Raw genomic sequence first — 57532 nt, 5'->3', positions numbered from 1 at the left:
GCGTCGCGAGCACGCGGACCGCGGCCTGCGGGCTCGTCACGACGTCCGGCGCCGTGACGTGCAGGCCCAGCTCGCGGAGGTGCTCGGCGACCGACTCGTCGGTGCGCGAGGCGTTGTTCGTGATGTAGCCGACCCGCAGCTGCTCGGCCGCACGATTGATCGACTCGACTGCGTGCGGGATGGCGCCGGGGCCGGTGTAGACGACGCCATCGAGGTCGAAGAGCAGGGCATCCCGGTCGGTCAGCGGCGTCGGGGCCGCCTTGCGGAACCTACCGAGCATCCTCGCCCTCCTCGACCTCGCCCGCCTCAGTGCGGTCGTCGTCCTCCTCGTGCGTCGCGTCGACGGCCTCGGCTGCTCGCTCCGCGACCCGCTCAACGGTGGGCTCGGGTGCCGGTTCACCCTCAAGCTCCTCGAGCTCCTCCTCGACGATCTCCATGATCTCGTCGACGTCGCCCTCGGCGTCGCCGATCGCCTGCGCGGCGACGTCGGCACGGGCGGCCCACGTCGCTGCCTCCTCATCGCGCCCGAGCTCGGCGAGCACCACCGCGTACGCGTCGAAGAGCGCCGGGCTGTAGCTGTAGGCGGTCATCGGGTCGAGCTGCGGGATCTCGAGCTCGGTGAGCGCGAGCTCGTTCTGACCGAGATCGAGGCGCGCGCCCGACATCGCGATCGCGAGCTCGACTCTGGTGGGGATGCTGAGCGTCGATCGGTCGACGGACCGCCCGAGCTCGAGACCCTTCTCGGGGCGGCCGAGGCCCCGCTCGCAGTCGACCATGAGCGGAAGCTGCTCGTTCGACCCGGAAAGCCGGCGATAGGTGCGCAGCTCGCGCAGCGCGAGCGCGAAATCGCCCGTTGCGTACGCCGTTATCGCGAGGGTTTCGCGCACGACCGCGACGCGGCCCGCCCGACGGCCCGCGGCGAGAGCGTGCTCGTGCGCGAGCGCCGCGTCCTCCTCGATGAGGGTCGCCGCCATCACGAGGTGCTGCGCGACGCGGTCGGCATTCTCCTTGCTGAGCGTCTTGAGCTCGAAGCGGGCGCTCTTGTCGAGCTCGCGCCCCGTGACGACCTCGGGGATGCTCGGGTCGATGTGACGAGGAGCCTCCTCCTCGTCCGTGCGGCGCGTCCGCACGCCCTCCTGGCGCGCCCCCGCGCTCCGAGCCGGACGGTCGCTGCGCTCGGGCCGCGCGCCCCGCGGCGCGTCATCGCGCCGCGGCCGGTCGTATCGCGGCGCATCGCCGTCGCGCTTCCAGGGGCGGTCCCCGCTCGGGGCGCCGTCCTTCTTCCAGGGACGATCCCCACTCGACGGGCCGTCCTTCTTCCACGGCCGGTCGCCTCGGGGTGCCTCTCCATCGCGGCGCGGACGATCGGAGCGATCCGGACGAGCCCCGCGCGGGGCCTCGTCATCGCGCTTCCACGGCTGGTCCCGACGCGGCGCCTCACCATCACGCTTCCACGGGCGATCTCCGCTCGAGGCGCCGTCCTTCTTCCACGGACGATCACTCCGAGGCGCGTCGCCGTCACGGCGGGGCCGATCGGTGCGATTCGGACGAGCACCACGCGGCGCCTCGCCATCGCGCTTCCACGGCTGGTCCCGACGCGGCGCCTCACCATCACGCTTCCACGGGCGATCTCCGCTCGAGGCGCCGTCCTTCTTCCACGGACGGTCACTGCGAGGCGCGTCGCCCTCCCGACGGGAACGCTCGGTGCGATCCGGACGAGCACCACGCGGCGCCTCGCCATCGCGCTTCCACGGGTGGTCGCGACGCGGGGCCTCGCCATCACGCTTCCACGGGCGATCTCCGCGGGGCGCGTCGCCCTCCCGAGGGGGGCGTGACGCGCCGGCACCCGAGCGAGCGCCGCCGCCCGAGCTGCCGGTGCCGGCCGCACCGCCGCGAGGTCCGCCCGTCGCACCGCTCCGGGGCGCGCCGCCGGCGCCGCCACGGCCGCTCCCGGTCGACGGCCGATCGTCTCGGCGGGGTCGATCGCGGTCGCGCTCGGGTCGATCGGGGCGCTCGGCCATGGTGACTCCTGTGGTGTTGTCTCGATGCGCGTCGGCACGACGCTGCGTTAACGCGAAATGGCCACCCAGTGATGGGTGGCCATTTCACAAAGAAGTCCGGCGGTGTCCTACTCTCCCACGAGGTCACCCTCGCAGTACCATCGGCGCAGAAGGTCTTAGCTTCCGGGTTCGGAATGTAACCGGGCGTTTCCCCTTCGCTATGGCCGCCGAAACACTATTGATTTATCAATCGTTTACGGACAGAACTCACTAGAAGTGTTTCTGTGCGCGATTCCCGACCGTCAATCAGGAACCACAAAGTGGACGCAAGCGCATACTCCCCCCACCACAAGGGTGGGGTGTTGTCAAGTCATCGGCTTATTAGTACAGGTCAGCTGCAAGGGTCTTTAGTCCCCTCTTCCACATCCTGCCTATCAACCCAGTAATCTGGCTGGGAGCCTCTCACCCCGAAGGGTATGGAAGTCTCATCTTGAGGCCGGCTTCCCGCTTAGATGCTTTCAGCGGTTATCCATCCCGAACGTAGCTAATCAGCGGTGCTCCTGGCGGAACAACTGACACACCAGAGGTTCGTCCAACCCGGTCCTCTCGTACTAGGGTCAGATCCTCTCAAACTTCCTACGCGCGCAGCGGATAGGGACCGAACTGTCTCACGACGTTCTAAACCCAGCTCGCGTACCGCTTTAATGGGCGAACAGCCCAACCCTTGGGACCTACTCCAGCCCCAGGATGCGACGAGCCGACATCGAGGTGCCAAACCATGCCGTCGATATGGACTCTTGGGCAAGATCAGCCTGTTATCCCCGAGGTACCTTTTATCCGTTGAGCGACAGCGCTTCCACAAGCCACTGCCGGATCACTAGTCCCGACTTTCGTCCCTGCTCGACCTGTCAGTCTCACAGTCAAGCTCCCTTGTGCACTTACACTCGACACCTGATTGCCAACCAGGTTGAGGGAACCTTTGGGCGCCTCCGTTACTTTTTGGGAGGCAACCGCCCCAGTTAAACTACCCACCAGGCACTGTCCCTGAACCGGATTACGGTTCTAAGTTAGACATCCAGAGTGACCAGAGTGGTATTTCAACAACGACTCCACCGACACTAGCGTGCCAGCTTCACAGTCTCCCACCTATCCTACACAAGCCACACCGAACACCAATACCAAGCTGTAGTAAAGGTCACGGGGTCTTTCCGTCCTGCTGCGCGTAACGAGCATCTTTACTCGTAGTGCAATTTCGCCGAGTTCGCGGTTGAGACAGCTGGGAAGTCGTTACGCCATTCGTGCAGGTCGGAACTTACCCGACAAGGAATTTCGCTACCTTAGGATGGTTATAGTTACCACCGCCGTTTACTGGGGCTTAAATTCGTAGCTTCGCTTGCGCTAACCACTCCTCTTAACCTTCCAGCACCGGGCAGGCGTCAGTCCGTATACATCGTCTTGCGACTTGGCACGGACCTGTGTTTTTAGTAAACAGTCGCTTCCCACTGGTCTCTGCGGCCTTCAACGCTCCAGGAGCCATGTTCCCTCGAAAGAGAACGTCCCTTCACGAATCCGGCCCCCCTTCTCCCGAAGTTACGGGGGCATTTTGCCGAGTTCCTTAACCACGATTCTCTCGATCTCCTTGGTATTCTCTACCTGACCACCTGAGTCGGTTTGGGGTACGGGTGACTAGAACCTCGCGTCGATGCTTTTCTCGGCAGCATAGGATCACTGATTTCCCCCGTGAGGGGTACGCATCGGATCTCAGGCTATGTGAGGAACGGATTTGCCTATCCCTCGCCCTACGTCCTTACACCGGGACTACCATCGCCCGGCTCAGCTACCTTCCTGCGTCACACCTGTTAATACGCTAGCCGCACCAGCATAGGGTCGTGTGCTAGCCCCAACGCCTCACCCCGAAGGGCTCAGTCAGAGGGATTCGGACACTTAGCATTACTGGATTGACTTGGGCGGTTCTTCGTCAGTACGGGAATATCAACCCGTTGTCCATCGACTACGCCTGTCGGCCTCGCCTTAGGTCCCGACTTACCCAGGGCGGATTAACCTGGCCCTGGAACCCTTGGTCTTTCGGAGGACGGGTTTCTCACCCGTCTTTCGCTACTCATGCCTGCATTCTCACTCGTGTGGCCTCCACGGCTGGTTCACACCGCCGCTTCACTGCCCACACGACGCTCTCCTACCGATCCGCACGGCTGGACCACGAAGGCCTACCTAATATGCGAATCCTACGACTTCGGTGGTGTGCTTGAGCCCCGTTACATTGTCGGCGCGGAATCACTTGACCAGTGAGCTATTACGCACTCTTTCAAGGGTGGCTGCTTCTAAGCCAACCTCCTGGTTGTCTGTGCAACTCCACATCCTTTCCCACTTAGCACACGCTTAGGGACCTTAGTCGGTAGTCTGGGTTGTTTCCCTCTCGACAATGAAGCTTATCCCCCACTGTCTCACTGCTGCGCTCTCACTTACCGGCATTCGGAGTTTGGCTGACGTCAGTAACCTTTTGGGGCCCATCGGCCATCCAGTAGCTCTACCTCCGGCAAGAAACACGCAACGCTGCACCTAAATGCATTTCGGAGAGAACCAGCTATCACGAAGTTTGATTGGCCTTTCACCCCTATCCACAGCTCATCCCCTCAGTTTTCAACCTAAGTGGGTTCGGTCCTCCACGACGTCTTACCGTCGCTTCAACCTGGCCATGGATAGATCACTTCGCTTCGGGTCTAGGACATGCGACTGAATCGCCCTATTCAGACTCGCTTTCGCTACGGCTACCCCACACGGGTTAACCTCGCCACATATCACTAACTCGCAGGCTCATTCTTCAAAAGGCACGCCGTCACCGCTGCTAGGGCGGCTCCGACGGATTGTAAGCAAACGGTTTCAGGTACTATTTCACTCCCCTCCCGGGGTACTTTTCACCTTTCCCTCACGGTACTTGTCCGCTATCGGTCATCTGGGAGTATTTAGGCTTATCAGGTGGTCCTGACAGATTCACACGGGATTTCTCGGGCCCCGTGCTACTTGGGATACTCTCCGGGCCATTACGACATTTCGACTACGGGGTTGGCACCCTCTATGACTGGCCTTTCAAGAACCATTCGTCTATATCGCGCTGTAACCCTTGGAGATCGGCAGATCCCCTGGAAAGTCCCACAACCCCGACCATGCAACACCTGCCGGCTATCACACATGATCGGTTTAGCCTCTTCCGCGTTCGCTCGCCACTACTGACGGAATCACTGTTGTTTTCTCTTCCTGTGGGTACTGAGATGTTTCACTTCCCCACGTTCCCTCTACCCGCCCTATATATTCAGGCGGGAGTCACTAGGTCGGCACGCCGCCCAGCGGGGTTTCCCCATTCGGACATCCTCGGATCACGGCTCGCTTATCAGCTCCCCGAGGCTTATCGCAGATTGCTACGTCCTTCTTCGGCTCCAGATGCCAAGGCATCCACCGTTTGCTCTTAGAAACTTGACTACATGAGTATGTTGAATCGATCGTGCGCCGAACAGCACCCTCGAGAGGATGCCTCGCTGCGCAGACCAATGATCTATCCAGATCTCTCGATCTGGTGATCTTCAGAAATCACCAACCCTGCGTGGTTTAACCCAGCACGAATCGATGTTTCTAAGATGCTCGCGTCCACTGTGTAGTTCTCAACGTACGGTCGGCACTCCCTGCCCTGACGCATCAGCGTCGCAGCTCGGAAGTCCGAGAAACCAGCTCCCCGCCCCCGCCACCTGGCAGCTTCGGCCCGTAAGCCCCACTGCCCGCGAGCGTTCGCGGTGCCCGGTCCCTCAGGACCCAACAGCGTGCATGTGCCAGGAGAACCGCCGACCGCCGTTCCAGACCCCTCAAGAGAGGTCGTACTGAGCAGACGATGAACGCCCGACACCCAAGTCAATGTTCCACCCATGAGCTCCCGCCGCAGAACGTACGCCTGCGATGCGGGTTCTGGCCGCAGCGAACCGAGGCTCGCGCAGCAGATGCTCCTTAGAAAGGAGGTGATCCAGCCGCACCTTCCGGTACGGCTACCTTGTTACGACTTAGTCCTAATCACCGATCCCACCTTCGACAGCTCCCTCCTTGCGGTTGGGCCACTGGCTTCGGGTGTTACCGACTTTCATGACTTGACGGGCGGTGTGTACAAGGCCCGGGAACGTATTCACCGTGGCGTTGCTGATCCACGATTACTAGCGACTCCAACTTCATGAGGTCGAGTTGCAGACCTCAATCCGAACTGAGACCGGCTTTTTGGGATTCGCTCCACCTTACGGTATCGCAGCCCTTTGTACCGGCCATTGTAGCATGCGTGAAGCCCAAGACATAAGGGGCATGATGATTTGACGTCATCCCCACCTTCCTCCGAGTTGACCCCGGCAGTCTCCCATGAGTTCCCACCATAACGTGCTGGCAACATAGGACGAGGGTTGCGCTCGTTGCGGGACTTAACCCAACATCTCACGACACGAGCTGACGACAACCATGCACCACCTGTATAGAGACCTTGCGGGGCGTACATTTCTGCACGTTTCCTCTATATGTCAAGCCTTGGTAAGGTTCTTCGCGTTGCATCGAATTAATCCGCATGCTCCGCCGCTTGTGCGGGCCCCCGTCAATTCCTTTGAGTTTTAGTCTTGCGACCGTACTCCCCAGGCGGGGAACTTAATGCGTTAGCTGCGACACAGAAACCGTGGAATGGTCCCTACATCTAGTTCCCAACGTTTACGGCGTGGACTACCAGGGTATCTAATCCTGTTCGCTCCCCACGCTTTCGCTCCTCAGCGTCAGTTACGGCCCAGAGATCTGCCTTCGCCATCGGTGTTCCTCCTGATATCTGCGCATTCCACCGCTACACCAGGAATTCCAATCTCCCCTACCGCACTCTAGTCTGCCCGTACCCACTGCAGGCGCGAGGTTGAGCCTCGCGTTTTCACAGCAGACGCGACAAACCGCCTACGAGCTCTTTACGCCCAATAATTCCGGACAACGCTTGCACCCTACGTATTACCGCGGCTGCTGGCACGTAGTTAGCCGGTGCTTTTTCTGCAGGTACCGTCACTTGCGCTTCTTCCCTGCTAAAAGAGGTTTACAACCCGAAGGCCGTCGTCCCTCACGCGGCGTTGCTGCATCAGGCTTGCGCCCATTGTGCAATATTCCCCACTGCTGCCTCCCGTAGGAGTCTGGGCCGTGTCTCAGTCCCAGTGTGGCCGGTCACCCTCTCAGGCCGGCTACCCGTCGTCGCCTTGGTGAGCCATTACCTCACCAACAAGCTGATAGGCCGCGAGTCCATCCTTGACCAAAATTCTTTCCAACTCCTAGCCATGCGGCTGAAGCTCGTATCCGGTATTAGACGTCGTTTCCAACGCTTATCCCAGAGTCAAGGGCAGGTTACTCACGTGTTACTCACCCGTTCGCCACTAATCCACCAGAGCAAGCTCCAGCTTCATCGTTCGACTTGCATGTGTTAAGCACGCCGCCAGCGTTCGTCCTGAGCCAGGATCAAACTCTCCGTAAATGTTTGATAGCCGAACGACCCGAAGGCCGAGCGACACATCTAGTTGCGACAACCGCCACCGAAGTGATGAGCTGCCGCGAGTTTGTCTGACTGAAGTTCGAATATCTACTGACATTCGTTTCAATCCAAAGGAATCTCAACCGGCCGACGATGTCGACCGACGAGGATAATTTGGCATTGACTTAGTGCACGCTGTTGAGTTCTCAAGGATCGGGCGCACCTGACCGCACGCCTCTCGGCGCTTGTTTCAGGGCAACTGTCCTAACTTATCCGGCCCGGTGTCGCGACGCAAGTCGGCGTCCGCGGTGAACCGCGGGCGACGGCGTCGGATCCTGCCTGGGCTGGACTCGCCATCCTACGCCCCGAACCGGCTCGCGACAAGTCGCGACGATCGGGAGGATGTGGTCTCCGCGTGAGGCGGGAGGCTCTTCGGCTCTCCTGCGCCTTTGGGGCGACGAGTTAGAAATGTACGCGGCGCGAGGCGCCCGAGCGAATCAGAGAGGCATCCCGGGCGTGTCGCGCCGGACGCGCGCGGGAGCTCGCCGGCGAGAGACCTCAGGCGCCGAGGATGCGCACTCCGGCAAGCGTCTTCTTGCCGCGTCGCAGCACCGCCACTCCCCCGGCGAGAGCGCGCCCCTCGAGCGTCTCCTCGTCGGAGGCGACCTTCTCGTTGTTGATCGTCACTCCGCCCTGCCCGATGGCGCGGCGAGCCTCGCTCAGGCTCGCGCACAGTCCCGTGGCGACGAGCGCCTGCGCGACGGTCTGGGTCGGCTCCGCGTCCGCGGTCGGGAGCTCGTCGAGCACCGCGGCGAGGGTCGGGGCGTCGAGGGCGTGCAGGTCGCCGCCGCCGAACAGCGCGGCCGTGGCATCCATCGCCGCCGCGACGGCCTCGGCGCCATGGACGAGACCGGTGACCTCGAGGGCGAGGCGGCGCTGCGCCTCGCGTCGGAATGGCTCGTCATCGACCTTCCGCGTGTACTCCTCGATCTCGGAGCGCGTCAGGAAGGTGAAGACCTTGAGCCGGTCGATCACATCGGCGTCGTCGGTGTTGAGCCAGAACTGGTACATCGCGTAGGGGCTCGTGAGCTCGGGATCGATCCAGATCGCGTTGCCCTCGCTCTTGCCGAACTTGCGGCCGTCGGCGTTCGTGACGAGCGGGGTGCCGATCGCGTGCACGGTCGCGCCCTCGGCCCGACGCACGAGATCGACGCCGCTCGTGAGGTTGCCCCACTGGTCGCTGCCGCCCGTCTGCAGCACGCAGCCGTAGTCAAGATGCAGGCGCCGGAAATCGAGGCCCTGCAGGATCTGGTAGCTGAACTCGGTGTAGCTGATGCCCTCGTCGCTGTTGAGGCGGGCGCTCACGGCATCCTTCTTCAGCATCGTGCCGACACGGTAGTGCTTGCCGATGTCGCGGAGGAACTCGATGGCGCTCATCGGTGCCGTCCAGTCCAGGTTGTTCACCAGGCGCGCGGCGCTGTCGCCCTCGAACGAGAGGAAGCGCGAGACCTGGGCCTGGAGGTACCCGACCCACTCGGCGACGACGGACTCGTCGTTGAGGGTGCGCTCCGCGGTGGGCTTCGGGTCGCCGATGAGCCCGGTGGACCCGCCGACGAGCCCGAGGGGCCGGTGGCCGGCCAGTTGAAGGCGTCGCATCAGCAGCAGCTGCACGAGGTTGCCGAGGTGCAGGCTCGGGGCCGTCGGATCGAAGCCGCAGTAGTACGTGATGGGCGGTCCGTCGAGCAGCGCGGTCAGCGCGTCCTCGTCGGTCGAGACGTGGACGAGTCCGCGCCAGACGATCTCGTCCCACAGCGTCTCGAACGTGTCGTCGTTGCGCGGCTCGGTCAGGGTCACGGTTGCGGCGGGCACGGCGCCAGCGTATCAACGCGAGCGGCGCCCCCCGGTCGACCGCTACCGGGAGCGAGGTGCTTGGTATCCACCCTGTGCGGTTGTGCTTTGCTTTATCAAGCCTGCAGGGTTGCTCGGTAGCGATAACCCCCCTAGACTTGATGCGAGCAGCATTCGCGAGAGGAGCAGCCATGTTCGTCATCATCGCCGACCAGATCGACAGCCGCCACGACGACGACCGCGTCGCCGGAGCGCTCGCCGACATCGAGCGCGAGCACGGCGAGGCTCTCGCCCTCCCGCCCGAGCGGACGGCGGGCGACGAGCTGCAGCTCATCACGGCGAGCGCCGAGACCGCCCTCGAGATCGCCCTGCACCTGCTGCGCGACGAGCACTGGCGCGTCGGCATCGGCCTCGGCGCGGTGCGGACTCCCCTGCCCGACAGCGTGCGCGAGGCCCGCGGGCCCGCCTTCCTCGCGGCGCGCGCCGCCGTCGAGGCCGCCGACAGGCGCCCGACGCACTGCGCCGTGCGCGGCTCGTCCGGCGACGAGGACCGCGTCGCCGACCTGGGAGCGCTCGTCGACCTGCTCCTCACGCAGCGGGCACGATGGAGCGAGCAGGGCTGGGAGATGCACGACCTGCTCGAGGGCGGCGACACGCAGGCCGACGCCGCCGAGCGGATCGGCATCACCCCGCAGGCCGCGAGCAAGCGTGCTCGCGCCGCGGGGCTGAAGCTCGACGCGGAGGCGCGCGCCTCCCTCAGCCGACTGCTCGCCGACGCCGACCGCTCGCAGAGCGCGGTCGGCCCGACCTCGGAGGACACCGCCGCATGATCCTGGACCCCGTCGGGCTCTCGCTCGCGCTCGCCTGGTCGGGGCTCGTCGGGATCGTCTGGCTCGCCGTCGTACTCGCCGTGCTCGCGACGACCGAGTCGCAGCCGCGGCTCGTCGTCGTCGGCGTCGGCGTCGTGGTCGTGGGCGGGCTCGCCGTCGCGTCGGGGGCGAGCGACACCCTGCCGTCGAGCTCGACGCTGCTCGCGCAGCTCGGCATGGCGGCGCTCGGCATCGCCGGCGGCGGCCCGGTGGCGACGCTTGTGCTCGCCGCCGCCACGCGCGGCATCGGGGCGCCGGAGGGGTCGCACGGCGGCATTCTCGTCGGCGATGAGCCAGGCCGCGAGGTTCTGCGCGGCGGCACGACGATCGGGTTCCTCGAGAGGACGATCGTGGTCGCCGCGGTGCTCATCGGCCGATGGGAGCTCCTCGCCGCGCTCATCGCCATCAAGGGCCTGGGTCGATTCCGCGACCTCGACGCGGGCGCCGCGACCGAGCGCTTCATCATCGGCACTCTCGTGAGCCTGCTCTGGGCGGGCGCCTGCGCGGGGCTCATCGCACTCGCGTGATCTAGGCCGGAGGGCGGCGCCGGCGGGCGACCGCGGGCCGGTACACGGATACCGTGGGGTCGCCGTCGATCCAGAATCGCCAGGGATGTGCGTGGGCATCCCCGCCCGGACCGGCGACGCCCACGCGCGGACCGGTCGCGATGCGCTCGGCGGGCAGCGCCGGGCGCACCTCGAGCCGGAGACCGTCGAGATCGGCCCGGTCGAGCGGCAGAAGCGGCGAGCCCGAGTCAGCGAGGGAGACCCCGAGGGCGGACGCGAGCCGCGCCGGGCCGCGGGCGAGATCGCGATTCGGGATGGCGCGGCCCTCGCGGCCCGCGCTTCGGCGGGCGAGCGCGAGATCTGCGCCGTCGACGACCTCCCCCGCCCGGATGAGCAAGCCCGAGGCGACGCCGGGCCTGCCCGCGACGAGGTTGACGCACGTGTGCATGCCGTAAGTGACGTACGCGTAGACGTGCCCGGCTCCGAGGAACATCGGGCGCGTGCGCGGTGTCTCGCCGCGGAAGGCGTGCGACCCGGGGTCGTCACCGCCGCGGTAGGCCTCGACCTCGGTCAGGCGCACCGTCACGCCACGACCGTGAAGGAGCGAGCCGAGCAGGCGCGGCGCGACCTCGAGCGGGTCGCCCGCGAGGAGCGCGGCCGCCACGGGGTCGGGGGCGCGCCCGTCGGCGCTGCCGGAGTCGCTCATCGCCCTCAGAGCGCGGCGAGCCGCTCGTCGAGATGCGCGCGCTGGGCCGCGACGGCGACCGCCGCCGTGCCGCCCGCGCCCGAGCGCGACGCGATCGAGCCCTCGACGGTGAGCACCGCGCGCACCTCGCCGGTCAGCCGCGGGTCGATCGCGGCGTAGTCGGCGTCGCTCGGCTCGTGCAGCTCGAGGCCCACCCGCTCGCAGTGCGCGACGAGGGCACCGGAGATCTCGTGCGCCTCGCGGAAGGGCACGCCCTGACGCACGAGCCAGTCGGCGACGTCGGTCGCGAGCGAGAAGCCCTGAGGGGCGAGCTCGGCCATGCGCGCGGTGTCGAAGCGAAGCGTCGCGACCATGCCCGTGAACGCCGGCAGAAGCACTTCGAGAGTCTCGACGGCGTCGAAGACGGGCTCCTTGTCCTCCTGCAGGTCGCGGTTGTAGGCCAGCGGGAGCCCCTTGAGCGTCGTCAGCAGACCGGTCAGGTCGCCGATCAGGCGGCCCGCCTTGCCGCGCGCGAGCTCGGCGATGTCGGGGTTCTTCTTCTGCGGCATGATCGACGACCCCGTCGAGTACCCGTCGTGCAGGGTCACGAACGCGACCTCGCGGGTGTTCCAGAAGATGATCTCCTCGGCCAGCCGCGAGAGGTCGATGCCGATCTGCGCGGCGATGTACGCGAACTCGGCGACGAGGTCGCGGCTCGCCGTGGCGTCGATCGAATTCTCGGTCGGGCCCGAGAAGCCGAGCTCGGCGGCGACGATCGCGGGGTCGAGTCCGAGCGAGCTGCCGGCGAGCGCACCGGAGCCGTAAGGCGAGCGGTCGGCGCGCGCCCACCAGTCGCGCAGGCGCTCGATGTCGCGCACGAGCGGCCACGCGTGGGCGAGCAGGTGGTGGGCCAGCAGCACCGGCTGCGCGTGCTGCAGGTGCGTGCGGCCCGGCATGACGGCGTCGGAATGCCCGTCGGCCTGCTGCGCGAGCGCCTCGACGAGACGGCGCACCTCGGCCGCGATCGCCCGGCCGTGGTCGCGCAGGTACATCCGGATGAGCGTGGCGATCTGGTCGTTGCGGCTGCGGCCCGCGCGGAGCTTGCCTCCGAGCTCGGGGCCGACCTCCGCGAGGAGAGCGGTCTCGAGCGCGCCGTGCACGTCCTCATCCTCGGGGCGGGGCTGCAGGTCGCCCGCCCGCCAGCGGGACTCGAGCGCATCGAGCGCGTCGCGCATCCGTCGCAGCTCGTCGGCGTCGAGGTAGCCCGCCGCCGCGAGAGCGCTCGCGTGGGCGCGGCTGCCGGCGAGGTCGTAGGGGGCGAGCTGCCAGTCGAAGTGCGTCGAGCGGCTCAGGCGCACGAGCTCAGGTGACGGGCCGTCGGCGAAGCGGCCGCCCCAGAGCGAGCCCTCGTTCGTCGCGCCGCTCATCGGGCGCCCTCTGGCGAGGCGGCGGGCAGGGCCGCGCCGAGCGATTGCCGGAGCAGCCACACCAGGAGCGCCTTCTGCGCGTGCAGACGGTTCTCCGCCTCGTCCCAGACGACCGACTGCGCACCGTCGAGGACGTCGGCCGTGACCTCGTACCCGCGGTAGGCCGGGAGGCAGTGGAGGAAGAGGGCGTCGTCGGCAGCGAGAGCCATGAGCCGGGCATCCACCCGATAGGCGTCGAAGAGGGCGACGCGCGCCTCCTTCTCCTCCTCCTTGCCCATCGAGACCCACGTGTCGGTCACGACGACGTCGGCCCCCTCGACCGCAGCGGTCGCGTCGGTCGTGACGACCACCGAGCCGCCCGTCTCGGCCGCGCGGGCCTCGGCATCGGCGACGACGCGCGCCTCGGGCGCGGCCGCAGCGGGGGCGGCGATGCGCACGTGCATGCCCGCGGTCGCGCAGGCGAGCAGGTACGAGTGAGCCATGTTGCTCGCACCGTCGCCGAGGAAGGCGACCGTGAGGCCGGCGAGTGCTCCGCGGTGCTCGCGGATCGTCTGCAGGTCGGCGAGCAGCTGACAGGGGTGGAAGTCGTCGCTGAGCGCATTGATGACGGGCACGCTCGCGTTCGCAGCCATCTCCTCGAGCCCCGAGTGGGCGAAGGTGCGCCAGACGATCGCGGCGACCATGCGCTCGAGAACGCGCGCGGTGTCGGCGATCGACTCCTTCGCGCCGAGCTGGCTCTCGCCCGACTGGATGACGAGCGGCTGCCCGCCGAGGTCGGCGATGCCAACCGTGAAGCTCACCCGCGTGCGCGTGGAGGTCTTGTCGAAGTAGACCGCGACCGTCTCGGGGCCCGCCAGCGGCCGCTCGGCGAAGCGGTCGGCCTTGAGCCGGTCGGCGAGGTCGAGGATCTCGGCCTGCTCGGCGGGGCTCAGGTCATCGTCGCGCAGGAAGTGGCGCACGGTCACGGCCGTCGCGGATGTGGTGGTGGTCACGTTGCAGCCTCCAGGCTCGCGGAGAAGATGGTCAAGAAGTGCTCGATCTCGCCGTCGCCGATGATGAGCGGCGGGGCGAGACGGATGCTCGACTCGTTCGCGGCGTTCACGATGAGACCGCGGTCCATCGCCGCGGCGACGACCGCGCTCGCGACCGGCCGATCGAGCCCGACGCCGAGCAGCAGCCCGCGACCGCGCACCTCGGTCACGAGGGGCGAGGCGAGAGCGAGGATGCCCTCTCGCAGCTGCTCGCCGCGTCGGGCCGCGTTGCGCACCAGGTCGGAGCGCTCGATCTCATCAAGAACGGCACTGGCCACGCCCGTCGCGAGCGGGTTCCCTCCGAAGGTCGATCCGTGCTGGCCGAGCGAGAACAGCTCGCTCGCGGCGCCGATCGTGACGAGCGCCCCGATGGGGATGCCGCCGCCGATGCCCTTCGCGAGGGCGATCGCGTCAGGCACGACGCCCTCGTGCTGGAACGCGAACCAGTCGCCGGTGCGGCCGGCGCCGGTCTGAATCTCGTCGACGATGAGCAGCGCCCCGTGCCGTGCGGTGAGCTCGCGCGCAGCGGTGAGAAACCCACCGGGCAGCGGCACCACCCCCGCCTCGCCCTTGATCGGCTCGAGCACGAGCGCCGAGACGTCGTCGCCCATCGCCGCCTCGAGGGCGTCGAGGTCGGTCGGCAGGTGCTCGACCCCCGGCAGCATGGGCTCGAACGGCGCGCGCAGGCTGGGCTTGCCGGTGAGCGCGAGCGACCCCATCGTGCGACCGTGGAAGGCCTGCTCGAAGGCGAGGATGCGTGGCCGACCGGTGCGGCGGGCGAGCTTGACGGCGGCCTCGATCGCCTCCGCGCCGGAGTTCGCGGGGTAGACGCGCCCCGACTCCCCCGCGCCGGTGAGTCGGACGAGGCGCTCGGCGAAGCCGACGGCCTGCTCCGTCGTGAAGTAGTTGCTGACGTGCACGAGGCGCGCGGCCTGCTCGCTCACCGCCGCGACGAGGGCGGGGTGCGCGTGGCCGAGCGCGTTGACCGCGATGCCGGCGAGGAAGTCGAGGTACTCGCGCCCGTCGACATCCCACACGGTCGCGCCGACGCCGTGGCTCAGGGCGGCCATGGGAGCGGGGGCGGAGCGCATCGCGACGTGCGCGAACCGCGCGCGCACGGCATCCGTCTGCGGGCCCGCGGCGAAGCCGGCGGGCAGGGCGGCAGGAGCGGAGGCAGCGGTCACGGGGCGACCACCTCCGTGCCGATGCCCGATCGCGTGAAGATCTCGAGCAGGATCGAGTGCGGCACGCGGCCGTCGATGATCGCGGCCTTGGGGACTCCCGCGTCGACGGCGTCGAGGCACGCCGACATCTTCGGGATCATGCCGGACTCGAGTCTCGGCAGCAGCGCGCGCAGCTCATCGGTGTCGATCGTCGAGACGAGCGAGTCGCGGTCGGGCCAGTCGCGGTACAGGCCCGCCACGTCGGTCAGGATCACGAGCTTCTGCGCCCCGAGCGCCGCGGCGAGCGCCGCCGCCGCCGAGTCGGCGTTGACGTTGAGCGACTGGCCGGGCGCGTCGATGTCGGGCGCGATCGAGGACACGACGGGGATGCGCCCCGCGTCGATCAGCTGCAGCACCGCCGCGGGGTCGACGCCCACGACATCGCCCACGAGGCCGAGGTCGACCTCGACCCCGTCGACCACGGTGCCGCGGCGCTGGCCGCGGAAGAGCCCGGCATCCTCGCCGGAGACGGCGGCCGCGAGCGGTCCGTGCTGGTTGATGAGGCTCACGAGCGATCGGCTGATCTGGCCGGTCAGGACCATGCGAACGACGTCCATCGCCTCGGGGCTCGTCACGCGGTACCCGCCGCGGAACTCGCTCTCGATGCCGAAGCGCTCGAGCATCGCCGAGATCTGCGGGCCCCCGCCGTGCACGACGACGGGGCGCAGGCCCACGGTGCGGAGGTACACCATGTCCTCTGCGAAGGCGCGCTGCAGCTCGTCGCTCACCATCGCGTTGCCGCCGAACTTCACGACGACGATCGCGTCGCGGAAGGCCTGCAGCCACGGCAGCGACTCGATGAGGGTCTCGGCCTTCGCGGCGGCGCGCTCGTGCTCGCTCGCCACCTCGTCGGGGGTTCTCAGTTCGCTCATGCCGGCCCCTGTCAGCTCGAGTACGCGCTGTTCTCGTGCACGTAGTCGTGCGTGAGGTCGTTCGTGTACACGGTCGCGAACTCGTCGCCCGCGTGCAGCTCGATGTGCACGGCGATGACGCGGCCGGAGAGGTCGACCTCGTCGCGTGGGCGGTCGGGCGCGCCGGCGTGGCACAGCCGCACCTCGTTGAACGAGACGTCGACCGCGTACGGGTCGAACTCGGCCGCCGTCGTGCCGATCGCGGCGAGCACGCGGCCCCAGTTGGGGTCGTTGCCGAACATCGCGGCCTTGAACAGGTTGTTGCGGGCGACCGAGCGCGCGACCTCGACCGCGTCGTCCTCGGTGACGGCGCCGCTGACCATGATGACGATCTCGTGGCTCGCGCCCTCCGCGTCGGCCTGCAGCTGCGACATCAGCGACAGGCAGGCGTCGGTGAGGAGCCGGCCGAACTCCGCGGTGTCTGGCGTGACGCCGGATGCTCCGCTCGCCATGAGCGTCACCTGGTCGTTGGTCGACATGCAGCCGTCGGAGTCGAGCCGGTCGAAGCTCACGCGCGTCGCGGCTCGCAGCGCCCGATCGAGCTCCGCGGCCGGGAGATCGGCGTCCGTGGTCAGGACGACGAGCATCGTCGCAAGACCGGGCGCGAGCATCCCCGCGCCCTTCGCCATGCCGCCGATCGAGTAGTCGGGGCCCTCGACGACGACCGTCTTGGGTACCGAGTCGGTCGTCATGATGGCGCGCGCGGCATCCGCCCCGCCGTCGGCGGAGAGCGCGCCTGCGGCGGCCGCGACGCCCGCGACGAGCTTCGGGCGGTCCAGCTGCTGGCCGATGAGCCCCGTCGAGCACACGAGCACATCGCCCGCGCTCACCTGCAGCGCATCGGCGACGGCCTCGGCGGTCGCGTGCGTGGTCTGGAAGCCCTCGGCGCCCGTGAAGCAGTTGGCGCCGCCGGAGTTGAGCACGATCGCGCTCACCTCGCCGTCGGCGATGGCCTGCTGCGACCACAGGATGGGGTTGGCCCTCGCGCGGTTGCTCGTGAACACCGCGGCGGCGGCGCGGCGCGGGCCGCGATTGACGACGAGCGCGAGGTCGGCGGCGCCGCTCGACTTGAGGCCGCACGCGACGCCCGCGGCATCGAAGCCGACCGGGGCGGTGACGGTCACGGGGCGAGCCCGTCGAACGGAAGGCCGAGCGTCTCGTCGAGTCCGAGCGCGATGTTGAGCGACTGAATGGCCGCTCCCGCGGTGCCCTTGACGAGATTGTCGATCGCGACGATGACGACCGCACGGCCGGCGTCGGCGTCGACGGCGACGCCCATCATCGCCGTGTTGGCGCCGAGGACGTCCGCCGTCCTGGGGAAGCGCCCCTCGGGAAGCACGTGCACGAAGTGCTCGGTCGCGTAGGCGTCGACCCACGCATCGCGCACGGCCGCGGCGCTCGTGCCGGGCACGAGGCGGGCGGTGACGGTCGCGAGGATTCCGCGGCTCATCGGCACGAGCACGGGCGTGAACGAGATCGTCGGCGACTCGGCCCCGGCGACCGCGAGGTTCTGCAGGATCTCGGGGATGTGCCGGTGCACGCCGCCGACGGCGTACGGCGCGGCCGAGCCCAGCAGCTCGCTCGCGAGCAGCTCGGTCGTGAGCGACCGGCCCGCACCGCTCGGTCCGACGGCGAGCGCGGCGGTGAGGTCGCCCGGCTCGATGACGCCGGCGCGGATGCCCGGGGCGAGCCCGAGCGTGACCGCGGTCACGTTGCAGCCGGGCACGGCGATGCGGCGCGCGCCCGCGAGGGCGTCGCGCTGACGGCCGCTGCCTGAATGCAGGAGCTCGGGGAGGCCGTAGGCCCAGGAGCCGTGCCACTCGCTTCCGTAGAAGCGATTCCAGTCCGCTTCGTTCGTCAGGCGGTGGTCGGCGCCGAGGTCGAGGACGAGGACGTCGTCGGGCAGCTCGGCGGCGAGCGCCCCGGAGGCGCCGTGCGGCAGAGCGAGCACGACGACGTCGTGACCGGCGAGGGTCGCGGCGCTCGTCTCGACGAGGTCGAGCGCGGCGAGCGATCGCAAGTGCGGGTGCACGTCGATGAGGCGCTGACCGGCGTTGGAGTGCGCGGTCGCCGTGCGCACCTCGAGCTCGGGGTGCGCGGAGAGGAGTCGCAGGGCCTCGCCGCCGGCGTACCCGCTCGCGCCGGCGACCGCAACGGAATACGGCATTGCTCTAGCTTAGGAGCCCGCCGGGCGCGCCGCTGACCGGCGGGCGTCGCCCTGCCGGGCGGCCCGATCGTCGCTCGAGGCGCATCCTCACCCGCGGAGCGTCGCCCCGAACCGCTCGGCCGCCCGCGCGACGCCCGCGTTCTTCGCCTCGGTCGCCTCAGCCGCCGTGAGCGTGCGGTCGGGAGCCCGGAAGCGCAGCGCGAGCGTGAGCGACTTCGTGCCGGGCGCAAGCCCCGCGCCTCGGTAGTCGTCGACGAGCTCGGCGTTCTCGAGCAGGTCTCCGGCGCCCTCGGCGACGGCGTCGCGCACGGCGCCCGCCGAGACGTCATCGGCGACGACGAGCGAGAGGTCCTGCGTCGCGGCGGGGAAGGTCGCGAGCGACGTCGCGGCGATCTCACCCGAGCCGAGCGCGATGAGCCGATCGAGGTCGAGCTCGAGCGCGCCGACGCGGCGGGGCAGATCGCGATCGAGCGCCACCTGCGGCAGGAGCTCGCCCGCGTAGCCGATGGTCTCGTCGCCGACGAGGAGCGCGGCGGTGCGACCCGGGTGCAGCGCGGGGTGCGACCCGGCTTCGATGCGCAGGCTCGCGCCCGCGACGCTCGCGATGAGGCGGGCGGCGTCGAGGGCGTCGGCGATGCCCGACTCCTCGGACGCCTGCCCGATTCCGCGCGCGCGTCGGTCGCCGACGAAGAGCGCGGCGATGCTCCAGGGCTGGTGCGGGATGCTCTCCTCGAGCTCGGCGACGGCCTGGTCGCTCGGCCGCGCCGTGCCGAAGGGCACCGCGTCGACGCCGTACGTGCGTCCCGCCTCGGGGCGGAAGACGTGCCCGAGCTCGAAGACGGCGACGTCGGTGAGGCCGCGCGACAGGTTGCGGTGCGCGATCGCGGCGAGGCCGGGGATGAGGCTCACGCGGAGCATTCCCTGCTCGGCGTCGAGCGCGTTCGCGACCCGGACCTGCGCGACGTCGTCGCCGCCCATGAGCCGGTTGTCGGCGCTGCGGACGAACGGGTAGGCGAGCACCTCGGTGAGGCCCGCGGCGGCGAGCGCGCGGCCGACGCCGCGGCGCACGTGCTGCGAGCGCGTGAGGCCGCGCCCGGGAGGGGCCACCGGCAGCTCGGAGGGGATGCGGTCGTAGCCGACGATGCGGGCGACCTCCTCGGCGAGCGACGGGGCGTCGACGAGGTCGGGGCGCCAGCTCGGCGGCTCGACGAGCCAGCCGTCGCCCTCGGGCTTGAGCTTGCAGCCGACCGCGCCGAGCGAGTCGGTGACCTCGTCGAGCGAGTAGTCGACGCCGATGAGGCGGTCGACGAAGCCCTCGGCGAGCGCGATCGACTCGGGGCGCTTGGCCTCGATCCACGCCGAGCCGAGATCGTCGATCGTGCCGCCCGCGTGCTCGACGAGGAGGTCGGCGACGCGCTGGGCGGCGGGCTCGGCGACGAGCGGGTCGACGCCGCGGGCGAAGCGCTTCGACGCCTCACTCGGGAGCTTGTGCCGGCGAGCCGAGCGCGCGATCGACACGGGGTCGAAGTTCGCGGCCTCGATGAGCACGTCGGTGGTTGCGTCGCTCACCTCGGTGCTCGCGCCGCCCATGACGCCGGCGATGCCGATGGGGCCCGACTCGTCGGTGATCAGCAGATCCTCCGCGTCGAGGGAGCGGGTCTGATCGTCGAGCGTGACGAGGGACTCGCCCGGATGGGCGCGCCGGACGGTGATGCCGCCCGTGAGCCGCGCCAGGTCGTAGACGTGGATCGGCTGGCCGAGCTCGAGCATCACGTAGTTGGTGATGTCGACGGCGATCGAGATCGAGCGGATGCCCGCGAGCTGCAGGCGCGAAACCATCCACCGCGGCGTCGGACGGGTCGCGTCGATCCCGCGCACGACGCGCGTGACGAACACGTCGCACCCGCGACGGCCGCGGATGGGCGCCTGGTCATCGACGATGACGGAGTGGCCGAGCCCCTCCCCCACCTCGAGCGCCTTGGCCGGGTCGCGGAAGGACGCGCCGGTCGAGTGGGAGTACTCGCGGGCGATGCCGCGGATGGAGAGCGTGTACCCGCGGTCGGGAGTGACGTTGACCTCGACGGCCACGTCATCCAGCCCCAGCAGGGCGATCGCATCAGTGCCGGGCTCGGCGGAGACGTCGAGCTCGGCGAGGCGGAGGATGCCGTCGTGATCGTCACCGAGGCCCAGTTCGCGCGCCGAGGCGATCATGCCGTCGGAGACGTGGCCGTAGGTCTTGCGGGCCGAGATCGGGAACGGGCCGGGCAGCACCGCGCCGGGCAGAGACACGACGACGAGGTCGCCGATCATGAAGTTGCGTGCGCCGCACACGATGCCGCGCACCTCCGGCTCGCCCTCGACCGTCGTTCCGGTGCGCACCTGGCACCAGCGGATGGTCTTGCCGTTCGACTGCGGCTCCTCGACGAAGTCGAGCACCTCGCCGACGACGATCGGCCCCGTGAGAGCGCCGCCGTGGACGCCCTCCTCCTCGAGGCCGACCTTGACGAGCGCGGCGTGCACGTGATCGGCATCCGTCGCCGAGTCGCCCGAGGCGGGAACGTCGACCCATTCGCGGAGCCAGCTCAGCGGGATGCGCATCAGACCACCAATCCGAACTGCTGCGAGAAGCGCACGTCGCCCTCGACCATGTCGCGCATGTCGCTCACGTCGTTGCGGAACATGAGCGTGCGCTCGATTCCCATGCCGAACGCGAAGCCCTGGTGGACCTCGGGGTCGATGCCCGCCGCACGCAGCACATTGGGGTTGACCATTCCGCAGCCGCCCCACTCGATCCAGCGCGCGCCGCCCGTGAAGGTCGGGTGCCACACGTCGAGCTCGGCGCTCGGCTCGGTGAAGGGGAAGTAGCTGGGGCGCAGCCGGATGCGCGCGCCCTCGCCGAACATGGAGCGCGCGATGTGCTCGAGCGTGCCGCGCAGGTGCGCCATCGTGAGGCCCTTGTCGATCGCGATGCCCTCCATCTGGTGGAAGACGGGCGTGTGCGTCGCGTCGAGCTCGTCGGTGCGGAAGACCCGCCCGGGCGCAACGACGTACACGGGCAGCTCGCGCTCGAGAAGCGAGCGGATCTGCACGGGGCTCGTGTGCGTGCGGAGGACGAGGTGGCGCTCGACGGGGTCGATGAAGAAGGTGTCCTGCATCGCCCGCGCCGGGTGGTCGGGGTCGAAGTTGAGGGCGTCGAAGTTGAACCACTCGTTCTCGAGCTCGGGGCCCTCCGCGACCTCCCACCCCATGGCGAGGAAGATGTCGCTCATCTGCTCCATCATCGTCGTGAGCGGGTGTCGCGCACCGACGGCCTGCTTGACGGGGATGCCCGTCACGTCGATCGTCTCGGCGGCGAGTCGCGCCTGCTCCTCCGCGACGGCCAGCTCGGCTTCGCGCGCGGCGATGGCCTGCTGCACGCGGCCCCTGGCCTGGCCGACGAGCTTGCCGAGCGCGGCCTTCTGGTCGTTCGGCACGTCGCGCAGGCTCGCGTTGAGCTGCGCGAGCATCGAGGCCTCGCCCGCGTGGGCGGAGCGCGCAGCCTTGAGGGCGGCGGTGTCGGGGGCGGCGGCGATGGCGGCGAGAGCCGCCTGGACCGCCGCCTCGACCGCCAACTCGGAGATCTGGGGGGTGTCAGGCACGAGACGAGAGTCTAGCCGCGGGGCGCGACTGCACGGTGATCCCCGGCGCCTATGCGCCCCCGGCGCCCGCCGTGCGGATGACCGTCGTGTCGGCGCTCTCGCCGATCGCCGCGCGCGCGGCGCGGCGCGGCGCTCGGCCGCCCGGCGTGCGCGAGGCGAGCCGACGGGCGAACCACGACAGCGTGAGGTTCACGATGAGGAAGGCGATGAGGGTGATCACGAAGAACGAGAAGCCGTACTGCGAGAAGCCGTAGAACTCCGCGAGGGTGCGCTGGCGCCGCACGAGCTCCTCGAGTCCGACGATGTAGCCGAGCGAGCTGTCCTTGAGCAGCACCACGAGCTGGGCGACGATGATCGGCGTCATCGCTCGGAAGGCCTGGGGGAACTCGATGAGCAGTCGCGCCTTGAGGGGCGAGAGCCCGAGTGCGAGCCCCGCCTCGCGCTGCCCCTTCGGCAAGGCGACGATCCCCGAGCGGAGGGCCTCGCCGATGATCGCGCCGTTGTAAAGAGCGAGACCCATCACGACAGCCCAGTACTGGCTCGTCGCGAAGAGGATGAGGATGAAGAACATCATCAGCAGCACGGGCATACCGCGGAAGAACTCCAGGACGACCGTGACGGGCACGCGGACGACCGCGCTCGCGGAGAGCCGCAGCACCGCGAACACGCTGCCGATGATCACGGCGAGCACGCTCGCGATGACGGCGACCTGCAGTGTCACGAGGAGCGCGTTGCCGAGGGCTGTCCAGACGAGCGGGTCCTGGAAGATGTCCCAGCGCTCGGCATCGAAGAGTCCCTCGCCCGCGAGGGTCGCGACGACCCAGGCGAGGGCGCCGGCGAGCAGCAGGCCCGTGGCGATCGAGGCGATGAGCGAGCGCCGGCGGGCCTTGGGGCCGGGGACGTCGTAGAGGACGGAGGTCATCGCATCACCGCGACCTTCTTCTCGAGGCGGTCCGCGATGCGGCCGAGAGGGATCGTCACGAGCAGGTAGCAGGCGGCGACCGCGAGGAAGATCGCAATCGTCTCGTCGGCGTAGGAGTTCGCCAGACGGCGGCTCGACGCGAAGAGCTCGAAGACGAGGAAGCCGCCGGCGACGGAGGTGTTCTTGGTTAGGGCGATCGTGACGTTGATGAGCGGGGGCACGACCGAGCGCAGCGCCTGCGGGATGATCACGAAGCGGGCTGTCTGGCTGAACGTGAGCCCGACGGAGCGGGCCGCTTCGGCCTGACCGACCGGCACCGAGTTGACGCCCGAGCGGATCGCCTCGGCGTAGAAGGGGGCCGTGTAGAGCGTGAGCGCGATGACGGCGCTGATCTGGAAGTCGACCACAACACCGAGGCGCGGCACGACGAAGACGAGCAGGAAGAACACGAGCGTGAGCGGCGTGTTGCGCAACAGCTCGGTGAAGCCCGTGGCGACCCAGCGAAGGCTCGGCACGGGCGAGATGCGCATCGCCGCGAGCACGACGCCCAGCGGCAGCGCGAGCAGCACCGTGAGCGCGAGCATGCGCAGAGTGGCGAGGAAGCCCTCGAGCAGCACGTCGCCGCTCTCGATGAGGAACTGCACGCGGTTCTCCAGTCGTCAGATGAGAAGGATGGTGCGGGGCGGCCCTGCGGCCGCCCCGCACTCCGGGTGTCGCGGCGAGCGCCTAGTAGCGGTCGACCGACGGCGGCTCGGGCACCTCGAGGACGGTGCCCGCGGTCTCCTCGTAGAGGCGCGCCCACGTGCCGTCCTCGAAGGCCTCCTCGAGCACGTCGTTGATGAACGTGCGGAAGGCGTCATCGCCGATGGGGAGGCCGATGCCGTAGGGCTCCTCGGTGAAGGTCTCGCCGAGCAGCTCGAACTCGCCGGGGTTCTGGTCGACGAAGCCCGAGAGGATCACGTTGTCGGTCGTGACCGCGACGACCTGGCCGTTGCGGAGCGGGTCGAGGCAGTCGCTGTACGCGCCGGCGGCGAGCAGATCGGCGCCGTACTCCTCGGAGATCGTCGCGGCGGGCGTCGAGCCCTCCGCCGAGCAGACCGGGAGACCCTCGAGGTCCTCGGGGCCGGTGATGCCCTCCGGGTTGCCCGCGGCGACGATGATGTCCTGACCGGCGACGAAGTACGGGCCGGCGAAGTCGATGCGCTCCTTGCGGGCGTCGTTGATCGTGTACGTCGCGACGACGATGTCGACCTGGTCGGACTCGAGGAACGACTCGCGGACGGCCGACTGGGCCTCGGTCCATTCGATGTCCTCGAACGCGATGCCGAGCTCGGCGGCGACGAGTGCGGCGATCGCGACATCGAAGCCGACGGGGACGCCGTCGGGGCCCTGGAGGCCGAACAGCGGCTGGTCGAACTTGGTGCCGACGCGGATGGTGCCCGCCTCGGCGAGCTCCGCCATCGTCGTGCCCTCCTCGAACTCCGGGTTCTCGGCGATCTCGAGGCTGTACGGGCCGTTGCCGGTGGCGGTCTCGCCGCCCTCGTCGGGCTCGTCCACGCCGCCGGGTCCGGCGCTGCCGGCCGGGCCGCAGGCCGTGAGGCCCAGGAGCAGCGCGGCGCCCGCCGCGCTGAGGATGGTGCTCTTCCGTGTGATGCGCATGTGCTGTACCCCTTGGTGTCGGATCGAGTGGTGCATTTCGGAATGGGCCTGTGGAACGTGAGCTCAGTGGCTGAGGATTTTGGAGAGGAAGTCCTTGGCGCGGTCGGTCTTCGGGTCGTCGAAGAACGACGCGGGCGGGGCATCCTCGAGGATGCGGCCGTCGGCCATGAACAGGACGCGATCGGCGGCCTTGCGGGCGAAGCCCATCTCGTGGGTGACGACGATCATCGTCATGCCGTCCTTCGCGAGCTGCACCATGACGTCGAGGACCTCGTTGATCATCTCCGGGTCGAGCGCACTCGTCGGCTCGTCGAGGAGCATGAGCTTCGGGTCCATCGCGAGCGCGCGAGCGATCGCGACGCGCTGCTGCTGGCCGCCGGAGAGCTGCGCGGGCATCTTCTGCGCCTGGTTGGCGACGCCCACCCGGTCGAGGAGCTCCATCGCGCGCTTCTCGGCCTCGGCCTTGGACGTGCCGCGCACGCGCATCGGCGCGAGCGTCACGTTCTCGAGGACGGTCTTGTGCGCGAAGAGGTTGAAAGACTGGAAGACCATGCCGACGTCGGCGCGGAGAGCGGCGAGCTGGGTGCCCTCCTCCGGCAGCGGCGTGCCGTCGATGCGGATCTGGCCGCTGTCGATCGTCTCCAGGCGATTGATCGCGCGGCAGAAGGTCGACTTGCCCGAGCCGGAGGGCCCGATGACGACGACCACCTCGCCCTTCTCCACGGTCGTGGAGATGTCCTTGAGGACGTGCACCTCGCCGAACGACTTGTTGATCTGTTCGATCGCGACCAACGGTTCAGCCATCAGTGCCATCCCTTCGTCCTCGGTTAGTGACCAACAGCGGATCGCGGGAGCTTAGCCCGTTGCTGATGTCGTCGGGTTTACACATCCCGAGGACAACGATGAGCGAGCGCATCGACATTGGTGACACGGCTTCACGCTAAGACCCCGAGGTCCGACCGCCGCAGGCCTTGAGCGATTCTTGAGCGAACGGTCGGGCGCGCGAGAGCGCTCAGCGCCTCGACTCGCTGTAGTAGGCGACGGCGCCCGGATGCAGATCGACCGGATCGGTGAAGATGGCCTGCCGCCGGTCGAGGAGAGCCGCCGCCGGGACCTCCGCTGCGATCGCGGACCGCGACTCGAACAGCACGGCGATGACGGCGCGCACGAGGTCGTCCGGGGCGCTCTCCGCGACCATGAGGTAGTTGGGCACCGTCATCGTCGCCGTGGCCTGCGTGCGTCCGTACGCGCCGATCGGGAACTCCGCGAGCCGGTACGCGCCGCCGTGCGCCCCGTTCACGCGGTCGACCGTCTCCGACCCGATCGGCAGCAGCCGGGCGGGCGCGTCGGTGAACAGCTCGGCCAACCCCGGAGTGGGAACGCCGCCCACCCAGAAGAACCCCTCGATCTCGCCGTCGCGGAACGCGGCGATCGACTCCGTCAGCCCCAGGGCCTCGTCATCGACGTCGGTCGGAGCGAGGCCCTCGGCGTCGAGCACCCGCGTCGCCACGATGTTCACACCGGAGCTGGGCGCCCCGAGCGACACAGCTCGCCCGGCGAGGTCGGCGATCTGGCGAATGTCGGAGTCGGAGCGCACCACGACGTGCACGTACTCGTCGTAGAGCCGCGCGACGGCCTGCACGTCGAGCGGCTCGGAGAACGCCCCGACGCCGGCGACCGCATCGGCGGCGGCATCGCTCTGAGCGAAGCCGAACAGGGCGCGCCCCTCGGCGACGCGCAGGAGGTTGTCGACCGAGCCGTTCGTCTCGTCGACCGTCACCTCCGAGCCGAGCCTGCTGGAGAGCACCTCGGCGAGCTGATCGCCGAAGGAGTAGTAGACCCCCGTCACGCCGCCTCCCGCGATGGAGAATCGTTCCGGCGCCGACGTGCCGCCGCATCCGCTCAGCGTCGCGATCGCGATGACCCCGGTCAGTGCGGCCGCGAGCGCCCGGCGAGCCGTTCCCCTCATGACGGCTCCCCGCTGCTCAGCCGAAGGTGCACGGCGAGCCCGCCGCCCTCCGGGGACGCCACGCGGAGCCTGCCGCCGATGGAGTGCAACAGATCGGTCGCGATCGCGAGGCCGAGGCCCGAGCCCGGCGTGCTGCGATTGCGCGGGCTGCGCCAGAATCTCTCAGCCAGGTGCGCGAGCTCGTCGTCCTCGACGCCGGGTCCGTGGTCGCGCACGACGATCTCGCAGCCCTCGGAGGAGTCGGTGACCGAGACCTCCACGCGTGTCGAGGCCGGCGAGAACTTGACCGCGTTGTCGATCACGGCATCCAGCGCGCTCTCAAGGATCGTGCGGTCGGTGACGGCCAGAACGGGCTCGGCCGCATCGGCGACGAGGCTGACGCGGGCCTGCGCGGCAGCCTGCGTCCAGGCCTCCACCCGCCCCCGGACCACGTCGACGACGTCCACCTCCCCGGGCTCGGCTCCGCGCTCGCTGCTCCGAGCCAGATTCAGGAGCGTGTCGAGGATGCGCGTCATCCGCCGCCCCTCCTCACGGGTCTCCTCGACGTCGCGCTCCCACTCCTCGTCGAGACCGGTCGCGAGGTACTCGACCCTCACCAGCAGCGCGTTGAGGGGGTTGCGGAGCTCGTGCGAGGCGTTGAGAGCGAACTCCTGCTGGCGCGACATGACCTTCTCGATCTCCTCCGCCATGCGGTTGAAGATCAGGATCATGCTGCGCAGCTCGGGCGGCCCGGTCTCGTCGGCGATGCGCGCCTCCACCTCGCCCCGCTCGATCGCCTCCATCGCGCGGTCGACGCGTCGGATGGGTCTGAGCACCCAGTTGGCGAGCCGGAACACGACGAGGATGCCGACCGAGGTGGCGAGGATCGCGCCGGCCAGCAGGAGCCCCCACTGCCTCAGGATCGTCTCGCGAGCGATGTCTCCGCTCGCGGTGACCACGACGGCTCCGATCGCCTCCCCGTTGTCGATCACGGGCTCCACCATCACCGAGTCGCTCAGCGCCCACGGGGGCGCCGGTTCCGGAACCTCACCGCGACGGCCGGCGAGCGCGAGCTGGACCTGCGCCGTCGTGGCCTCATCGAGCACACGCTGCTCGTCGGCGCCATCGACCCACGGGGCGCCGGCGCGGTCGATGACGAGCACGCGCGTGCCGTACAGCTCGAAGTAGCGCTCCGCCTCGCTCGCGACGACCTCGGGGCTCCCCGACCGCAGGGCCTGCCGAGCGCTCGTGACGAAGTAGGCGACGTCCCCCAGCAGCTGCGAGATCTGCTCCTGCTGGATGCTGCGCGCCGCGCTCCACGCGTAGGCCCCGCCCAGGACCAGGAGCACGCCCACGAGAGGCACGAGGAACACGACGATGAGCCGTCGACGCACGGCTATCGCCCCGCGAATCGGTAGCCGACGCCCCGGACCGTCTCGATCAGGTCGCCCCGGCCGATCTTGCGCCGGATTGATCCGACGTGCACCTCGAGGGAGCGGCTGAACGCGTGCCAGTCGGTCTGCCAGACCTCGCGGATGATGCGCTCACGCGGGACCACGACCCCCGGATACCGCGCGAGGACCGCGACGATGTCGAACTCCGTGCGCGTCAGCTCGATCGGGGCGCCGCCGACGAGCAGCTGGCGACCCGAGAGGTCGATCCGCACGTCGGCGACGTCGATCACCTGCTCCGGCGTCGGCTCTGCGACGAGCGCCCGGGAGCGACGGGTGACGGCCTCGATGCGCGCGACGAGCTCGAGCACGTTGTACGGCTTGACGAGGAAGTCGTCCGCGCCGGCGCGCAGCCCTCGGATGCGCTCCTGGACGTGACTGCGCGCGGTCGCGATGATGATCGGCACGCCCGAGCGCTCGCGGATCCGCCGGCAGAGCTCGATGCCGTCCATGTCGGGCAGTCCGAGATCCAGCAGGACGACCTCCGTGTCTGAGCTCAGCGCGTCGAGGGCCTGCGCGGCGTCGGAAGCGCTCGTCGTGCCGTAGCCGGCCTTGCGCAGGAACGTGCGCAGGGCATCCATCAGTCGGTCGTCGTCCTCGACGATCAGCACCGTCATCAGCTGATCACTCGTGCGCCGAGCCCCCACGTTCAGCGCCGGTGCGCTGCGCGAAGGCGCTCTCGTAGAGGCACACCGCGGCCGCCGTCGCGAGATTGAGCGACTCGGCCGAGCCGTAGATCGGCACGATGACGGCGCGATCGGCCTGCTCGAGCTGCTCAGGGGTGAGGCCGCGCGCTTCGTTGCCGAACAGCCAGGCCGTCGGTCCGTCCAGCTCGCCCGCGGCGCGCACGCCCAGCAGGTCGTCGCCCGAGATATCGGCGGCGAGGACTCGGATGCCGGCGCTGCGCAGCCGGTCGAGCGCCGACTCGAGCGAGACGCCCATGACGACGGGGATGTGGAAGATGGATCCGGTGGAGGCCCGCACCGCCTTGGGGTTGAAGGGGTCGACGCTCGAGCCGGTCAGGATGACGGCATCGGCGCCCGCGGCATCGGCCACGCGGATGATCGTCCCGGCGTTGCCCGGGTCACGGACCTCCTCCAGCACGGCGACAAGGCGCGGCCCACGGGCGACGACCTCATCGAGCGCGGTCGGGAGGAGCGCGCACACGGCGACCATCCCCTGCGGCGTCACCGTATCGGCGATCACGGCGAGCACGGCGTCGCTCACCTGCTCCACGCGGATGCCCTCACCGCGGGCGGCGTCGAGCAGGGATCGGTGGCGATCGTCGGCCGCCGGAGTCACGAAGATCTCGCGCACGAGCTCGGGACGCGTGCGCACCGCCTCGTCCACGGCCTGCGGCCCCTCGACGAGGAACAGACCGGTCTCGGCGCGCTGGGAGCGCTTGGCGAGCTTCGCTGCGGCCCGCACGCGCGGCGAGCGCGGGTTGTCGATCATGGCGTAATGATACGGACGGCGAGGAGACGTTCCGAGGCCCCGCGCCGAGCGGCCCGCAGGCGGTCGCCGACGCGGAGACGACGAAGGCGCGCCCCCGATCGGGAGCGCGCCTTCGAGAGGGAGCTGCGTTACGCGGCGGTCCTCGGCGCCGAGGTGTCGGCCGGGAGGGCCTCCTTGGCGACCTTGACGAGCGCGGTGAACGCCGCGGGCTCGTTCACCGCGAGCTCGGCGAGCATGCGACGGTCGACCTCGACACCCGCGAGGCCGAGGCCCTGGATGAGACGGTTGTAGGTCATGCCGTTCGCACGGGCCGCGGCGTTGATGCGCTGGATCCAGAGGCGGCGGAACTCGCCCTTCTTGGCCCGGCGGTCGCGGTACGCGTAGACGAGGGAGTGAGTGACCTGCTCCTTGGCCTTGCGGTAGAGGCGCGACCGCTGACCGCGGTAGCCCTCGGCGCGCTCGAGGATGACGCGACGCTTCTTGTGGGCGTTGACGGCCCGCTTGACTCTTGCCATTTTCGGTGTCCTTCAGTCTTTCCGTGCCGGCTACTTCTTGCCGATGAGCTTCTTGATGACCTTGGCGTCGGCCGGAGCCAGCACCTGCTCCTGGTTGAGACGGCGAGTGACCTCGCTCGACTTCTTCTCCAGGTTGTGACGCATACCCGCGCCCTGCTTCATGACCTTGCCGGAGCCGGTCAGCTTGAAGCGCTTCTTCGCTCCCGAGTGGGTCTTCTGCTTAGGCATTCGTTTCTCTCTTTCGTGGGCTGGAACTACTCCGCCGCAGGGGCGGGCGTCGTGGGGGCCGCGGGCTTGCCCGACGGCCGGGGCGCGTTGGCGGGAGTCGGCTTGACCGCGGCGGGCTTCGCCGTGGTCGTCTTCGCCGTTCCCGTGCGCGTCGTGGGCTTCGCTGCCGGCTTGGTCGCGGGCTTCGCCGCCTTCGGGGGCTCCGCCGTCGCGGACTCGTCCTTCGCGGGCTCGGCCGCAGCGGACTCCTCCGCGGCCGGCTCGGCCTTCGCCGGCGCCGCCTTCACGGGGGCCGCCTTCGCGGGCGCGACCTTCGCGAGCTCCGCCTCGGCCTCATCCCGCTCGGGGGTCGGCTTCTCGGCGACGGGCGTCGTATCGGCCAGCTTCTCCGCGGCGGGAGCCGCCGCGGCATCCGGGCTCTTCGCCGAGGCCTCGGCGCTCTTGCGCTCGGCCTTCGACTGCGCGCGCGCGGCGTTCTGCTCGGCCTTCGCGTCTGCCTTGTTCTTGAGCGGGCCGATGATCATGACCATGTTGCGGCCATCGATCGTCGGCGTCGACTCGACGGTGCCCAAGTCGGCGACGTCCTCCGCGAAGCGCTGCAGCAGACGCACGCCCTGCTCGGGGCGCGACTGCTCGCGGCCGCGGAACAGGATCATGGCCTTCACCTTGTCGCCGGCCTGCAGGAAGCTCTCGGCGCGCTTGCGCTTGGTCTCGTAGTCGTGCTTGTCGATCTTCAGGCGGAAGCGCACCTCCTTGAGGATGGTGTTCGCCTGATTGCGTCGGGCCTCCTTGGCCTTCTGCGCCGCCTCGTACTTGAACTTGCCGTAGTCCATGATCTTCACCACGGGCGGCTTCGAGTTCGGGGCGACCTCGACGAGGTCGAGGTCGGCCTCCTGCGCCAGGCGCAGTGCCACCTCGATCTTGACGACGCCGACCTGCTCGCCTCCTGGCCCGACGAGTCGGACCTCGGGGACGCGGATGCGGTCGTTCGTTCTCGGTTCGCTGATGCGAGTCTCCTCTGTCGTGATGATGTCGAGAGAGAGCGACTCCGCACGGCGCAACGCCGTGCCCACCCGCGGCCCTCGCACGGCACTGCTGCCGACGAGCGGGGTGATCTGACCCGGTAACCTAGTGATGCGGTCAAGCGCGGGTGGGAGGAGTCCTCCACTTTCGTACCGGGGATCTGGCCCCGGAGCCCGCATAACGATAGCAGTAGTGCGCCGCTGCGAGAAGTCGCGGCCCCTCCACCACCCGGAAGGCCTCATGACCGAGTCCCTGAACGACGTGCCGGACACCGGCCTGGACGCCTCCCGCGACATCGCGGACGTGCCCGCCGTCGAGATCATCAACACCGTCGCCGTGCACCTGCTGAGCGCCGCCGCCGTCAAGTGCGGGCTCTCCGAGCAGGACGAGATCGACCTCGCCGAGGCGCGCAAACTCATCACGGCCCTCGCAGGCCTCATCACCGCCTCGGCCCCCGAGCTCGGCGACCACCACGCGCGCGTGCTGCGCGACGGGCTCCGGTCGGTGCAGCTCGCCTTCCGCGAGGCCTCGGCCTTCCCCGACGCGCCGGGCCAGGGCCCGGGCGAGAAGTGGACAGGCCCGGTCTCGTAAGGCCCTAGTCGCCGTCGGCGGGCAGGATGACGGGCTGAACGGAGAGCGCGTCGACGCGCTCCGCGACGATCGGGTCGGATGCCCAGCGCGCGCTCATCGCGCCGGTGACCTCCCGCAGGCGGTCGGCCCCGACCCACGGCGCGACGGCGAGGCGCACGACGATCTCCGGCCCGCTCCCGCGCAGCTCCGGGTCGCCGCCCACGGGCGCGACCGCCACGATCTCCTGATGCTCCTCCGCGGGGCGGGCGATGGCATCGACCACTTCCGGGTCGTCGATCGCGGGCACCCATTCGGCGCCCCGCGCGATCGCCCACACGGCGGGCCTGGGCAGCACGAGCTCGTCGCCTCGCGCATCGATCACCACGCGGTCGGTCTGCTCGCTCGCGGCGGCGAGGGCGACCCGCTGCGCGGTCGCGGGCACCGGACGGGCATCCGGCCGCCAGTTCGTCATGGCCGCGACCGAGGAGAAGACGGGGAGGATCGGCCGGCCATCGGGCCCGGCGACCGTGATGATGGACAGCTCCTGCGTCTTGTCGACGCGCACGCCGCGCTCATTCACGCCCTCCTCCCCCGCGACGGCCACGAGCGGGATGAGGAAGCGGCAGCCCGCGATCACGGCGACGAGGCCACTCGCGCTCAGCTCACCGGTGCGGAATGCGCGCATCCCCTCGACGTAGGCCTCGGGGGCCGACCCGTCGTCACCGGCGGCCGGGTTTGGCGTGAAGCTGCGGCCCGCCCAGGGCTGGCCTGCGGAGTCGGTCGACGGCATGCGGCCGGGAGCCTGCGTCAGTTGCCGGCGACGTCGAGGGCTTCGGGAAGCGTGAACGCGCCCGCGTAGAGCGCCTTGCCGACGATCGCGCCCTCGAGTCCGAGCGGGACGAGCTCGCGCAGGGCGGCGATGTCGTCGAGGCTCGAGACGCCGCCCGAGGCGATGACGGGGCGGTGGGTGCGCTCCATGACGTCGCGCAGCAGCTCGAGATTGGGGCCGTTGAGCGTTCCGTCCTTGGTGACGTCGGTGACGACGTACCGGGCGCAGCCCGCCTCCTCCAGTCGCTCGAGGACGTGCCAGAGGTCGCCGCCCTCCTCCGTCCAGCCGCGCGCCGCGAGCGTCGTGCCCCGCACGTCCAGGCCGACGGCGATCGCCTCGCCGTACTCCGCGATGACGTGGGCGGCCCACTCGGGGTTCTCGAGCGCGGCGGTGCCGAGGTTGATGCGCTTGGCGCCCGTGGCGAGGGCGGCCTCGAGGCTCTTGTCGTCGCGGATGCCGCCGGACAGCTCGATGTTGACGTGGCGGGGGACGGCCTTGACGACCTTCTGGATCATCTTCCGGTTGTTGCCGCGCCCGAAGGCGGCATCCAGGTCGACGAGGTGGATCCACTCGGCGCCGTCGTTCGCCCATTCGAGGGCGGCGTCGACGGGGTCGCCGTAGCTCGTCTCGGTTCCGGCCTCGCCCTGCGTGAGACGCACGGCCTTGCCGCCCGCGACGTCCACCGCGGGGAGCAGGGTGAGGGCGGGGATTCGAGAGAACTCGCTCATGACAGTCTTCCTGTGGGTACGTGTGCGGTCGTGGAGGGCATCAGGGTCGGCCCGGGCACAAGCACAGAATCGTACTCTCCTTCGCACGGACTCCCGTGCTCAGAGAGTGCTCAGCCAGTTCCCGAGGAGCCGAAGACCGGCTTCCCCCGACTTCTCGGGGTGGAACTGGGTCGCGCTCAGCGGACCGTTCTCGACGGCCGCCACGAAGCGCCCGCCATGATCGGCCCAGGTCACTGCGGGTGCCGGGATCTTCGGGTTCGTGATCTCAAGGGTCCAGTCACGAGCCGCGTAGGAGTGCACGAAGTAGAAGCGCTCGTCATGCAGGCTCGCGAACAGGCGCGAGCCAGCGGGAGCGTCCACGGTGTTCCAGCCCATGTGGGGTAGGACAGACGCCTCGAGCTCGGAGACCGTGCCCGGCCACTGGCCGAGCCCGTCGCTCACGACGCCGCGCTCGTCTCCGCGCTCGAAGAGCACCTGCATGCCGACGCAGATGCCGAGCACGGGCCGTCCGCCGGCCAGACGCCGATCGATCATCTCGTCGCAGCCCACCGCGCGCAGCGCCGTCATGACGGCGCCGAACGCCCCGACCCCGGGGACGAGGAGCCCATCGGCCTCCCGGATGCGCGCGCGGTCGGAGGAGATCTGCACTCGCGCGCCCGCAGCCTCGAGCGCCTTGGCGGCCGAGTGGATGTTTCCGGAGCCGTAGTCGAGGACGACGACGCTGGGGCGCTCGCTCACGATCAGAGCGCACCCTTGGTCGACGGCACGCCCTGCACGCGGGCATCCGGCGCGACGGCCTGACGGAACGCGCGCGCGAACGCCTTGAACTCGGCCTCGGCGATGTGGTGGGGGTCACGGCCCGCGAGCACAGTGAGGTGGACGGTGAGCCCGGCGTGCATCGTGATGGCCTCGAACACGTGACGCACCATCGAACCGGTGAAGTGGCCGCCGATGAGGTGCAGCTCGAATCCGGCGGGCTCGCCCGAGTGCACGAGGTAGGGGCGGCCGGAGACGTCGACGACGGCCTGCGCGAGCGCCTCGTCGAGGGGCACGAGGGCGTCGCCGAAGCGCGCGATGCCGGTCTTGTCGCCGAGCGCCGCGCGGATCGCCTGCCCGAGCACGATGCCCGTGTCCTCCACGGTGTGGTGCACATCGATCGCGGTGTCTCCGTGCGCCTCGACGGTCAGGTCGACGAGCGCGTGCTTGGCGAACGCCGTGAGCATGTGGTCGAAGAACGGCACCGTCGTCGAGATCGAGGACTGGCCGGTGCCGTCGAGATCGATCGAGAGGCGGATGCTCGATTCGCTCGTCTCACGGCGGAGCTCGGCAGTGCGGGGAGAGGTCACCGGTTGATCCTACCGAGCACCTCGAGGAACTCCGTCGTCTCGGCCTCGGTGCCCGCCGTGACGCGGAGGTGGTTCGCGATGCCGAGGTCGCGAATCAGGATGTCGTGTTCGAGGAGCCGCTCGAACGTCGCGTGGGGATCGGTCACGCCGCCGAAGAGCACGAAGTTGGCCCAGCTCTCGTGCGGCGCGTACCCGAGCCGGGCGAGTTCGACCACGAGACGATCGCGCTGGTCGCGGATCGCGCCGACCGTCGCGAGCATCGCCGCGGCGTGCTCGAGAGCGGCGACCGCAGCCGCCTGCGTGAGGGCCGAGAGGTGGTACGGCAGGCGCACGAGCCTCAGCGCGTCGGTGAGGGCGGGTTCGGCCGCAAGATAGCCGAGTCGGCCGCCCGCGAAGGCGAAGGCCTTGCTCATCGTGCGCGAGACCACGAGCCGCGGGCGACCCTCGAGCAGGCTGAGGGCGGACGCCTTCCCCTCCGGCATGAACTCGGCGTAGGCCTCGTCGACCATGACGATGCCGCGGCTCGCCTCGTAGACGGCCGCGATCGTGTCGAGGCCGAGCGGCGTACCCGTGGGGTTGTTCGGGGCGCACAGGAACACGAGATCGGGATCGGTGCGCTCGACGGCGGCCGCGGCCGTCTCCGGGCTCAGGCGGTAGTCGTCGTCGCGCGCGCCCTCGACCCACTGGGTGCCCGTGCCCGTCGCGATGATCGCGTGCATCGAGTAGGTCGGCGGAAAGCCCAGGACGCGGCGTCCTGGCCCGCCGAAGGCCTGGAGGATGTGCTGGATGACCTCGTTCGAGCCATTGGCCGCCCAGATCTGCTCGGGGGCGAGTCCGCCGCCGAGGTACCCGGCGAGGTGCTCGCGCAGGAGCGTGAACTCCCGGTCGGGGTAGCGGTTGATGCTGCGCATCTCACGCTCGATCGCGGCCGTCACGTGAGCGATCACCTCCGGCGGAACCGGGTGGGTGTTCTCGTTGACGTTGAGAGCGATGCGGACGGGCTTCTGCGGGGCGCCGTACGGCGTCAGACCTCGCAGGTCGTCGCGGATGGGGAGGTCGGCGAGGGACGTCACTCCCGCAATGCTAGGCGGTCGCGCTGTGCGGATGCGCTGTGCGGACGCGCTGTGCGGACGCGCGGTGCGGACGCGCGGTGCCGCAGCGGTGCGTCGACGGCGACGATCAGTCGGCGTACGCCGCCGGAAGAACGAGCAGCTGCCCCGGCTCGACCGCGCCGCCTGGCAGGTCGTTGACAGCGATGATGTCGGCCACGACGTCGGCCGGGTTCGCGTCGGGAGCGACCACGGCGGCGATCTGCCAGAGCGACTGCCCCGCCTCGACGGTGATGCTGGCCGGAACCGCGTTCGCCGCGCTGGAGGAGGTGGCCGTCGCCGCCGCCCCGCCGAGGGCCGTGGCGAAGATGCCGACGACGAGCGGGGCGGCGGCGAGGCCGGTGAGGACCATGCGGCCGCGGCGCGTGATGCGGAGGCGCGTGCGGGGAGCTGCGATCTCGGCGGGTGCGGTGGCAGTCATGGTGTCCTCCTGGGCCCTCGTGATGAGGATGTCGACAGGCCCCCGACGGCGGGGACCGCCGGGGATGCAGCGCCCTCGGCCGGGAGGTGCGCTGCGAACCTGTGTTCCGAACATACATTCGATCGAACAGAAATTCAAGACTCCGCCACTTTCTTCCGTCTGCTGGCGCGACACGTTCGAACAGGTGTTTGAATGCGGCGCTTCCGGCGGATAGAGTTTCGAAGATTCACCTGTCACTTCACCAGTGACCACCGACATTCCTCCTCGACCGCTTCGGAACGGAGCCCCTCATGGCCGACGACATCGCCGACGGGGCCTCCGCGCCCTCCACTCGTCGACGGACGACCCTGAGCGAGAAGCAGCGCGCGATCCTCGCGTTCATCCAGGCCTCCGTGGCGCAACGTGGCTACCCGCCGTCGATGCGCGAGATCGGCGACGCCGTGGGGCTGTCGTCGATGTCGAGCGTCTCGCACCAGCTGGGGCAGCTCGAGCTCAGCGGCTACCTGCGCCGGGATCCGAACCGGCCGCGCGCTCTCGAGGTCCTCATCGATCTCGAGAGTCCGGCATCCCCGTCAGCGGACGCCCCCTCGGGGCCCGCAGTAGGCGACGCCGCGATGGTGCCGCTCGTCGGTCGCATCGCCGCGGGAATCCCGATCACGGCGGACCAGCAGGTCGAGGAGGTCTTCCCCCTCCCCCGCCAGCTCGTCGGCAAGGGCGAGCTGTTCATGCTCAAGGTCGTGGGCGAGTCGATGATCGACGCCGCCATCTGCGACGGCGACTGGGTCGTGGTGCGGCAGCAGAGCACCGCGGAGAACGGCGAGATCGTCGCGGCGATGCTCGACGACGAGGCGACGGTGAAGGTCTTCAAGCAACGCGACGGGCACACGTGGCTTCTGCCGCGGAACTCCGCCTTCGAGCCGATCCTCGGCGACTACGCGACGATCCTCGGCAAGGTCGTGGCGGTCCTGCGCTCCGTCTGAGCCCGAGTCAGGCCCCGACGACGATGTACGGCTCGAACGGACCCGTGAACTGCGGGTCGATGAGGGCGTGCACGCGTGTGCCTCGTTCGTCGTACTCGGTCGAGATCACTCGACCGCGCTCGTGCAGCAGCGCGACGAGCTCGCCGCGCTCGAACGGGATCAGCAGCGTCAGCTCGACCTCGGGGTTGGGCAGGAGCTCGGAGATGCGCGCACGCAGCTCGTCGATCCCCTCCCCCGTCTTCGCCGAGACGAAGACGGCCGTGGGCTCTAGCCCGCGCAGCACGAGTCGCGCGTCGTCGTCGAGGAGGTCGGCCTTGTTGAAGACGATGATCTCGGGCAGGTGGCGCGCCTCGACTTCGCCGATCACGTTGCGCACCGTGGCGATCTGGGCCGCGGGGTCGGGGTGCGCGCCGTCGACGACGTGCACGATGACGTCCGACTCGGCGATCTCCTCGAGCGTCGAGCGGAACGCCTCGACGAGCTGGTGGGGCAGGTTGCGCACGAAGCCCACCGTGTCGGCGAGGGTGAAGGGCCGGCCATCGGGCGTCGACGACTTGCGGACCGTCGCGTCGAGGGTCGCGAAGAGGGCGTTCTCGACGAGGACGCCCGCGCGCGTGATGCGGTTCAGCAGGCTCGACTTCCCGGCATTGGTGTAGCCGGCGATGGCGACGCTCGGCACCGTGTAGCGATCGCGGTTGGCGCGCTTGGCGGCGCGAGCGGGGGCGAACCCCTTGATCTGCTTGCGCAGCTTGGCCATGCGGGTGTGGATGCGGCGCCGGTCGAGCTCCATCTTGGTCTCACCCGGGCCGCGGCTGCCCATTCCGGCACCCGCCGAGCCGACCTGGCCACCGGCCTGGCGCGACATCGACTCGCCCCAGCCGCGCAGGCGCGGCAGGAGGTACTCGAGCTGCGCGAGCTCGACCTGCGCCTTGCCCTCGCGGCTCTTGGCGTGCTGGCTGAAGATGTCGAGGATGACCGCCGTGCGGTCGATGACCTTGACCTTCACGACGTCCTCGAGCGCTCGACGCTGGCTCGGCGCGAGCTCGGTGTCGGCGATCACGGTGTCGGCGCCGAGCTCGGCGACGATGAGCGCGAGCTCGGCCGCCTTTCCCTTGCCGAGGTACGTGCTGGGGTCGGGGTGCGGGCGACGCTGCAGAAGCCCGTCGAGGACGACTGCTCCCGCCGTCTCAGCGAGGGCGGCGAGCTCGCGCAGCGAGTTCTCGGCGTCCGTGAGCGAGCCGCCGGAGTACACCCCGATGAGCACGACGTTCTCGAGGCGCAGCTGGCGGTACTCGACCTCGGTGACGTCCTCGAGCTCGGTGGAGAGGCCGCGGACGCGGCGCAGCGCGGCGCGGTCCTCGCGGTCGAACTGGTCGCCGTCGCGGTCGCTGACGTACGAGTCGTCGTCCTGCAGCGCCGTCGCCCGGCCGCCGTGGAGCGAGACGGAGCGCGCGCGGGAGTCGGCGTGCGCGAGGACGCGCGCGACGGCATCCCCCACGGCGTCGTCGCCGGTGGGGAGCTCGCGAACCTCGTCAGCTCCGGGTGCGGTGCTCTGATCGGTCATCCGCTTCACCATACTCTCTGCTGTTCGGTAGATTCTGCCCATGGCCTCCGACCACTACTTCAGCGCGGAGCCGAGTAGTCAGATGGTCGTCAAGACGATTCCGGTGACGCTCGCCGGTCGCGCACTGGAGCTTCAGACGGCCGGCGGCGTCTTCAGCCCCGGCGGTCTCGACATCGGGACGGGCGTGCTGCTCGGGTCGGTGCCGCCACCGCCTCCTGGAGGGAATCTGCTGGATCTGGGTTGCGGCTGGGGTCCGATCGCCCTGTCGCTCGCCCTGGAGTCGCCGCGCGCGACCGTGTGGGCGGTGGACGTCAACGAGCGTGCGCTCGACCTCACGCGACGCAATGCCGAGCTTCTCGGGCTCGCGAATGTCACCGCCGTGCGCCCGGAGGATGTTCCCGCCGGCATCGCGTTCCGCACGATCTGGTCGAATCCGCCCATCCGAGTGGGGAAGAACGAGCTGCACGGCATGCTCAGCACGTGGCTGCCGCGCATCGCGGAGGCGTCCGACGGGTGGCTCGTCGTCGCGCGCAATCTCGGCTCAGACTCGCTGCAGCGGTGGATCGAGGCTGAGCACGGCGAGCTCCTGCGCGTTCAGCGGGCGGCGACGAGCAAGGGCTTCCGCGTCCTGCGCGTCCGCCGTCGAGGCGCCTCGACGGGCGCCATCCCCGTGATCGGCTCGACGGCCGCAAGCGACTGACCGGGTCTCAGACCCGCAGCTCTCCCTCGAAGACGAGCTCGGCCGGTCCGCTCAGCGCGACGTGCTCGCCGTCCTCGGCCGCGAACATCCGCACCCCCAGGACACCGCCTGGCACCTCGACGCGCCACTCGTCCGGTGCGCTCGGGCCCGCCCAGTGGCGCACCGCCAGCGCGGCGGCGACGGCGCCAGTGCCGCACGAGAGCGTCTCGCCGCTCCCCCGCTCGTGCACGCGCATCCGGATGCGCCCGATTCCGTCGACGACGAGCGGGTCCCGCGGGACGACGAACTCGACGTTCGCGCCGGCGGGCGGCGCTGGCTCGAGCTCGGGCGCCCGACTCAGGTCGATCCCGTCGAGCTCGTCGTCGCTCGCCACCGCGACGACGACGTGCGGGTTGCCGACATTGATGCCGAGGCCGGGGCGAGCGACCGGGAGCTCACGAGCGCGCACGAGCGGCTCGCCGCCGTCCAGGCGCCAGCGCCCGAGGTCGGCCGCGAAGCCGTCCGCGAGACGCTGCACGTCGCGGACCCCGGCGCGCGTGCCGATCGGGATCGACTGGCAGGGCGCGAGCTCGGCGAGCCCGGTCTCGAGCAGGTACTTCACGAAGACGCGGATGCCGTTGCCGCACATCTCGCTCACGCTTCCGTCGCTGTTGACGTAGTCCATGAACCACTCGGCGTCCGGGTCCTCCACGAGGGCAGCGTCCCCGTCGGGCAGGTGGGCCGAGCGCACCGCGCGGATCACGCCGTCCGCTCCGACGCCGAAGCGCCGGTCGGCGATCGCGGCGAGCTGCTCGACGCTCAGGCCGTGCTCGCCCTCGGGGTCGGCGTAGAGCACGAAGTCGTTGCCCGTTCCGTGCCCCTTCGTGAATCGGATGCTCGCGGCCATGCCCCGAGTCTACGGCGCGGTCAGGGGGCGTCCCCGGCCTCGCCCGCCGTCTCGAGCGCCGCCATGACGCGATCCTCCGCCCGCTGCGCGAGGCCCGGGTCGAGCGCATCGAGCCATTCGATCGACCCGTCCCGGCGGAACCAGCTCACCTGTCGCCGCGCGTACCGCCGCGTGAGGGCCGCGGTCTCGGCGATCGCCGCAACCTCCTCGCAGTCGCCCCGGAGTTGCGCGAGGGCCTGCGCGTAGCCGATCGCGCGGCTCGCGGTCGCCCCCTGCTCGAGCCCTCGGTCGCGGAGCGCGCGCACCTCGTCGAGGAGGCCCAGTCGCCACATGCGCTCGACGCGCGCGTCTAGCCGAGGGGTGAGCAGCTCGCGCTCGAGCGAGAGCCCGAGCTGCACGTACGGCCGCCACGGGGTGTCACGGGCGGCGAGCCCGACGCCGAACGGCTCGCCCGTGAGCTCGATGACCTCCAGGGCGCGGATGATGCGGCGCGCGTTGTGCGGGCCGATCGCCTCGGCCGCGCCCGAATCCTGCCGGGCGAGCTCGATGTGCAGCTCGGTGGTGCCCCGCTCGGCGTGCACGGCCTCCCACTTGGCGCGGATGCCGGGGTCGGTGCCGGGGAACCGGAAGTCGGTGAGCACTGCGGCCACGTAGAGCATCGAGCCGCCGACGAGCAGGGGCACGGCGCCGCGCGCGAGGATCTCCTCGATCGCCCCGCGGGCATCCTGCTGGTAGCGGGCGACAGACGCCTCGTCGGTCACCTCGAGGACGTCGAGGAGGTGGTGCGGGATGCCGCGGCGCTCGACGGGGAGGAGCTTCGCGGTGCCGATGTCCATGCCGCGATAGAGCTGCATCGCGTCGCCGTTCACGATCTCGGCGCGGAGCCCGTGCGTCGCGAGGCGCTCGGCGAGGGCGAGGCCGAGTTCGCTCTTGCCGGTGCCGGTCGCGCCGACGACCACGAGGATCACAGCAGGGAGCCGCGCTCTCCGTCGCCGGCGTCGTAGATCAGGCTCGTCGCCACGCGGAGCGCGGGCAGGCCGAGTGCGACGCGAGAGCCGGCCGCGGCGGGGACGCCGCAGCTCTCCGCCTGCTGGCGGTCCCACGCGTCGCCCGCTCTGGTGCGGCGAACACGGAGCGGCGCGGTCTCATCGGCGATGAGGTGGAACGGCGCGGCGTGCGTCACCGTGGCGGTGACGATGTCGCCCGGGCGCGGACGCTCGCTGCCGCCCGGCACGGAGACGTGGACGAGGCGGCTGTCCTCCGCGCGACCGGAGAGCCGATCGGTGCTGGCGTCCTTCCGGCCTTCCGCGGCGGAGATGAGCACGTGCACCTCGCGCCCGACCTGGCGTTCATTCTCCTGGAGGCTGATGCGCTCCTGGAGCGCGACGAGCCGCTCGTACCGCTCCTGCACGACCGCTTTCGGCACCTGGTCGGGCATGGTCGCGGCGGGCGTTCCCTCGCGGATCGAGTACTGGAAGGTGAAGGCGCTCGCGAAGCGGGCCTGCTCGACGACGCTGAGTGTGTCGGCGAAGTCGTCCTCGGTCTCGCCGGGGAAGCCGACGATGATGTCGGTGCTGATCGCGGCGTTCGGGATGCGCGCGCGAACGCGGTCGAGGATGCCGAGGAATTTCTCGCTCCGGTAGGAGCGCCGCATGGCCTTGAGGATGAGGTCGGAGCCGGACTGCAGCGGCATGTGGAGCTGAGGCATCACAGCGGGTGTCTCTGCCATGGCGTCGATGACGTCGTCGGTGAAGGCGGCAGGATGCGGGCTCGTGAATCGGATGCGCTCGAGGCCGTCGATCTGCCCCGCCGCACGGAGGAGCTTGCCGAACGCCAGTCGGTCGCCGAACTCGACGCCGTAGGAGTTGACGTTCTGCCCGAGGAGGGTGACCTCGATGGCACCTTCGTCGATGAGCGCCTGGATCTCGGCGAGGATGTCGCCAGGGCGGCGGTCCTTCTCCTTGCCGCGCAGGCTCGGGACGATGCAAAAGGTGCACGTGTTGTTGCAGCCGACGGAGATGCTCACCCAGCCGCTGTGGCTCGACTCGCGGCGCGTGGGGAGAGTCGAGGGGAAGACCTCGAGCGACTCGAGGATCTCGAGCTGCGCCTCGCCGTTGTGGCGGGCCCGCTCGAGCAGGGCGGGCAGCGAGCCCATGTTGTGGGTTCCGAAGACGACGTCGACGTACGGCGCCTTCTGGAGGATGACGGCCTTGTCCTTCTGCGCGAGGCAGCCGCCGACGGCGATCTGCAGGTCGCCGCCGCGCTGGCGCTTGACGCTCGCGAGGTGGCCGAGGTTGCCGTAGAGCTTGTTGTCGGCGTTCTCGCGCACGGCGCACGTGTTGATCACGACGACGTCGGCCGGTCCGCCGGTCTCGGCGCGGCGGTATCCCGCAGCCTCGAGCGAGCCGCTGAGCCGCTCGGAGTCGTGGACGTTCATCTGACAGCCGTAGGTGCGCACCTCGTAGGTGCGGACGCGACCGTCGTCGGCCGTGATGGCTGTGCCGAGCTCGTCGGCGGAGCCGAGTTCAGGGCGCGGAAAGGTCGTGCTCATGGTGTCTCGAGTGTACGGCGAGGGGTCACGCGAACTCGACGCGCCGAGGGCCGTCGCTCGCACCTGCCGACGCAGAAGCGGACCCCCGCGACCCGAAGCCGCCGCTGCTGCCCCGGGAGCCGAAGCCGCTCGAACGCGGAGCGCGCTCGAGCCCGGCGTCATCGAGCGCCGCGCGCACGGAATCGCGCGCGGCGGAGCCGCCGTGACCCTTGCGCGCGAGGTAGGCGAGCAGGCGGCGCTCGGCCGTCTCGCGATCGAGCGCGCCGATGCGACGCATGCGCTCGTCGACGAGTGCTGCGATGAGCGACCCCTCGTCGTCGGGCTCCTGCAGCGCGAGGATCGCCTCGATCGCCCGGGGATCGAGGCGCCGGCGCATGAGCTCGGCACGCAGCGCGGAGGGCCCGAGCTTCTTCCGTTCGACGAGGCGGTCGACGAGCGTCGTCGCGAGCGCGTCGTCATCGATGAGGCCGACGCCCTCGAGCCGTGCGACCTCGGCCTGCACCACGATCGGATCGATCTCGCGCCGGCTCAGAAGATCGACGACCTCGGCCCGCGACATGCCGCGTCGGCCGAGAGCGTGCAGGCTGACGTTCTCGGCTCGCTTCTCGTCGGCCTCCCGGACGCCGGGCAGGAAGGCGACGTTGTCGGTCGTCTCCTGCCCGGAGCCGGAAGGGATCGAGGGCACGATCAGGCGCCCGCTGCCTTGCGCTGCGCGATCTTCTGCTGGATCGACTCGACGGGGGCGGCCTCGACCGCTCCAGGAGCGGCACCGATGCCGAGCTTGGCGAGGATCTTCTTCTCGATCTCCTCCGCCACGGTCGGGTTCTCGAGGAGGTATCGACGCGCGTTCTCCTTGCCCTGGCCGAGCTGGTCGCCGTCGTAGGTGTACCAGGCGCCCGACTTGCGGACGATCTCGTGCTCGACGCCGAAGTCGATCAGGCTGCCCTCACGGGAGATGCCGATGCCGTAGAGGATGTCGAACTCGGCCTGCTTGAAGGGCGGAGCCATCTTGTTCTTGACGACCTTGACGCGCGTGCGGTTTCCGACAGCCTCCGTGCCGTCCTTGAGCGTCTCGATGCGGCGGATGTCGAGACGCACGGACGCGTAGAACTTCAGCGCCTTGCCGCCGGCGGTGGTCTCGGGGCTGCCGAAGAAGACACCGATCTTCTCGCGGAGCTGGTTGATGAAGATCATCGAGGTCTGGGTCTGGTTGAGCCCGCCCGTGAGCTTGCGGAGCGCCTGCGACATGAGTCGGGCCTGGAGACCGACGTGGGAGTCGCCCATCTCGCCCTCGATCTCGGCGCGCGGAACGAGCGCCGCGACCGAGTCGATGACGACGAGATCGATCGAGCCGGAGCGCACGAGCATGTCGGCGATCTCGAGAGCCTGCTCGCCCGTGTCGGGCTGAGAGACGAGGAGCTGGTCGATGTCGACGCCGAGCTTCTTCGCGTAGTCGGGGTCGAGGGCGTGCTCGGCGTCGATGAAGGCCGCGATGCCGCCGGCGCGCTGCACGTTCGCGATCGCGTGGAGGGTGAGCGTCGTCTTTCCCGAGGACTCGGGGCCGTAGATCTCGATGATGCGGCCCTTGGGGAGGCCTCCGATGCCGAGGGCGACGTCGAGGGCGATCGACCCGGTCGGGATGACCGCGACGGGTGCGCGCTCGTCCGAGCCGAGGCGCATGACGCTGCCCTTGCCGAACTGTCGGTCGATCTGGGCGAGAGCGGTCTCGAGGGCCTTCTCGCGGTCTGCGGGTGAGGGCATTGCGGTCTCCTTCGCGTAGTGAGCTGCTGCCTGTCGGCTGCCGCGCGACAACGAGCCGATGGAGCCGGGCTGGTCGTTCTGCGACAAGGCGGTGACGACGATCGCCGACGAGGAGGACGGTACGCACCACCCCCGACATCGGGGGCTTCCGCGCGGGATCCGTGCACCACTCGTGTTCGAGAGCCGCTGTGGAGGAGTCTACGCGCGATCCGAACGGATGTTCGAACGACGCGGCGACCGGCGTGTCACTCGGGGGGCCCTGCGGCGGGATTCAGCGGCGCGGCTCGGGGCGGCCCGCGCCGTACCAGCGCTCGCGGGGGACATCCATCGCCGCGCACAGCGCGAACCAGATGTCGCGAGGGGCCACGCCAGCCGTGAGAGCCTGCTCCGCCGTGCGCTCGCCCAGCGGAGTGAGCACGAGATCGCGGACGAGGGTGCGACCGTACGCCTCGCCGAACTCGTCGACGACGGCGCGGGAGAACTCGCTGCGGGTCACTCGACCACCATAGTCATGGCACAAGAGGCATCGCCCACACGGAACAGCCCCGCCGGCGGGCCGGCGGGGCTGAGAGACCGATCGAGCCGACTAGCGGATGGCCAGATCGGCGTCGAACTCCGCGACGAGTTCGTCGGGGAGGGTGTCGGGGACGGTCGTGAGGCCTTCGATGACCGCGAGGCGATCGCCCACCTCGCGCATGATGACCGAGATCGGGGTGTCGAGGGCGTCGGCGACCGAAGCGAGGATCTCGCTGCTGGCCTCCTTCTGCCCGCGCTCGACCTCGCTGAGGTAGCCGAGAGCGACGCTCGCGCGACTGGCGACCTGGCGGAGAGTGCGGCCCTTCTGCAGGCGGACATCGCGGAGGACCTCACCGATTTCCTGTCGGACGAGAACCATGGGTGCCTCCTTCTTCTGCCTGAACTCGCGGTCGGTGCGGGCACCGGGTGGATCACTGTAACCCACCGCCGAGTACCTCGACTCTAACCGGCCACGCCTGGATGACGCGTGTCAGTCTGCTGTCTGTAACACGACCGTCACCACTGGTATTCCCGCACGAGGGGAAAGTTGAGCCGCATCGACTCATCCCTCGCGATGGGCATCCAAGCGGGTCAGCAGCAGCGTGAGCACCTCACGCGTCGCCGCGTCGCGAATCGCCTGCCGGCCGCCCTCCAGTCGCAGCTCGCGCACCTCCGTGCCTGCGGCATCCGCGACCGCGACGAACACCAGACCGACCGGGGCATCGCCCTGAGCGTCGGGGCCGGCGACGCCGGTCGTGGCGATACCGAAGTCGGCCGAAACGCCGTCGATGGCCGCCGCGCGTCGCGCGCCCTCGGCCATCGCCGCGGCCACGGCAGGATCGACCGGGCCGCGCGAGTCGAGCAGACGCGCGTCGACGCCGAGCAGGGACGACTTGAGCGGCGTCGCATAGGCGACGACGCCGCCACGGACGACTGCGGAGGCTCCCGGTGTGTCCACGAGGGCCGCCACGACCCGACCGCCCGTGAGCGACTCGGCGACCGCGATGGTGCGCTGCGCGGCGATGAGCCGGCGCACCGCTTCGGCAGCGGCATCCGCCTCGTCCGATCGCGGCGTCGGGGTCACTCGACCCGACGGTTCTGCACGCGGGCCTGGCGCAGATAGTCGAGGCCCGTCACCACGGTCAGCACGACAGCGGCGGTCATCAGCGCGCCGTTCAGCCAGTGCACCCACTCGCCGAGGAGGTTCCAGAGCGGCAGGAGCGCGAAGGAGATCGCGACCGACTGGACGACCGTCTTGAGCTTGCCGCCGCGCGAGGCCGGGATCACCCGGTCGCGCAGCATGAGGAAGCGGAAGAGCGTGATGCCCCACTCGCGCACGAGGATCACGACGACGACCCACCAGGGAAGCTCCGCGAGGACCGCGAGCATGACGAGCGCGGCGCCCGTGAGCACCTTGTCGGCGATCGGATCGAGCAGCACGCCGAGGTCCGTCACGAGGTTGCGGCTTCGCGCCAGGTGGCCGTCGAGGCTGTCGGTCGCGATCGCGACGATGAAGAGCAGGGCCGCGGCGACGCGGAAGGGGCCGTCCGTGCCGTCGTCGAGCAGGAGGAGGACGACGAAGAGCGGGGCGAGCAGGATGCGGACGACCGTGATGATGTTGGCCACGTTGCCGGTGGAGGCCGGGGTCTCCCCCGCGCTGACGACGCGACCGCGCATCGCGAACGAGCGGGCGGACGGCGCCGCTGCGTCGTCGGAACGATCGTTCGCCTCGTCGCCTGCGGCGTCGGAGAGCATTGTGTCCTCTCGTCGAGACCGACCGCGGCTCAGTCGCGACCGGTGAGCCCCCAGGCGTCCTCGTCGGCATCGCCCTCGACCTCAGGATACCCCCGGGTCATCTCGTCGACCGGATCGCTCCCGAGGGCGGCGGATGCGCCTGTACCCGGCCCGCTCCCGCCGCCGGCGGCCGATAGGCCGCTCGGTGCGTCGTTGCCCCGCAGCCGCGCGAGCACCTCGGGCAGCTGCTCGGGGGTGACGAGAACGTCGCGCGCCTTGGACCCTTCGGACGGGCCGACGATGTCGCGGGACTCGAGGAGATCCATGAGCCGCCCGGCCTTCGCGAAGCCGACGCGGAGCTTGCGCTGCAACATGGAGGTCGAGCCGAACTGCGTGCCCACGATGAGCTCGGTCGCGGCGAGAAGCAGCTCGAGGTCGTCGCCGATGTCGGCGTCGATCTGCTTCTTCTCGGCCTCCACCGCGACGTCGTCGCGGTACTCGGGGCGCGCCTGCTTCTTGACGTGCTCGACGACCGCCGCGATCTCCGGCTCGGTGACCCAGGCCCCCTGGACGCGCACGGCCTTGCTCGCGCCCATCGGCAGGAAGAGCCCGTCGCCCTGGCCGATGAGCTTGTCGGCGCCCGGCTGATCGAGGATCACGCGGCTGTCGGTCATGCTCGAGACGGCGAACGCGAGCCGACTCGGGACGTTCGCCTTGATGAGGCCCGTCACGACGTCGACGCTCGGCCGCTGCGTCGCGAGGACGAGGTGGATGCCGCTCGCGCGGGCGAGCTGGGTGATGCGGACGATCGAGTCCTCCACGTCGCGCGGGGCGACCATCATGAGGTCGGCGAGCTCGTCGACGACGACGAGCAGGTAGGGGTACGGCTGCAGCCGGCGCTTGCTCCCCTCCGGAAGGACGATCTCGTCGGCGAGCACGGCCCGATTGAAGTCGTCGATGTGGCGGAACCCGAACGACGCGAGGTCGTCGTACCGCAAGTCCATCTCCTTCACGACCCACTGCAGCGCCTCGGCGGCCTTCTTCGGGCTCGTGATGATGGGCGTGATGAGGTGCGGGACGCCCTGGTAGGCGGCGAGTTCGACCCGCTTGGGGTCGATCAGCACCATGCGCACCTCGGCGGGCTTCGCGCGCATCAGCAGGCTCGTGATCATCGAGTTGATGAAGCTCGACTTGCCCGAGCCGGTCGAGCCGGCGACGAGCAGGTGGGGCATCTTCGCGAGGTTCGCGACGACGTACCCGCCCTCGACGTCCTTGCCGACGCCGATCGTCATCGGGTGAAGGGCCTTGCCTGCGGCGCTCGAGCGCAGCACGTCGCCGAGGGAGACGACCTCGCGGTCGACGTTCGGGATCTCCACGCCGATCGCGCTCCTGCCCGGAATGGGCGAGAGGATGTTGACCTCGTTGCTTGCGACCGCGTACGAGATGTTCTTCGTGAGCGCCGTGAAGCGCTCGACCTTGACGCCGGGGCCGAGCTCGATCTCGTAGCGCGTGACCGAGGGGCCGCGGCTGAAGCCCGTGACGCGAGCGTCGACCTGGAACTGCGTGAGCACCTCGGTGATGGCCGCGACGACCGCGTCGTTGGCGGCGCTGCGCGCCTTCGGCGGCGTGCCGGGGGCGAGAACGGATGCTGCGGGCAGCCGGTACGGCGGGCTCGTCCTCGCGATGGGCGGAGGCGCGAACTCGCCTGCTGCGCCCTTCTCGCTCGCCGTCGTCGGAAACCCGGGGAGGGCCGCGGGCTCCGCGTCCTCGCGGACGCCGGAGGGGTGCGCGGGCTGCTCGCCCGTGACGCGCTGGATGGCCTGCTCGGCCTGGTCGAGGACGGCCGCGAGATCGCCCGAGGCCTTGGCCACGGCATCCGCCCCGATCACATCGGTCGGCTGGTCGCGCTCGACGGGCGTGTCGAAGGCGGGGACCTCGGCGCGCGGGCGGCCCTTGCGCCACCAGGGCATCGAGGAGGTGTCCTCCATGTCGAGGCCGAGGTCGCTGAAGCTGCCGAACTCGGGGGCGATCGCGTCGTCGTCCGACGCGGACTTCCTCTCGCGGGAGCGCTCGGGCAGCTCGGCGCCGAACAGGTAGGCGTACAGCTCGCCGAGGCGCTCACGGATGCGGTTCGGCGGCGTCTTGGTCATGATCAGCACCGACAAGAACGCGATCACCACGAGCGCGGGGATCGCGACCCAGATCGTCGCGAGCAGGAGCGCGCCGCCGAGCAGCCAGCCGATCACGCCGCCGGCCTGCGCCAGGACGAGAGCGCCCTCGGTCGGCTGCGGAGCACCGAGCGCGATGTGGCAGAGGCCGCTCACGCTCGCGATCAGGAGACCGAGCCCGATGCCGATGCGCGTGTTGTCGTGAACGCTCGCCGGGTGCCGGAAGAGCCACGCCGCGAAGAGGACCATGATCACCGGCAGCGCGAAGGCGACACGGCCGACGAGCCCGCCGAACGTGTGCGCGTCGAGAGCGAGGGCCACGGGGTCGGTCGGCGTGAACCACTCGACGACGGCCCCGATTACGGCGAGGACGACGATGAGGAAGGGCACGCCGTCGCGGCGCTCCTCCTTCGCGAGGGTCTCCTTGCCGAGCACGCGGAACGCGCCGCCGGTCAGGTGCGCGAGGCCCATCCAGGCCGTCGAGAGGATGCCCGGCTGCTCGCTCGGCGGGGCGGGCAGCCTCTTCGTGGCCCGCGTGCGCGCGCTCGGCTTGTTCGCTGCCGCAGAGCCGCGCGGCGTCGAGGTGCGCGGGCGCGACGATGTGCGACTGGACGAAGCCATGGGGTCACGGTACCCGCGACCTCCGACGAGGCCGGGCTCGACACGCTCGCGCGGGCGCGAGGCGGCTCGCGCGCTCGTCTCGGGCGTGCGGGTCAGGCTCCGCAGACCCCGACGAGATTGCCGCTCGCGGCGACGGAGAAGACGCCGAGCTCGAAGCTCACGGCGTGGATGTAGACCACCGTGCCGGTGCGACCCTCCCAGTAGTCGCCGGACATGTCGGCCGGGTTCTTCGCGACCTCGATCTGCAGAGTGCCGATCGGCCCGGAGACGACGTGGATGTCGGTCAGATACTCGGGGACGACCGTCGCTCCCGGGTGGGCGGCGGCGACGCTCGAGCCGGGGTCGCCGATGCGGACTCCCCCGTCGGTCGGGATGTCGGCCGAGTACAGGTCCACGCGAGTCACGGCGCCGCTGTCGCGATCGACGCCGACGCCGAACGCGGTCCCCGGCCCGTAGGCGGGAGACGTGGAGTCGTGTGCGGCGTCCGTCCGCCACAGGTCGGCGCCGGGGTCGCCCGGCGCGATACCGAGCTCGGCGCTGACGCAGGCTCCGGGCTCGAACGCGATCATGCGCGTGGCGGGATCCTCATCCGGGGCCTCTCCCAGGACCAGCGGATCGAGGCCGTCCGCGCTCAGGACGAGCTCGGCGAGCGCCGGCCGCGTCGGATCGGGGCTCGGCGTCGGCGAGGAGGACGGCTCGGCGGTGGGCGACGCGGTGGGCGACGCGCTCGGCGACGCCTCCGGCTCGACGGTCGGCCCGCAGGCGACGAGCGCGGCGAGCGCAGCGGCGACGACGATCGCGCGGGCGGCAGCCAGAACGACGGGGCGCATCATGCGGCGACCGTACCCCCGGGAGCCCTGCTCCGACAGGGGGCTTCGGTCCCGAATCGGTCTCGACCGAGCCGGGGATCGCGGCGGCGAGCTACGCGACGATGACGACCGGCACGATCATCGGCCGGCGACGGTGCTGCGTGTTGACCCAGCGGCCGACGACGCGGCGCACGACCTGGCTGAATACGTGACTGTCGCGCGTGCCGTTCTCGGCCGCCTCCGTGAGCGCCTTCTCGATCTGCGGGATCACGGTGTCGAAGACGCTGTCGTCGGGCGCGAACCCTCGCGCGTGCAGCTCGGGGCCGACGACGACACGGCCGGTCTGAGCATCCACCGCCACGAAGATGGAGATGAAGCCCTCCTCGGCGAGGATGCGGCGGTCCTTCAGATCGGCGTCGGTGATCTGGCCGACCGTCGAGCCGTCGACGTACACCTCGCCGAGATCGAGCTGGCCGACGATGCGGGCGACGCCGTCGCGCAGGTCGACGACCGTGCCGTTCTCGGCAAGGATCGTGCGGTCCTCCGCGACGCCGGTCTCGATCGCAAGTTGCTGGTTCGCGTACAGGTGCCGCGCCTCGCCGTGAACGGGCATGACGTTCTTCGGGCGCACGATGTTGTAGCAGTAGAGCAGCTCGCCCGCGGCGGCGTGGCCCGAAACGTGCACCTTCGCGTTGCCCTTGTGCACGACCGTCGCGCCGAGCGCGATGAGACCGTTGATGACGCGATAGACGGCGTTCTCGTTGCCGGGGATGAGGCTCGAGGCGAGGATCACCGTGTCGCCCTTGCCGACCTCGACCTGGTGGTCGAGGTTCGCCATGCGCGCGAGCACGGCCATCGGCTCGCCCTGCGAGCCCGTCGACATGTAGACGATCTGGTCGTCCGGCAGGTTGGCGGCCTTCTTGTAGTCGATGAGGATGCCCTCCGGCACCTTCAGATAGCCCAGCTCGGCCGCGATGCCCATGTTGCGCACCATGCTCCGGCCCATGAGAGCCACTTTGCGGCCGTTGGCGGCAGCGGCGTCGAGCACCTGCTGGACGCGGTGCACGTGGCTGGAGAAGCTCGCGACGATGACGCGGCGCGGAGCCTTGGCGATGACCGATTCGAGCACCGCGCCGATGTCGCGCTCGCGCGGGGTGAAGCCGGGGACATCCGCGTTCGTCGAGTCGGTCATGAACAGGTCGATGCCGGCCTCGCCGAGGCGCGCGAACGCCCGCAGGTCGGTGATGCGGCCGTCGAGCGGCAGCTGGTCCATCTTGAAGTCGCCGGTGTGGAGAACGGTGCCGCCTGCGGTGCGGATGGCCACCGCGAGCGCGTCGGGGATGGAGTGGTTGACGGCGACGAACTCGAGGTCGAACGGGCCGAGTTTCTCGTGCTGACCCTCCGCGACCGTGAGCGTGTACGGCTGGATCCGGTGCTCTTTGAGCTTCGCCTCGATGAGGGCGAGCGTGAGGGTCGAGCCGATGAGGGGGATGTCGTTGCGGAGCCGGAGCAGGTAGGGCACGGCGCCGATGTGGTCCTCGTGACCGTGCGTCAGCACGACGCCGAGGATGTCGTCGAGGCGCTCACGGATCGGCGAGAAGTCGGGAAGGATCAGGTCGACGCCCGGCTGGTGCTCCTCGGGGAACAGCACGCCGCAGTCGACGATGAGCAGCTTGCCGTCGATCTCGAACACGGCCATGTTGCGGCCGATCTCGCCGAGACCGCCGAGCGGGAGGATCCGGAGCGTTCCGCTCTCGAGGGCAGGGGCGTCTTCGATGGCATGGGGCACGGGTGGACCTCGTATCTGTTGGCGAGGCCCGTGCGGGCCTCTTCGCGGCGGGGCCTCGCGCCCCGGGGTGACGCTGTTATCGGGTGGTGCCCGCCACCTTGGGCAGAGCACCGCCGGCCGCCGCATTGCGGTCGGGCCGGAAGCTTCGGAGGTCGACGCCGTCGATGTCGCGCACGAGCGCCATCTCGTCCTCGATGATCGCGGCCTCGTGGTCCTCAGGGCCGACGAGGGGCAGGCGCACCCGCGGGGATCCGATGCGGCCGAGCCCGTGCAGCACGTACTTCGTGGCGACCGTGCCGGGCACGTGGGTCATGAGCGCGCGGACGAGCGGCTCGAGGCGCTGGTGCTCGGCCGTCGCGGTCGCCAGGTCGTTGGCGTTCACGGCGTCGACGATCGTGCGGTAGCTGGCAGGAGCGACGTTGGCCGTCACCCCGATGAGACCGGTGCCGCCGATGGCGAGCGTGGGCAGGACGTTCGCGTCATCGCCGGCGAAGTACATCAGCTCGGTCTGGTTCATGACCCGGCTGACCTCGCTCAGGTCGCCCTTGGCGTCTTTCACGGCGAGGATGTTCGGGTGCTTCGCGGCGCGCAGGATGGTCTCGTACCGGATCTCGATGCCCGCGCGGCCGGGGATGTCGTAGAGGATCACCGGCAGGTCGGTCGCGTCGGCGATCATCCGGAAGTGCGTGAGCACCCCTGCCTGGGTCGGCTTGTTGTAGTACGGCGTGACGATCATGACGCCGTCGGCGCCGGCCTTCTCGCTCGCCTTGTACAGCTCGATCGCGTGCGCGGTCTCGTTCGAACCGCCGCCGGTGATGATCGTCGCGCGGCCGGAGCTGACCGCCTTGCCGACAGTGACGAGCTTGAGCTTCTCGGCGTCGGTGAGGGTGCTCGTCTCGCCCGTGGTTCCCGTCACGACGATGCCGTCGGCCCCGTGGGTGATGAGGTGCTCGATGTGCTTCTCCACCCCGGCCCAGTCGACCTCTCCGTCGGCGGTCATCGGGGTCACCAGGGCGACCAGGACCTGGCCGAAGGGGTTCTGCTCGCTCACGCCTCCCAGGGTATCGGCAAGCGCACACCGCTGCCGCTCCGGCGGCCGACCGATCACCGCGCTGCTCGCCGGCGCAGCTCTGTTCGCTCATTCGGAGTCGGCGATGTGGAACGCGGCGTGTCGACCCACCCGCGCGGCAGGTCTCGGCGGCGATCCGAACGACGAGGTCGAGAGGTGCATCCCCCGTCCGATCGCGGCCAGGATGACTCCGACGACCGATTCGATCTCGCACGTGACCTGCGAACTCGAGAATCGGAGCACCGCCCCGCCGAGCAGCACGACACCGGCATCTCGTCGTCGATCACTCTCATAACCGTCGTCGCTCGCATGATGCGCGCGACCGTCGACCTCGACGACGAGGCAGTCGCCGACGAGTAGATCGACCACTCCGACTCCCGGCAGTCGCACCTGGCTGCGAGCCTTCACTCCTGCATCGCTCAGCGCCAGGCGCACGATCGTCTCCAGGCCGCTGCCCGCCGTGGCCCGACACCATGCGACCGTCTCACGCACCGGTCGGGACGCGCCTCTCGCGACGAGAGCCAGTTCGGCGGAGGACACCAGCCCCCGGGCGAGGCAGGACTCGACCGCGCACGCGATCGCCTCCGCATCGGGCGCGCACCGCAGGTAGTGGCCGAGCGCATGCACCGGATCGTCGAGCCCGAACCGCGGGGCGTCGGCTCGATGGTGGAACCTCTCGGGCGTTGCGCACTCTTCTCTGCGAAGAGCGTGTCCCTGGTCGAGAAGAAGGATGCACGGCTCTGGGCGATCTCGGAGCCAGACGCCGTGCTCGACGAGCGCCGCCCCGCACGTGAGCGCACCCCCATGCAGCGCGGCATGCTGCTGTCGGGCCGGGACCTCGGGGACGCAGTACAGACCGCGGCGCGGGCGCACCAGGATGCCGGCTCGAACCGCGGAGGCGAGGGCGCGCGGGGCGACGCCCGGGACGAGGAGGTCGCGACGACGGGCGAATCCGCCGTGCGAACGGACGAGGTTTGCGACGAGCATCCGCGCACTGTCGCTCACGACCGCGAGTCGGGCTTCTGGACGGCCGCGATCCGGGGGATCAGGGTCGCGACGAGCCGATCGGGGACGAGCGCCGGACAGCTGCGACGACTCGCCGACGCCGATACCCGACACGCCGCGTTCCAGATCACGAACTCCGAACGAGCGAACGACGGAGCGGGCGGGCGAACGGGCGGTGGCGGGACACCGGTCCGCACTGAGCCGGGCTCGTGGCGCGGTTGGCGGGGGCCCGCGCGGGGGCGGGCCCGCGGAGTTGGCGCGCCGAGTTGGCGCGCGGAATCGGGGCCGGCGCGGGGGCGCGGGGTGCGGAACTGGCGCGCGGGCTAGGGGGCGACGCGGCCGTTCGCGTTGAACGTCTCGTGAGTGAGCGGCATGAGCTCGGCGAAGCGCTCCTCCATGAGCTCGGCGACCATCTCGATCTCGCGCTGCGGGAAGGACGGGAAGTGCGTGCCCTCGCGCTTGGTGCGCAGCGACAGGAAGTTCATGAGCGAGCGGGCGTTCATCGTCACGTACATCGAGCTGTAGATCGTCACGGGGAGGACGGTGCGGGCCACCTCGCGCGCGATGCCTGCGTCGAGCATCCGCTGATAGGAGGCGTAGGCGGCCTCGCACGCTCCGCGCACTTCGGCGTCGACGAGCGCGTGCTGCTCGGGCGTGCCTGGCAGGAAGTCGTAGGCGCCCGGCTTGCCGACCTGGATGAGGTTACGGTCGGCGCCCGGCACGTAGAACACGGGGCGGAGCTCGCGGTAGCGGCCCGATTCCTCGTTGTACGACGCGATGCGGTGGCGCATGAACTCGCGGAAGACGAAGATCGGCGCCTGCACGTAGAAGGTCATCGAGTTGTGCTCGAAGGGCGAGCCGTGGCGGTCGCGCATGAGGTAGTTGATGAGGCCGCGGTCGCGCAGCGTCGCATCCTGCCCCGACGCCGCGCTCTCGAGCGTCTGCTCGCCCTGCGTCGACACGCGAGCGGCGAAGAGCACGTCGGAGTCGGCGGCGCTCGCGCGCACGAGCTCGACGGTCACATCGGAGCGGAAGGTGATCTCGGCTGCGTCGGACACGATCGAAACCCTACCGGCGGCCGCGGGCATCCGGATGCCGACGGGCCGCGCGGGCGGGCGTCACGAAACGTCACACAGCATCGCAACGGGAATAGATGGGCGGCCGCGCATGGTTGCCTGCTCACATGGACTCCCCCGCGCTCCTCGCGATCGCCGCGCTCGTGATCAGCGCCACCGCGATCGGCCTCGTCATCCGCGCCCGGTCGGGTCGCATCGTGGTCGCCGACCGATCGGAGGCGGCGGATGCTCGACTCGCGGTTCCCGGAGCCGAGGTCACCCTGCTGCAGCTCTCGAGCCCGGTCTGCTCGGCCTGCGCCGTCATGCGGCGCGTGGGCGAGGAGCTGGTCGCGGGCGAGCACGGGCTCGCCCGGCGCGAGCTCGACATCACCGAGCACCCCGAACTCGCGAGCGCGCACAACGTGCTGAGCACGCCGACGACGCTGCTCGTCGACGCGGCAGGAGTCGTGCGCGGCCGCATCGTCGGCGCGGCGAAGCCCGCGGAGGTGCGCGCCGCCGTCCGGTCGGTGCGGGAGAGCATCGGGGCCTCCGCGTGAGCGCGGACGACCTCGACCGGGGCACGTCGGCTGCCCCCGCGCAGTCCGGAATCGACCCGCGCGGGCCGCGCTTCGGCGCCGCGATCACCGCGGTGCTCCTGCTCGCGGTCGTGGGGCTCGCGCTCAGCGGCCAGGCCGTCGCCGCGACCGCGCTGCTCGCGGCGCTCGTCGCGATCTTCGCCTGGGGGGCGTTCGCGGGCATCCGCCGCCATCCGTGGGGCCGACTGTATGCGCGACTCGTCGCTCCGCGTCTGGCGCCGCCGGCGCACCGCGAAGACCCTGCCGCCCCGACGTTCGCGCAGCTCGTGGGCTTCCTCATCACCGGGGCGGGGCTCGTGCTGCATCTGCTCGGCGTTCCTGGCGCGCTCGTCGTCGCCGCGTCGATGGCCTTCGTCGCGGCCTTCCTGAACGCCGTCTTCGACTACTGCCTGGGCTGCCAGCTGCACGTGCTCCTCGTGCGAGCCGGCGCGATCCGGCCGCGTCGCGCGTAGGCGCTCGCTCGAGCCGCTCGCCTAGCCCACGTGCCTGAGCGACGGCCTCTCGCGCCCATCCGAGCGCTTCCGTAGGCTGAAGCTCCCGTCAGGACGAAGGAGACCCTCATGGCCGTCACGAGCGAAGCCACCACCCTTTGGTTCGGATCCCTCACGGAGGGGCACGGAACGACATCGCTCGACTCCTCGGACGCCGCCGAGTTCCCCGTCACGTGGGCCGCCCGCAGCGAGGGAGTCGCGGGCAAGACCAACCCGGAGGAGCTCCTCGGCGCCGCGCACTCGGCCTGCTACTCGATGGCGCTCTCGCACGCGCTCGGCGGGGCGGGGCACGCCCCCGGGAGCCTCCAGGTGACCGCCGCGGTCACCTTCGTGCCCGGCGAGGGGATCACCGGCAGTCACCTGCTCGTGAGCGCGAAGATCCCCGGCATCTCCGCCGAGGAGTTCGCGACCTTCGCCGAGGACGCCAAGAAGAACTGCCCCGTGTCCGCCGCCCTCGCGGGCGTGCAGATCACGCTCGAAGCCTCGCTCGCCTAGTGGCGGCCGCACCTCGCGCAGGCCGCGGCTCGAGTGCCGGGCGTCCGTCCGGCCCTCTCACGGTGCTCGTCGCCGGCGCCTCCGGCATGATCGGCTCAGAGTTGCAGCGGCAGCTGCGTGCGCACGGTCACGCCGTGCGCACCCTCGTGCGACGCCCGCCGCGATCGGAGACCGAGTTCGCCTGGTCGCCGGAGTCGCGCGTGCTCGACGCGCGCATCCTGGATGAGGTGGATGCGGTCGTCAATCTGTCGGGCGCGTCGATCAGCCGCATCCCGTGGACGTCGGGGTGGAAGAAGCAGATCCTCGACTCGCGCATCGGCGCGACACGCGCGCTCGCGGAGGCGATGGGGATGGCCGAGCGGCCGCCCGCGACGTTCATCAGCGGATCCGCCGTGGGCTACTACGGCGACCGGCCCGGCGTGCGCCTCACGGAGGAGTCGGGCAAGGGCGAGGGATTCCTCGCCGACGTGGTCGAGGCGTGGGAGCTCGCGGCGCAGCTCGCGCCGGAGCGGACCCGCACGGTCATGGTCCGCACGGGCCTCGTCATCGGCCCGGGAGGCGCGATGGGGCCGCTGCGGCTGCTCACGCGCGTCGGTCTCGCCGCGCGGGTCGCCTCAGGAGGCCAGCACTGGCCCTGGATCAGCCTGCACGACGAGGCCGCGGCGATCGTGCACCTGCTCGGCTCCGGTCTGCGCGGGCC

The 57532-nt window shown here is 69.9% G+C and carries 54 protein-coding genes and 3 rRNA genes (2 of these 57 cut by a window edge); 9 read left to right on the top strand and 48 right to left on the bottom strand.

Going from position 1 to position 57532, the window contains the following annotated elements; translation table 11 throughout:
* From FHX53_RS06295 to tyrS, 6 genes are all read right to left on the bottom strand, one after another.
* Positions 1-280: the start of an HAD-IIA family hydrolase gene (locus FHX53_RS06295; RefSeq protein WP_182490480.1), read on the bottom strand. The gene continues 749 nt to the left of window position 1, outside the view; 280 of the gene's 1029 nt are visible here — the first part of the coding sequence; it begins with the start codon at positions 278-280; its stop codon lies off the left edge, out of view.
* Complete coding sequence (locus FHX53_RS06290; protein ID WP_182490479.1) at positions 270-1130, bottom strand: hypothetical protein; 861 nt, start codon at positions 1128-1130, stop codon at positions 270-272. The genes FHX53_RS06295 and FHX53_RS06290 overlap by 11 nt, the downstream gene beginning before the upstream one ends.
* 985 nt (positions 1131-2115) lie before the next feature.
* A 5S ribosomal RNA gene (gene rrf, locus FHX53_RS06285) occupies positions 2116-2232 on the bottom strand.
* A gap of 129 nt (positions 2233-2361) precedes the next feature.
* Positions 2362-5495, bottom strand: a 23S ribosomal RNA gene (locus tag FHX53_RS06280).
* A 520-nt stretch (positions 5496-6015) separates the two neighbouring features.
* Positions 6016-7536 (bottom strand): 16S ribosomal RNA (locus tag FHX53_RS06275).
* Together the 16S, 23S and 5S rRNA genes form the textbook arrangement of a ribosomal RNA operon.
* Before the next feature lie 555 nt (positions 7537-8091).
* Entirely contained in the window at positions 8092-9402 is a 1311-nt protein-coding gene (gene tyrS, locus FHX53_RS06270; protein WP_343050870.1) for a tyrosine--tRNA ligase, read from the bottom strand.
* A 170-nt stretch (positions 9403-9572) separates the two neighbouring features.
* Here tyrS and FHX53_RS06265 point away from each other — a divergent pair, with 170 nt between their 5' ends.
* Both FHX53_RS06265 and FHX53_RS06260 read left to right on the top strand, forming a co-directional pair.
* Positions 9573-10211, top strand: coding sequence for a SatD family protein (locus tag FHX53_RS06265; RefSeq protein ID WP_182490478.1), 639 nt, complete (start codon positions 9573-9575; stop codon positions 10209-10211).
* Positions 10208-10777 carry a hypothetical protein gene (locus FHX53_RS06260; RefSeq protein ID WP_182490477.1) on the top strand — a complete coding sequence of 190 codons (570 nt, stop codon included), beginning with the start codon at positions 10208-10210 and terminating at the stop codon, positions 10775-10777. Before FHX53_RS06265 ends, FHX53_RS06260 begins: the two co-directional genes overlap by 4 nt.
* 1 nt (position 10778) lies before the next feature.
* On the opposite strand, the gene FHX53_RS06255 is transcribed toward FHX53_RS06260, so the two are convergent.
* The 20 genes from FHX53_RS06255 to infC form a co-directional block, all read right to left on the bottom strand.
* Positions 10779-11462, bottom strand: coding sequence for a DNA-3-methyladenine glycosylase (locus FHX53_RS06255; RefSeq protein ID WP_182490476.1), 684 nt, complete (start codon positions 11460-11462; stop codon positions 10779-10781).
* A 5-nt stretch (positions 11463-11467) separates the two neighbouring features.
* Entirely contained in the window at positions 11468-12868 is a 1401-nt protein-coding gene (gene argH / locus FHX53_RS06250; protein ID WP_182490475.1) for an argininosuccinate lyase, read from the bottom strand.
* Complete coding sequence (argF, locus tag FHX53_RS06245; RefSeq protein ID WP_182490609.1) at positions 12865-13827, bottom strand: ornithine carbamoyltransferase; 963 nt, start codon at positions 13825-13827, stop codon at positions 12865-12867. Before argF ends, argH begins: the two co-directional genes overlap by 4 nt.
* A gap of 29 nt (positions 13828-13856) precedes the next feature.
* On the bottom strand, positions 13857-15017 hold the full coding sequence (locus tag FHX53_RS06240; protein ID WP_343050884.1) for an acetylornithine transaminase: 1161 nt from the start codon (positions 15015-15017) through the stop codon (positions 13857-13859).
* A 62-nt stretch (positions 15018-15079) separates the two neighbouring features.
* Positions 15080-15994: an acetylglutamate kinase gene (gene argB / locus FHX53_RS06235; protein WP_182490474.1), complete on the bottom strand. Its 915-nt coding sequence runs from the start codon at positions 15992-15994 to the stop codon at positions 15080-15082.
* Positions 15995-16005: 11 nt separating this feature from the next.
* A complete protein-coding gene (argJ, locus tag FHX53_RS06230; protein ID WP_182490473.1) occupies positions 16006-17157 on the bottom strand; it encodes a bifunctional glutamate N-acetyltransferase/amino-acid acetyltransferase ArgJ in 1152 nt (383 codons plus the stop codon).
* On the bottom strand, positions 17154-18200 hold the full coding sequence (gene argC / locus FHX53_RS06225) for an N-acetyl-gamma-glutamyl-phosphate reductase (protein ID WP_182490472.1): 1047 nt from the start codon (positions 18198-18200) through the stop codon (positions 17154-17156). The genes argJ and argC overlap by 4 nt, the downstream gene beginning before the upstream one ends.
* A gap of 87 nt (positions 18201-18287) precedes the next feature.
* Complete coding sequence (gene pheT / locus FHX53_RS06220; RefSeq protein WP_182490471.1) at positions 18288-20798, bottom strand: phenylalanine--tRNA ligase subunit beta; 2511 nt, start codon at positions 20796-20798, stop codon at positions 18288-18290.
* Positions 20798-21838, bottom strand: coding sequence for a phenylalanine--tRNA ligase subunit alpha (gene pheS / locus FHX53_RS06215; RefSeq protein WP_182490470.1), 1041 nt, complete (start codon positions 21836-21838; stop codon positions 20798-20800). The genes pheT and pheS overlap by 1 nt, the downstream gene beginning before the upstream one ends.
* Positions 21839-21887: 49 nt before the next feature.
* Entirely contained in the window at positions 21888-22760 is an 873-nt protein-coding gene (locus FHX53_RS06210; protein ID WP_182490469.1) for an amino acid ABC transporter permease, read from the bottom strand.
* Positions 22757-23404, bottom strand: coding sequence for an amino acid ABC transporter permease (locus FHX53_RS06205; protein WP_182490468.1), 648 nt, complete (start codon positions 23402-23404; stop codon positions 22757-22759). Before FHX53_RS06205 ends, FHX53_RS06210 begins: the two co-directional genes overlap by 4 nt.
* An 82-nt stretch (positions 23405-23486) precedes the next feature.
* Positions 23487-24419, bottom strand: a complete 933-nt coding sequence (locus FHX53_RS06200; RefSeq protein WP_182490467.1) for a glutamate ABC transporter substrate-binding protein — start codon at positions 24417-24419, stop codon at positions 23487-23489.
* A gap of 63 nt (positions 24420-24482) precedes the next feature.
* The gene (locus FHX53_RS06195; protein WP_425488303.1) at positions 24483-25223 is read right to left on the bottom strand and encodes an amino acid ABC transporter ATP-binding protein; all 741 of its coding nucleotides are present in this window, start codon (positions 25221-25223) and stop codon (positions 24483-24485) included.
* 208 nt (positions 25224-25431) lie between these two features.
* Positions 25432-26388: a TAXI family TRAP transporter solute-binding subunit gene (locus FHX53_RS06190; RefSeq protein WP_182490465.1), complete on the bottom strand. Its 957-nt coding sequence runs from the start codon at positions 26386-26388 to the stop codon at positions 25432-25434.
* Positions 26385-27761 (bottom strand): ATP-binding protein, encoded by a 1377-nt coding sequence (locus FHX53_RS06185; RefSeq protein ID WP_182490464.1) that lies wholly within the window; start codon positions 27759-27761, stop codon positions 26385-26387. Before FHX53_RS06185 ends, FHX53_RS06190 begins: the two co-directional genes overlap by 4 nt.
* 2 nt (positions 27762-27763) lie before the next feature.
* Complete coding sequence (locus tag FHX53_RS06180; RefSeq protein ID WP_182490463.1) at positions 27764-28435, bottom strand: response regulator transcription factor; 672 nt, start codon at positions 28433-28435, stop codon at positions 27764-27766.
* 7 nt (positions 28436-28442) lie between these two features.
* Positions 28443-29273, bottom strand: coding sequence for a TrmH family RNA methyltransferase (locus FHX53_RS06175; protein ID WP_182490462.1), 831 nt, complete (start codon positions 29271-29273; stop codon positions 28443-28445).
* Positions 29274-29401: 128 nt separating this feature from the next.
* Entirely contained in the window at positions 29402-29788 is a 387-nt protein-coding gene (gene rplT, locus FHX53_RS06170) for a 50S ribosomal protein L20 (protein ID WP_182490461.1), read from the bottom strand.
* A 30-nt stretch (positions 29789-29818) separates the two neighbouring features.
* Positions 29819-30016, bottom strand: a complete 198-nt coding sequence (rpmI, locus tag FHX53_RS06165; RefSeq protein ID WP_182490460.1) for a 50S ribosomal protein L35 — start codon at positions 30014-30016, stop codon at positions 29819-29821.
* Positions 30017-30042: 26 nt separating this feature from the next.
* Positions 30043-31089, bottom strand: coding sequence for a translation initiation factor IF-3 (infC, locus tag FHX53_RS06160; RefSeq protein ID WP_343050869.1), 1047 nt, complete (start codon positions 31087-31089; stop codon positions 30043-30045).
* Positions 31090-31279: 190 nt separating this feature from the next.
* On the opposite strand from infC, the gene FHX53_RS06155 reads away from it, so the two are divergent.
* Positions 31280-31630 carry a DUF1844 domain-containing protein gene (locus FHX53_RS06155; RefSeq protein WP_182490459.1) on the top strand — a complete coding sequence of 117 codons (351 nt, stop codon included), beginning with the start codon at positions 31280-31282 and terminating at the stop codon, positions 31628-31630.
* A 4-nt stretch (positions 31631-31634) separates the two neighbouring features.
* Here the strand turns inward: FHX53_RS06155 and FHX53_RS06150 are convergent, their stop codons facing one another.
* The 6 genes from FHX53_RS06150 to FHX53_RS06125 form a co-directional block, all read right to left on the bottom strand.
* Positions 31635-32399, bottom strand: coding sequence for an SseB family protein (locus FHX53_RS06150; RefSeq protein ID WP_182490458.1), 765 nt, complete (start codon positions 32397-32399; stop codon positions 31635-31637).
* 17 nt (positions 32400-32416) lie between these two features.
* Complete coding sequence (gene priA / locus FHX53_RS06145; protein ID WP_182490457.1) at positions 32417-33166, bottom strand: bifunctional 1-(5-phosphoribosyl)-5-((5-phosphoribosylamino)methylideneamino)imidazole-4-carboxamide isomerase/phosphoribosylanthranilate isomerase PriA; 750 nt, start codon at positions 33164-33166, stop codon at positions 32417-32419.
* Positions 33167-33265: 99 nt separating this feature from the next.
* Positions 33266-33904: an imidazole glycerol phosphate synthase subunit HisH gene (hisH, locus tag FHX53_RS06140; RefSeq protein ID WP_182490456.1), complete on the bottom strand. Its 639-nt coding sequence runs from the start codon at positions 33902-33904 to the stop codon at positions 33266-33268.
* A gap of 2 nt (positions 33905-33906) precedes the next feature.
* Entirely contained in the window at positions 33907-34512 is a 606-nt protein-coding gene (gene hisB / locus FHX53_RS06135) for an imidazoleglycerol-phosphate dehydratase HisB (protein WP_182490455.1), read from the bottom strand.
* Positions 34509-35585, bottom strand: a complete 1077-nt coding sequence (locus FHX53_RS06130) for a histidinol-phosphate transaminase (protein ID WP_182490454.1) — start codon at positions 35583-35585, stop codon at positions 34509-34511. Before FHX53_RS06130 ends, hisB begins: the two co-directional genes overlap by 4 nt.
* Positions 35586-35691: 106 nt before the next feature.
* Complete coding sequence (locus tag FHX53_RS06125; RefSeq protein WP_182490453.1) at positions 35692-36042, bottom strand: LysM peptidoglycan-binding domain-containing protein; 351 nt, start codon at positions 36040-36042, stop codon at positions 35692-35694.
* A 290-nt stretch (positions 36043-36332) separates the two neighbouring features.
* On the opposite strand from FHX53_RS06125, the gene lexA reads away from it, so the two are divergent.
* A complete protein-coding gene (gene lexA / locus FHX53_RS06120) occupies positions 36333-37022 on the top strand; it encodes a transcriptional repressor LexA (protein ID WP_182490452.1) in 690 nt (229 codons plus the stop codon).
* Positions 37023-37029: 7 nt separating this feature from the next.
* Here lexA and hflX read toward each other — a convergent pair whose 3' ends face one another.
* Positions 37030-38586: a GTPase HflX gene (gene hflX / locus FHX53_RS06115; protein WP_182490451.1), complete on the bottom strand. Its 1557-nt coding sequence runs from the start codon at positions 38584-38586 to the stop codon at positions 37030-37032.
* A 40-nt stretch (positions 38587-38626) separates the two neighbouring features.
* Between hflX and FHX53_RS06110 the strand changes: the two genes are divergently transcribed.
* A complete protein-coding gene (locus FHX53_RS06110; protein ID WP_182490450.1) occupies positions 38627-39286 on the top strand; it encodes a class I SAM-dependent methyltransferase in 660 nt (219 codons plus the stop codon).
* Between the two features lie 7 nt (positions 39287-39293).
* Here the strand turns inward: FHX53_RS06110 and dapF are convergent, their stop codons facing one another.
* From dapF to thyX, 15 genes are all read right to left on the bottom strand, one after another.
* A complete protein-coding gene (dapF, locus tag FHX53_RS06105; protein ID WP_182490449.1) occupies positions 39294-40172 on the bottom strand; it encodes a diaminopimelate epimerase in 879 nt (292 codons plus the stop codon).
* A 20-nt stretch (positions 40173-40192) separates the two neighbouring features.
* Positions 40193-41140 (bottom strand): tRNA (adenosine(37)-N6)-dimethylallyltransferase MiaA, encoded by a 948-nt coding sequence (gene miaA, locus FHX53_RS06100; RefSeq protein ID WP_182490448.1) that lies wholly within the window; start codon positions 41138-41140, stop codon positions 40193-40195.
* Positions 41137-42723, bottom strand: coding sequence for a tRNA (N6-isopentenyl adenosine(37)-C2)-methylthiotransferase MiaB (gene miaB / locus FHX53_RS06095; protein ID WP_182490447.1), 1587 nt, complete (start codon positions 42721-42723; stop codon positions 41137-41139). The genes miaA and miaB overlap by 4 nt, the downstream gene beginning before the upstream one ends.
* A 25-nt stretch (positions 42724-42748) precedes the next feature.
* Entirely contained in the window at positions 42749-43408 is a 660-nt protein-coding gene (locus FHX53_RS06090; RefSeq protein ID WP_182490446.1) for a RecX family transcriptional regulator, read from the bottom strand.
* Positions 43409-43410: 2 nt separating this feature from the next.
* The gene (gene recA / locus FHX53_RS06085) at positions 43411-44484 is read right to left on the bottom strand and encodes a recombinase RecA (protein WP_182490445.1); all 1074 of its coding nucleotides are present in this window, start codon (positions 44482-44484) and stop codon (positions 43411-43413) included.
* 271 nt (positions 44485-44755) lie between these two features.
* The gene (locus FHX53_RS06080) at positions 44756-44980 is read right to left on the bottom strand and encodes a DUF3046 domain-containing protein (protein WP_182490444.1); all 225 of its coding nucleotides are present in this window, start codon (positions 44978-44980) and stop codon (positions 44756-44758) included.
* Between the two features lie 90 nt (positions 44981-45070).
* A complete protein-coding gene (locus tag FHX53_RS06075; protein ID WP_182490443.1) occupies positions 45071-45379 on the bottom strand; it encodes a helix-turn-helix domain-containing protein in 309 nt (102 codons plus the stop codon).
* A 183-nt stretch (positions 45380-45562) separates the two neighbouring features.
* Entirely contained in the window at positions 45563-46084 is a 522-nt protein-coding gene (locus tag FHX53_RS06070; RefSeq protein ID WP_182490442.1) for a nicotinamide-nucleotide amidohydrolase family protein, read from the bottom strand.
* Positions 46081-46677, bottom strand: a complete 597-nt coding sequence (gene pgsA, locus FHX53_RS06065) for a CDP-diacylglycerol--glycerol-3-phosphate 3-phosphatidyltransferase (protein WP_182490606.1) — start codon at positions 46675-46677, stop codon at positions 46081-46083. Before pgsA ends, FHX53_RS06070 begins: the two co-directional genes overlap by 4 nt.
* 107 nt (positions 46678-46784) lie before the next feature.
* Positions 46785-49523 (bottom strand): FtsK/SpoIIIE family DNA translocase, encoded by a 2739-nt coding sequence (locus tag FHX53_RS06060; RefSeq protein WP_182490441.1) that lies wholly within the window; start codon positions 49521-49523, stop codon positions 46785-46787.
* Between the two features lie 92 nt (positions 49524-49615).
* On the bottom strand, positions 49616-50356 hold the full coding sequence (locus tag FHX53_RS06055) for a hypothetical protein (RefSeq protein WP_182490440.1): 741 nt from the start codon (positions 50354-50356) through the stop codon (positions 49616-49618).
* An 88-nt stretch (positions 50357-50444) separates the two neighbouring features.
* Positions 50445-52121 (bottom strand): ribonuclease J, encoded by a 1677-nt coding sequence (locus tag FHX53_RS06050; protein ID WP_343050866.1) that lies wholly within the window; start codon positions 52119-52121, stop codon positions 50445-50447.
* Positions 52122-52197: 76 nt separating this feature from the next.
* Positions 52198-53172, bottom strand: coding sequence for a 4-hydroxy-tetrahydrodipicolinate synthase (dapA, locus tag FHX53_RS06045; protein ID WP_182490438.1), 975 nt, complete (start codon positions 53170-53172; stop codon positions 52198-52200).
* Positions 53173-53259: 87 nt separating this feature from the next.
* On the bottom strand, positions 53260-54195 hold the full coding sequence (locus tag FHX53_RS06040; RefSeq protein ID WP_182490437.1) for a type IV toxin-antitoxin system AbiEi family antitoxin domain-containing protein: 936 nt from the start codon (positions 54193-54195) through the stop codon (positions 53260-53262).
* 323 nt (positions 54196-54518) lie between these two features.
* Positions 54519-55283: an FAD-dependent thymidylate synthase gene (thyX, locus tag FHX53_RS06035; RefSeq protein ID WP_182490436.1), complete on the bottom strand. Its 765-nt coding sequence runs from the start codon at positions 55281-55283 to the stop codon at positions 54519-54521.
* A gap of 95 nt (positions 55284-55378) precedes the next feature.
* Here thyX and FHX53_RS13570 point away from each other — a divergent pair, with 95 nt between their 5' ends.
* From FHX53_RS13570 to FHX53_RS06020, 4 genes are all read left to right on the top strand, one after another.
* Positions 55379-55807: a thioredoxin family protein gene (locus tag FHX53_RS13570; protein ID WP_246335500.1), complete on the top strand. Its 429-nt coding sequence runs from the start codon at positions 55379-55381 to the stop codon at positions 55805-55807.
* The gene (locus FHX53_RS13565) at positions 55804-56298 is read left to right on the top strand and encodes a DUF4395 domain-containing protein (protein WP_343050865.1); all 495 of its coding nucleotides are present in this window, start codon (positions 55804-55806) and stop codon (positions 56296-56298) included. Before FHX53_RS13570 ends, FHX53_RS13565 begins: the two co-directional genes overlap by 4 nt.
* Positions 56299-56406: 108 nt before the next feature.
* On the top strand, positions 56407-56832 hold the full coding sequence (locus FHX53_RS06025) for an OsmC family peroxiredoxin (RefSeq protein ID WP_182490434.1): 426 nt from the start codon (positions 56407-56409) through the stop codon (positions 56830-56832).
* A protein-coding gene (locus tag FHX53_RS06020) for a TIGR01777 family oxidoreductase (protein WP_343050864.1) crosses the window boundary here: on the top strand, positions 56832-57532 show its 5' portion. It continues 283 nt past the right edge of the window; the window shows 701 of its 984 coding nt (coding positions 1-701); its start codon is at positions 56832-56834; its stop codon lies off the right edge, out of view. The genes FHX53_RS06025 and FHX53_RS06020 overlap by 1 nt, the downstream gene beginning before the upstream one ends.

Source organism: Microcella alkalica, assembly GCF_014137945.1.
GTDB classification, from domain to species: Bacteria; Actinomycetota; Actinomycetes; order Actinomycetales; family Microbacteriaceae; genus Microcella; species Microcella alkalica.
The sequence above is the reverse complement of the archived record's forward strand: the minus strand, read 5'-3'. Positions and strand labels throughout refer to the sequence as shown.

Excerpts from the sequence above, each read along its gene's own strand:
- FHX53_RS06265 (WP_182490478.1), top strand. The coding sequence starts at position 9,573 with ATGTTCGTCATCATCGCCGACCAGATCGACAGCCGCCACGACGACGAC.
- FHX53_RS06260 (WP_182490477.1), top strand. The coding sequence starts at position 10,208 with ATGATCCTGGACCCCGTCGGGCTCTCGCTCGCGCTCGCCTGGTCGGGG.
- FHX53_RS06255 (WP_182490476.1), bottom strand. The coding sequence starts at position 11,462 with ATGAGCGACTCCGGCAGCGCCGACGGGCGCGCCCCCGACCCCGTGGCG.
- argH (WP_182490475.1), bottom strand. The coding sequence starts at position 12,868 with ATGAGCGGCGCGACGAACGAGGGCTCGCTCTGGGGCGGCCGCTTCGCC.
- argB (WP_182490474.1), bottom strand. The coding sequence starts at position 15,994 with ATGAGCGAACTGAGAACCCCCGACGAGGTGGCGAGCGAGCACGAGCGC.
- argC (WP_182490472.1), bottom strand. The coding sequence starts at position 18,200 with ATGCCGTATTCCGTTGCGGTCGCCGGCGCGAGCGGGTACGCCGGCGGC.
- pheT (WP_182490471.1), bottom strand. The coding sequence starts at position 20,798 with ATGCGCATCCCGCTGAGCTGGCTCCGCGAATGGGTCGACGTTCCCGCC.
- FHX53_RS06210 (WP_182490469.1), bottom strand. The coding sequence starts at position 22,760 with ATGACCTCCGTCCTCTACGACGTCCCCGGCCCCAAGGCCCGCCGGCGC.
- FHX53_RS06200 (WP_182490467.1), bottom strand. The coding sequence starts at position 24,419 with ATGCGCATCACACGGAAGAGCACCATCCTCAGCGCGGCGGGCGCCGCG.
- FHX53_RS06195 (WP_425488303.1), bottom strand. The coding sequence starts at position 25,223 with ATGGCTGAACCGTTGGTCGCGATCGAACAGATCAACAAGTCGTTCGGC.
- FHX53_RS06190 (WP_182490465.1), bottom strand. The coding sequence starts at position 26,388 with ATGAGGGGAACGGCTCGCCGGGCGCTCGCGGCCGCACTGACCGGGGTC.
- FHX53_RS06180 (WP_182490463.1), bottom strand. The coding sequence starts at position 28,435 with ATGACGGTGCTGATCGTCGAGGACGACGACCGACTGATGGATGCCCTG.
- FHX53_RS06175 (WP_182490462.1), bottom strand. The coding sequence starts at position 29,273 with ATGATCGACAACCCGCGCTCGCCGCGCGTGCGGGCCGCAGCGAAGCTC.
- rplT (WP_182490461.1), bottom strand. The coding sequence starts at position 29,788 with ATGGCAAGAGTCAAGCGGGCCGTCAACGCCCACAAGAAGCGTCGCGTC.
- rpmI (WP_182490460.1), bottom strand. The coding sequence starts at position 30,016 with ATGCCTAAGCAGAAGACCCACTCGGGAGCGAAGAAGCGCTTCAAGCTG.
- FHX53_RS06155 (WP_182490459.1), top strand. The coding sequence starts at position 31,280 with ATGACCGAGTCCCTGAACGACGTGCCGGACACCGGCCTGGACGCCTCC.
- FHX53_RS06150 (WP_182490458.1), bottom strand. The coding sequence starts at position 32,399 with ATGCCGTCGACCGACTCCGCAGGCCAGCCCTGGGCGGGCCGCAGCTTC.
- priA (WP_182490457.1), bottom strand. The coding sequence starts at position 33,166 with ATGAGCGAGTTCTCTCGAATCCCCGCCCTCACCCTGCTCCCCGCGGTG.
- FHX53_RS06125 (WP_182490453.1), bottom strand. The coding sequence starts at position 36,042 with ATGACTGCCACCGCACCCGCCGAGATCGCAGCTCCCCGCACGCGCCTC.
- lexA (WP_182490452.1), top strand. The coding sequence starts at position 36,333 with ATGGCCGACGACATCGCCGACGGGGCCTCCGCGCCCTCCACTCGTCGA.
- hflX (WP_182490451.1), bottom strand. The coding sequence starts at position 38,586 with ATGACCGATCAGAGCACCGCACCCGGAGCTGACGAGGTTCGCGAGCTC.
- FHX53_RS06110 (WP_182490450.1), top strand. The coding sequence starts at position 38,627 with ATGGCCTCCGACCACTACTTCAGCGCGGAGCCGAGTAGTCAGATGGTC.
- dapF (WP_182490449.1), bottom strand. The coding sequence starts at position 40,172 with ATGGCCGCGAGCATCCGATTCACGAAGGGGCACGGAACGGGCAACGAC.
- miaB (WP_182490447.1), bottom strand. The coding sequence starts at position 42,723 with ATGAGCACGACCTTTCCGCGCCCTGAACTCGGCTCCGCCGACGAGCTC.
- recA (WP_182490445.1), bottom strand. The coding sequence starts at position 44,484 with ATGCCCTCACCCGCAGACCGCGAGAAGGCCCTCGAGACCGCTCTCGCC.
- FHX53_RS06075 (WP_182490443.1), bottom strand. The coding sequence starts at position 45,379 with ATGGTTCTCGTCCGACAGGAAATCGGTGAGGTCCTCCGCGATGTCCGC.
- pgsA (WP_182490606.1), bottom strand. The coding sequence starts at position 46,677 with ATGCGCGGTCGCGTCGTCAGCGCGGGGGAGACCCCGGCCTCCACCGGC.
- FHX53_RS06060 (WP_182490441.1), bottom strand. The coding sequence starts at position 49,523 with ATGGCTTCGTCCAGTCGCACATCGTCGCGCCCGCGCACCTCGACGCCG.
- FHX53_RS06055 (WP_182490440.1), bottom strand. The coding sequence starts at position 50,356 with ATGATGCGCCCCGTCGTTCTGGCTGCCGCCCGCGCGATCGTCGTCGCC.
- thyX (WP_182490436.1), bottom strand. The coding sequence starts at position 55,283 with ATGCCCGCGGCCGCCGGTAGGGTTTCGATCGTGTCCGACGCAGCCGAG.
- FHX53_RS13570 (WP_246335500.1), top strand. The coding sequence starts at position 55,379 with ATGGACTCCCCCGCGCTCCTCGCGATCGCCGCGCTCGTGATCAGCGCC.
- FHX53_RS06025 (WP_182490434.1), top strand. The coding sequence starts at position 56,407 with ATGGCCGTCACGAGCGAAGCCACCACCCTTTGGTTCGGATCCCTCACG.